The following is a 54,794-nucleotide window of genomic DNA, read 5'->3' as shown; positions in this document are numbered from 1 at the left end:
TGGTCAATGGCCTCCTCCAGACCGAGGAGTACATGAGGGCCCTGCTCGCCATGCGACGGCCTCCCCTGGACCAGGAAACGATCGACCAAAGAGTGACCGCGCGACTGGCCCGACAGGACATCTTCGACCGGCGCCCCACCCCATTGTTGAGTTTCGTGATGAACGAGGCGGTACTGCGGCACCGGTATGGCGGCAAAGACGTGCTGCGGGGGCAGTTGGAACATCTCCTACTGATCGGCGACAAGCGGAACGTGGAGATCCAAGTCATGCCGATCGTCAGCGAGGACAATGCAGGCGTAAACGGACCATTCACGGTCGTCACACGCAAGGACAGCAAGAAGTTCGTGTACTCCGAGGGACACGCGACCAGCACTCTGGAGACCGACCCGGAACAGACGGTTCTCGCCGCCGCCCGCTATGGGATTATCCGATCACAGGCTCTCACTCCGCGAGAGTCGCTGGAGTTCATCGAAGGATTGTTGGGATCGCTATGAACAACGCTGAGACCCCGACCGTCGCATCTGACCTCGCCTGGTTCAAGAGCAGCTACAGCGGAACCGAGGGCGGTCAGTGCGTCGAAGTAGCGGTCGGCGAGCAAGTTGTGCACATCCGGGACTCCAAGGCCGGGGCCGGACCCGTCATCCGTGTGTCGCGCCAGGCGTGGGCGGGGTTCGTCGGGGAAGCGTGAAGGTCGCAGGCGCACGAGAGCCCTGCCGCTCCTGTCGGGGCGGCAGGGCTCTCGCACACCGCTGTACGGGCAGGTAGGCGCTCGGCTTGCCGTCGCCTGCGGCCGGCGCTGCGCACACTCGTCGGTCGCACCGTCACGGCACCGGCCGGGGCGAGCGACGCCTGCCCGGGAGGAGTCCGTCGTCCGGCAGTCCCCGTCATGCGCTCCTGGCCGGTGTGGCCTCCCGAGCCGTCGGCTCGTCTGCCGCGGGAGGCTGCGCCTTGGCGTCAGCCGAGCGCCAGGGCAGCTTGCCCTGCGTCACCGCGAGCACGGCGCCCAGCACGAGCACCAGCGCCCCGGTGCCCTGGAGCCAGCCGAAGGACTCGCCCAGGAGAAGGGTGGCGCACAGTGTGTTGATGACGGGCACGTTGAACATCATGAGGGAGGCCTTTGCGGGACCCACGGTCCCGACTCCCTTGTAGTACAGGAGGTTCGCGACAGCTGCGGCACCGATCGCCAGGAATGCGGTGTTCAGCCAGACACTGGCCGGGAGGTCGCTCCACGCCACGTCGACCGCGTCGGGCGCTGCGAGGAGGCCGAGGAGCACGGCACCCGCGCAGGTCGCGTACGTTGTGGCTTTCAGCGGCTCGATGCCCGCGAGGACACGCGGTCCCGCCAGGGTGTAGGACGCCCAGCACACCGCACTGAGGAGGAAGAGGGCGTCGCCCAGGAGCCGGGACGAGCCGCCGGCCCCGCTGCCGCCGGCTCCGATGAAGAAGATGCCCGCGCCGGTGAGCCCGAGGGCCAGTCCGGTGACGCGTGCCCAGGTGGCCTTCTCCTTGCCGGTCACCAGAAGGAACGTACTCGTGAGGACGGGACTCATGACCGGGATGAGGATGCCGGCGTCCAAGGACGGGGCGAGCGACAGCCCCCAGAAGAAGAAGCCGTTGTAGGCGAAGACGCCCAGCACACCGGCCCCCGCCGCAAGCCATCCGTTGCGGGCCGGTACGCGCGCCGTACGGCTGCCGAACATCGCTACGGCCAACAGCAGGGCCAGCGCACCGCCGCCGAACCGCAGGAAGGCTCCCACGGAGTGCGGTACGTGCTCCACAACCGACTTGGAGCCGGCGAATGAGCTCCCCCAGAGCACCATCGTCACCATCAAGAGCGCATACGGATTGCTGAACCTGCTTGTCGTTCCCATACGCCGACCCTGCCCGACGGCTCCCCCCTCTGTCTTGAACGCTCGTGCGCGCGGCCACAATGGGGCCATGCGGAACGGAGACAGCTGGGTGCGGTACTGGCGGGACGAGGCCCGTCCCTTGGAGGCCATGCACGCGCACTTTCTCGATCACGTGTACGCGCCGCACAGCCACGACACCTACTCCTTCGGCATCACCGACCTGGGCGCGCAGACCTTCCGCTGTCGCGGGGCGCACCACACCAGCGGCGCCGGCATGGTGATGGCGTTCAATCCCGACGAGGTCCATGACGGCCAGGCTGCGGCAGAGCTGGGCTATCAGTACCGCATCGTGCACATCGGCCCGTCCGTGGTGCGGGAAACCCTCGGAGACGCGGCCGGTGACGGAACCGCAGGAGCGATGCCGCTGTTCGTACGCCCCGTGCTGACGGATCCGGTGCTCACGGGGGCGCTGGCCCGTCTGCACGAGGCGCTGGTTCATGGTGCCGACGACCTGGCGCGGGAGGAGCTCCTCACGGCCACCGTGCTCGCGCTCGCGGAGCGGGGCGCGACGCAGGCGCCGCGCAGGCGGACGCTGGGGGGCGAGGCGCAGCGCCGGGCCGCCCGGCGGGCCCACGCCCTGTTGAACGAGGCCTTCCTCGAACCGATGTCGGCGGACGACCTGGCAGCAGCAGCCGGCTGCAGCCGCTTCGCCCTGTACCGGGCCTTCCGCTCGGAGTTCGGCATGGCTCCGAGCGACTACCAGCGCCTTCTGAGGCTCCGTCGGGCACGGCAGCTGCTGGCCGGCGGGGTGCCACCGGCGGACGCCGCAGCATCCGCCGGTTTCTCCGACCACGCCCACTTCAACCGATGGTTCAAGCGCGCGTACGGCATCACTCCGGCGATCTACCAGCGCGCCGCATCCGCGCCCTCGGCGCGAAGGAGCCGCTGCAATTGACCGTGGACGTGATCGGGACCAAGGTCCGTGCCCTCGCCGACCGGGGGGCGCCCCGCGACCTGATCGACGTCTTCGCCGGTTCCCACCGCTGGGACATGGCCGACCTCGAAAAGACTCAGGTGGCGCTGAGCGTGACCACGTCCCCTGCCGGGCCGCCCGCGCGGACGTCGATGCGGACCCCGGTGTCCGGGTCGGTGAAGGTCTGGCCCGGCCGGTATGCCGCGAGGTCGAGCGGGGTGCAGCCGGCGGGCGGAGTCGCGGCGGGGTTGCCGTTCATGATCCGGACCGGGCCCTCGCCGGTCGGGGTCGCCGAGTCGATCCGGTAGATGAGGACGCCGCTCGAACAGGCGGAGGCGTCGTTGCGCCCGAGGCGGCGGGACTCGGCCACGTAGGCCGTGGTCTCGCCGGTGCGCAGTACGGCGATCTTGGTGCCGCCGGGGCGTTCCACCGGGGTCAGGCGTACGGTGCGGCGTCCTGGTCCGGAGAGGCAGGCGACCTGGCGGTCGCGGATCCAGCCCAGTTTCCACGAGTGCCAGCCGAGGAACTGCGGGGCAGCGCCCGCGATGTTGCCCATGACGTCCCAGCCGCCGACGTACTGGTGGGTGGGGCCGGTGAAGGAGTAGAGGTCGGGCAGGCCGAAGGTGTGGCCGGTCTCGTGGGCGACGACCTTGTGGCCCCAGCGCCACATGTCCTGGCCGAAGGTCACGGCCCACTTGAGGCGGGTGCCGTCGGCGGTCACACCGGGCGTGGCGGGGTCGTAGAGGTAGGTGGGGGAGAACGGGATCGCCGCCGCGGTCCGGGTGGGGATGATGTAGACCATGTCGTAGCGGGAGAGGTCCGCGTACGGGTCGGCGGCGGCGATCGCGTCGCGCACGTACTTCTCGTGGGTCTCGAAGGTGAGGCCGCGTGCGAAACCGTACGTGGTCGATTCCGCCGGCATGCGGATCCACTGGTGCAGGGAGTCGACGGCCAGGCGGAGGCGGTTGTGGCTGGCCGTCCGCATCCAGTCGGCGGCGGGGGCGAGGTGGGCGGCGTACGGTTCGGTGGCACCGGTGGCCGGCGCGTCGGGGAAGTCGACGAACAGGTTGAGGACACGGCGGGTTCCGGTGGCCGGCTGGAACTGGACTCGGTCGGTGTCGTGCCCTTCGTCGGTCCAGCCGGTCCGGCCGGGCAGCGCACATTCGGCGGCCGGGGAGGACGAAGGAGCCGTGGAGGCAGGCGGGGCGGCATGGGCCGTGGGAGCGAGGGCGAGGCACGAGGCGAGGGCGAGGACGGCGGCGAGGGGACGCGGTCGGGGTCTCGGCGCGGGCATGTCTCTCCTGTCGGAGCCGGCGGAAGTGGGGAAGGGAACGGAGCGGGACCGGGGGTCACGCGCGGCCCGCGGCCAGGTCCATCAGACGGGCGAGGACGCGGCCGCCGGAGGCGGAGACGCCGTCGTGCTCCCACTCGTTGGTGACCCAGACGCGGGTGGCGCCGACCTCGCGTGCCGTGCGCAGCGAGAGGCCCGCGTCGACGTACATGTCGTCGTGGTAGACGATCGCGGCGAGGGGGATCTCGTTGGCGGCGAGGCGGTGCGGGTCGTAGAGGGGTGGCCAGTCGGTGCGGGCGGCCAGCAGGTCGGCGGCATCGGCGAAGGGGCGCAGGCCGGTGATCTCCCGGAACATCCAGGGGTAGATCATCTCGCCGGTGAGCAGCAGCGGGTCGGCGTCCGCGGCGAACTCGGGGAAGGCGGCGAGGGCTCGGGAGGCCGCCCAGCCGGTCGGGCCGGCACCCTGCCCGTACAACGTCTCCTGGAGGACGGCGAAGAGCGGGGCGTCGGTGAAGCCCGTCAGGGTCATGGCCTGGTGGAGGAAGATGTCCGTGGGTGTGCCGTCCGCATCCAGGGCTTCGTCGAACAGCCAGTGCAGGCGTTCGAACCCGTCCCCCATGCCGAGCATGAGACCGAGTGTGCGCAGGCGGTGCGGGGTGAGCTTGTCCCCGTTCGGCAGGCGGATGTCGCCGGTCGCGAGGTGGTCGGCGAGCTTGCGCAGACGGGGGGCGTCCTCGGGGTAGCGGGCGTAGAAGTCGAGGACTCGGTCGCGGACGCGCGGGTAGGTGCGGGCGTAGACGTCGTCTGCGGTGGCCGTGAGGCCGGGCAGGCCGCCGGTGACGTAGCAGGCGCGCAGCCCTTCGGGCGCCTGGGAGAGGTAGGTGAGGGTGATGAAGCCGCCATAGCTCTGGCCGAGCGTCTCCCAGGGGGTGTCTCCGCAGAGGCGTCGGCGGATCAGTTCCGCGTCGGCCACGATCGCGTCGGCACGGAAGTGAGCGAGGTGGGCGGCGAGTCCGTCGGGTGTGGGGAAGCGGGCGGCGGAACGGGCGGTGACGGGGCTGGAGCGGCCGGTGCCTCGCTGGTCGAGGAGGAGTACGCGGTGCGTCTTCAGTGCCTGGTCGAGCCAGCCGGGCGAACCGGCCGACGGGCGGGGCGACTTGCCGCCGGGTCCACCCTGGAGGTAGAGCAGCCAGGGCAGTTCCTCGCTCACGCGGGCGGGAGCGGCGACCTCGCGGGCGAAGACCTCGATGGTGGGACCATCGGGGACGCGGTGGTCCAGAGGAACGGTGAAGGTGTGGTCGACGGTCGCGTAGGCGGAGTTCATGGATCCCTTTCACGGTCCACGAGTGAGCGTGACCGAACCGGTGAGGTGTGACATTGCATTGAAGTGTGCGTCGCGACGCCCGGCACGAGGAGCCCTCGGCCGCCCATAATCCCGTGCTATGTCCCGGCCGGCCTCTCGCCCTTGGCCCACAGGGAACGGACATGGCCCAGATGGCGGGTCATACACGCCTCCGCGCCCTCGGCGTCGCCGGTGAGCATGATGTCGAGGAGTACCAGGTGCTCCTCGGCGGACGGGACGAGGTTGCCGCGCTCGTCCAGAGCTGTGAGGCCGTACAGACGGGTCCGCTTGCGCAGGTCGCCGACGGTCTCGACCAGCCGTTCGTTGCCCGCGAGGCCGAGGAGTCCGAGGTGGAAGCGCCGGTCGGCCTCCAGGTAGCCGATGAGGTCGTGGTCGCGGGCGGCGCGCACGATCTCCTCGGCGACCGGACGCAGCGCCTCCAGCTCGTCGCGGGTGGCGGTGCGGGTGACGCGGCCGACGGTCGGGATCTCGATGAGCGCGCGGATCTCGGTGTACCCGTCGAGGTCGCGCTCGTCGACCTCGGTGACACGGAACCCCCTGTTGCGGACGGGCTCGACCAGGCCCTCACGGGTCAGGTCGAGCATCGCCTCGCGGACGGGGGTGGCGGAGATGCCGAAGTCCTCGGCCAGGACGGGTGCGGAGTACACCGACCCCGGCCGCAGCTCCCCCGAGATGAGCGCGGCTCGCAGGGCGTGGGCGACCTGGTCGCGCAGCCGCTCCCGGGACGCGTTGAGGTCGCGGCGGGTCAGGTGCCCCATGGTGGTGGTGATCCTTCCGTCTGGTCCGGACTCACCGCAGTGCGTTGTCGCGTTGCTCAATTGGGGGACAGCGTGTAGGTGCGGGTGGAGGTGTAGAAGTCCAGGGCCGCTCGGCCCTGTTCGCGCGGTCCGTGGCTGGATGACTTGGTTCCGCCGAAGGGGAGGTGGAAGTCCACGCCGGTGGAGGGGGCGTTGATCCGGATCATTCCGGTGTCGACCCGGTCGAGGGCGCCCAGGGCCGTTCCCAGGTCGGCGGTGTGGACCGAGGTGACCAGGCCGTACGGTACGCAGTTGGTGATCCGTACCGCGTGGGCGAGGTCGTCGGCGGGCAGCAGGGCGGCCAGGGGGCCGAAGACCTCCTCACGCAGCAGCCGGTGTCCCGGGGAGACCTTTTCGACAAGGGTGGGTGCCGCGTACCAGCCGGGGCCGGCCGGGACCGTGCCGCCGGCGAGTACGGGCAGCCCCTTCCACGCCTCGACGGCCCGGTCGCGGGCCCGCTCGCCGATCAGCGGGCCGCAGACGGTCGCCGGGTCGGACGGATCGCCGACCGGCAGCGCCCGCAGCGCCTCGGTGAGCGCCTCGCGCAGGGGGCCGAGCGCCGCACCGACGGCGATCACGCGGCTGGTGGCCGTGCACTTCTGACCGGCGTAGCCGGCCATGGCCGCGGCGATGTGGCCGGCCGCCCGCTCGATGTCGGCGTCCGGCAGGACGATCGCCGCGTTCAGGCCGCCCATCTCGGCCTGGACCGGGATGCCGCGCGCCGTCGCGGTGCGCGCGACGGCCTGCCCGACGGGGGTCGAACCGGTGAAGGAGACCACGTCGGCGGCGGAGACGAGTGCGGCACCCTCGGTGGCACCACCGGGCAGAACGGTGAACACCGCGGCCGGGACGGCCTGGTGGACGATCTCGGCGAGGCGCTGGGCACAGGCGGTGGCCTCGGGGGCGGGCTTGAGCACGACGGTGTTGCCTGCCGCGAGGGCCGGGGCCGCTTTCCAGCTCGGGATGGCGAAGGGGAAGTTCCAGGGCGTGATGAGTCCGGCGACGCCGTGCGGGCGACGCCTGGTCAGGAGGAGCCCGGGGCCGGCCGCGGGCTCGTGCACGGTGCCGGTGGGTTCGTAGGGCGCCTGGGCGTAGTAGCGCCAGATCGCGGCGGCTCGCGCGATCTCGGCTCTGGCTTCGGCGATCGGCTTGCCGACCTCGCGTACGGCGAGCGCGGCCAGTTCGCCGGCCGCCTCGTCGAGGGCGGCGGCGACGGCCCCCAGGGCGGCCGAGCGGGCGGCGGCCCCGGCGTGCAGCCAGTCCGGCTGGGCGGCGCGGGCCCGCTCGACTGCGTCGGCCGCCGCGAAGGCCCCGGGGGACACGATCCGCACGAGCACGTCGGAGGGATCGGCCGGGTTGCCGGAGACGAGGGGCGGAGAGGTGGTGGTCACAGGAGGAAACCTCCGGGGAAGGGGTCGTCCGGGTCGAGGAAGTAGTGGGCGGTACCGGTGATCCAGGCCCGGCCGGTGACCGTGGGGACGACGGCGGTCAGGTCGTCGACCTCGGTCTCGGCGATGAGCCGGCCGGTTGGTGCCGAGCGGGAGTTCACCCCGGGCATGGAGCCGGGCCATGCGGGCCGAGGTGCCGGTGCCGCACACGGGTTCCTTTCGTCAGCGGGTGGTCCGGCGACGGTCACCGGTGTCCGTCGGCGACGGCCTTCGCGGTGGCGGTCCGCACGGCGGCCTCCGTGGCGCCGGTGCGCGGGAGCACTAGTAACATTTCACATTGCACCGAGCTTGCCAAGACCCCGCCGAGGCGCGCCGTAGGACATGCCCGGCCTCGGCGGACCCCGAGGCGCGGACGGGACACGGATGAGTAACGGAGCCGCCGATGGGTTGTGAGTGCAATTTCACATTACTATGTTACGGGTCACATTCCAGCCGGTCTCAGGCTGTCCGCCCGCACTCGGAGTGACCCTTATGAACAAGCGCACGTGCACCACTCTGGCCACCGCCCTCGTGGCGGCGCTCACCCTCGGCGTCACCGCATGTTCCGGCGGGAGCGGAGCCGGCGACGACAACGGCCGCAAGAACCCCGTCACCGCCAACAACGGCGCGATGGTCGGCGGGACTCCGCAGAAGGGCGGCACCCTGACCGTCCTGTCCAACCAGGACTTCACCCATCTCGACCCCGCCCGCAACTGGGTGATGGGCGACATGGACTTCGGCACCCGGCTGCTGTACCGCACTCTCGTCACCTACAAGGCCGAACCGGGCGCGAAGGGGGGCGAGTTGACCCCCGACCTCGCCAAGGACCTCGGAACCCCCTCCAATGGGGCGAAGACCTGGACCTTCCGGCTGAAGGAGGGCCTGAAGTACGAGGACGGCACGCCCATCACCGCCCAGGACGTCAAGTACAACGTGGAGCGGTCCTTCTCCCCCGACCTGCCCGGCGGCCCGGACTACGCCGCCCGCTACCTCGCCGGCGCCGAGGGCTACCAGGGCCCCGCCCAGGGCAAGCACCTCGGTTCGATCAAGACCCCCGACGACCGCACGATCGTCTTCGAACTGCGCAAGCCCTTCGCCGAGTTCCCCTACGCCACGGTGCTGCCCACCTTCGCCCCCGTGCCCCAGGCGAAGGACAAGGGACCCCAGTACGACAACCGGCCCTTCTCCTCCGGCCCGTACAAGGTCGAGACCTACGCCCGCGACAAGCAGCTCGTCCTGGTACGCAACACCCACTGGGACCCGGCGACGGACCAGGTCCGCAAGGCGTACCCGGACCGGATCGTCGTGACGATGGGGCTGAAGGCCAACCAGATCGACGACCGGCTCATCGCAGGTTCCGGCGCGGACGCCTCGGCCGTGTCCTGGGGCAAGCTGCGCCCCGAGTCCACCCCGAAGGTGCTCACCAAGGCCGACGTCAGGGCGCGGCTGCTCGCCGAGTCGACCAACTGCACCGAGATGGTGCAGATGCATACCGGTCGTCCGCCCTTCGACAACGTGAAGGTCCGCCAGGCCGTGCAGTACGCCCTCGACCGCGAGGCCGTGCTCACCGCCTCCGGCGGCCCCGCGCTCAACGACCCGGCCACCGCCCTCATGCCCGGCTCCCTCTTCGACGGCGGCAAGCAGCCCGACACCCTGGGGATCCCGCTCACCGGCGACATCGCCAAGGCCAAGCAGCTCCTGAAGGAAGCCGGCCGGCCCGACGGCTTCGCCACCAGCATCACCGTGTCCAACGGCGACAAGGGGGTCGCCGAGGCCGTCCAGCAGGCCCTGGGCCGCGCGGGCATCAAGGTGACCATCGAGACCGTCGACCCGTCCGCGTTCTACGACACGATCGGGGACACCAAGAACCGCACCGACCTCGTCTACACCGGCTGGTGCCCCGACTACCCCTCCGGCTCGACCTTCCTGCCCTTCGTCTTCGACGGCCGCTACATCAAGGAGAAGGGCAACTCCGGCAACCACTCCCTCTTCCGCGACCAGGCGACCATGAAGCGGATGGACGAGATCGCCGCCATGGCCGACGCGGCCCAGGCGAACAAGGCCTGGCAGGAGCTCGACGGGCAGATCCTCGCCAAGGCCCCGACCGCGCCCGCCGTCGTCGAGCGCATGCCGCTGCTGCTCGGCACCAACATCGCCGGCGCCTTCGGCCACACCTCCTTCGGCGGGCAGATCGACTACGCGACGATCGGCCTCAAGAACCCGGCCACGAGCGGGAACTGAGGACCGGCCAGTCATGCCCACCGTCTCCACGCCCCTGACCGCGGGCAGCGGTCCCTGGCAACTCGCCCGCGCGGAACTGCGCCGCCGGCCCTCCGTCAAGGTCTCCCTCGCCGTCGTCACACTCTTCGTGGTCATGGCCGTGGCCGCCCCGCTGATCAGCGCGCTGGGCGGCTGGGGGCCCGAGGAGTTCGACAAGAGCGCCGTCGACCCGTACCTGGGCGGCCTGCCCATCGGGCCGCTCGGCGGTGTCTCGGCCGAGCACTGGCTCGGCGTCGAACCCGTCACCGGCCGCGACCTGTTCGCCCGGGTCGTACACGGCGCCCAGGTCTCCCTGCTCATCGCCTTCGCCGCGACGGCCATCGTCGTCGTCGCGGGGACAGCGGCCGGGATCGCGGCCGGCTACTTCGGCGGCCGCACCGACACCGTGCTCTCCCGTCTGATGGACCTGACCATGTCCTTCCCCTCCCTCATCTTCATGATCGCGATGATGTCGGTGGCCCGGGACGTCAACCGGATCGTCCTGATGACGCTGGTCATCGGCCTCTTCGGCTGGCCCGGGATCGCCCGCGTCGTCCGGGGCCAGACCCTCTCCCTCAAGCACCGCGAGTACGTCGACGCCGCCCGCGTGGGCGGCTCCGGCCCCTGGCGCATCCTGACCCGGGACATCCTCCCCGGCGTCGCCGGGCCGGTCATCGCCTACACGACCCTGATCATCCCCGGCATGATCGCCACCGAGGCGGCCCTCAGCTACCTGGGCGTCGGCGTCCGTCCGCCCACCCCGTCCTGGGGCCAGATGATCGCCGAAAGCGTCGCCTTCTACGACACGGACCCCATGTACTTCGTCGTCCCGAGCCTCTGCCTCTTCCTGACGGTGCTCGCGTTCACGCTGCTCGGCGACGCACTGCGCGACATCCTCGACCCGAGGGGGAGCCGCACGTGACCCTCTACCTCGCCCGCCGCCTCCTCGGCGTCACCGCCGTCCTGATCGCCATCGCCGCGGTCACCTTCACCATCTTCTACGTCCTGCCCTCCGACCCCGCCGCCGCGGCCTGCGGCAAGTCCTGCAGCGCCGAGCGCCTGGAGGCGATCCGCGCCCACATGGGCCTGGACCAGCCGCTGTGGCGCCAGTTCGCGGACTTCGCCGCCGGCATCTTCACCGGCCGCACCATGGGCAGCGGCCAGTACGCCCTGCGCTGCGAGTTCCCCTGCCTCGGCTACTCGTACGAGAACAGCGAGGGTGTGTGGGACCTGCTGCTCGACCGGCTCCCCGTCTCCGCCTCGCTCGCCCTCGGCGCCGCCGTGATCTGGCTGCTCCTCGGACTCTCCGCGGGCGTCGCGGCGGCCCTGCGCAAGGACACCCTCACCGACCGCGCCCTCATGGTCGGCGCGGTCGCCGCCGCCTCCCTGCCCGTCTACTTCACCTCGGTCATGCTGATCTACGGGCTCATCCGGGTGGCCGGGCTACTGCCCTATCCGCAGTACACGCCGTTCGGCGCCGACCCGCTCGGATGGGCCTCCAACCTGCTGCTCCCCTGGCTGGCACTCGCGATCCTGTACGCCGCCATGTACGCACGCCAGAGCCGCAGCTCGATGATCGAGACCATGGCGGAGCCGTACATCCGCACCGCCCGCGCCAAGGGACTCCCCCGCCGCACGGTCGTCGTCAAGCACGGGCTGCGCGCCGGCATGACCCCGATCCTCACCATCTTCGGCATGGACCTCGGCGGCCTCCTCGCCGGCGCCGTCATCACCGAGTCCATCTTCGGACTGCCCGGCATCGGACGGCTCTTCTACGGAGCGCTGTCCACCGGCGACCAGCCGGTCATCCTCGGCGTCACCCTGCTCGCCGCCGCTTTCATCGTCGTCGCCAACCTGGCCGTCGACCTGCTGTACGCCGTCGTCGACCCGCGAGTGAGGTACTGATGGCCGACACCGCGCCCCTTCTGTCGGTACGGGACCTCACCGTCACCTTCCCGACCAGGCGCGGCCCCGTCCGGGCCGTGGACACCCTGTCGTTCGACGTTCCGCACGGCCGCACCCTCGGCATCGTCGGCGAGTCCGGCTCCGGCAAGTCCGCCACCTCGCTCGCCGTCATGGGCCTGCACACCGGCGCCGAGGTCACCGGCTCCGTCACCCTCGACGGCCGCGAGCTCGTCGGACTGCCCGAGCGCGAGCTGAACCGGCTGCGCGGCAGGAAGATGGCGATGATCTTCCAGGACCCGCTCTCCAGCCTGCACCCGTACTACACCGTCGGCGAGCAGATCGCCGAACACCACCGGGTCCACTACGGCAGCGGCCGGAAGGCCGCCCGTGAGCGGGCCGTCGAGGCGCTCGCCGAGGTCGGCATCCCGGAGCCGCGGCGCCGGGCCGGCGAGTACCCGCACCAGTTCTCGGGCGGCATGCGGCAGCGCGTGATGATCGCCATGGCACTGGCCTGCGAACCCGATCTCCTCGTCGCCGACGAGCCGACCACCGCGCTCGACGTCACCGTGCAGGCCCAGATCCTGGAACTGCTCGCGCGGATCCAGGAGGAACGCGGGCTCGCCGTCGTGATGATCACGCACGATCTGGGGGTGATCGCCCGCGTCGCCCACGACGTCCTGGTCATGTACGGCGGCCGGGCGGCCGAACAGGCCCCGGTGGACGTCCTGTTCGCCTCCCCCGCCCACCCGTACACCCGCGGCCTGCTCGACTCCCTGCCCCGGCTCGACGACCCGGACGACATCCCGCTGCGGGCGATCCCCGGCAGCCCGCCGTCCCTGCTCGCCCCGGCACCGGGCTGCACGTTCGCCCCGCGCTGCCCGCGCGCCGCCGCGGCCCCGGACGACGAGCGCTCGCGCTGCGAGACCGAGCGCCCGGCGCTCGACGGCCCGGACGGGCATCCGGCCGCCTGCCACTTCCCCGCGCACGAAGGCGTCGCCCCATGAAGACAGAACCCCTCCTGTCCGTACGCGAGTTGACGACCACCTTCCCGGGGAGGCGGCGCGCCGCCCCGATCCGGGCCGTCGACGGCGTCAGCTTCGACATCTCGGCCGGCGAGACCCTGGGGCTGGTCGGCGAGTCCGGCTGCGGCAAGTCGACCACCGGCCGCACCATCGTCCGGCTCCTGGAACCCGCCTCCGGCTCCGTCCTGTACGACGGGCGCGACATCGGCCACATGTCGCAGCGGGAGCTCAAGCCGCTCCGCCGCGAACTCCAGATGGTCTTCCAGGACCCGCACTCCTCTCTCAACCCCCGGCAGAGCGTGGCCCGGATCATCTCCGACCCGCTGCTGGTGCAGGGGAGTTCGGTGAGCGACGCACGCGAGCGGGCGGTGGAGTTGATGGAGCTCGTCGGCCTCATCCCCGAGCACGTCGACCGCTATCCCCACGAGTTCTCCGGCGGGCAGGCGCAGCGCATCGGCATCGCCCGCGCGCTCGCGACGAGCCCCCGGCTGGTCGTCGCGGACGAACCGGTGTCCGCCCTCGACGTCTCCGTGCAGGCGCAGATCGTCAACCTGATGGAGCGGCTCCAGCACGAACTCGGTCTCGCGTACCTCTTCATCGCCCACGACCTGTCCGTGGTGAAGCGGGTCTGCAGCCGGGTCGCGGTGATGTACCTCGGCCGGATCGTGGAGATCGGCGACAAGGAACGCGTGTACGGTGCGCCCGCCCACCCGTACACACGGGCGCTGCTCTCGGCGGTGCCGCTGCCCGACCCGGCCGCCGAGCGGATCCGGGAACGCATCACCCTCCTCGGTGACCCCCCGAGCCCGGCCGCTCCCCCGCCCGGCTGTACCTTCCACCCCCGCTGCCCGAAAGCGCAGCCGGTCTGCCGCACCGAAGCACCGGCCCTGCGGACCGCCGCACCGGGCGAGGCCCGTCAGGTGGCCTGCCACTTCCCCGAGAGCGCCTGACGGGCGGACGGCATGCGGTGGTGTGCCCCGGGACCGACCGGTCCCGGGGCAAGCCCGTCCCTGCCGGTCACCACTTGGTGACGCGGACGGTCTCCCCGTACCCGTCGGCGCCGAGCACCTCGATACGGACCCGGGCGGTCGCGTCGGTGAACGACTCACCGACCCAGAAGGGTGCGTCGTCCAGGGGCCGGCAGCCGGCGGCCGGGGTGGCGTCCGGCTTCGCGTCGACGACCTGGACCGGCCCCTGGCCGGTGGGGACCGAGGTGTCCACCCTGTAGACCAGCGCGCCGGTCGAGCAGGCGCCGCCGTCCGCGTGGACCGCCCGTCTCGACTCCACCACGTACGCGGTGCGGGGGCCGGTGGGGATCACCGCCGCCTTGGTGCCGCTGCCGTACTCCACCGCGGTGAGGTACACGGTGTCGCTGCCCGCCGACGCCCGGCACACGACCTGGCTGTCCGCGGTCCAGCCGAGCTTCCAGGAGTGCCACGCGAAGGGCTGCGATCCGGGTCCGCCGATGAGTCCCATGACGTCCCAGCCGGCGACGAAACGATGGGGGTCGGTGCCCGTGAAGCCATACAGGTCGGGCAGGCCGAAGGCATGACCGGTCTCGTGGGCCACCAGCTTGGGCCCCCAGTGCCACATGTCCTGGCCGAAGGTCACAGCCCACTTGAGCAGGGTGCCGTCGGCACGCACACCCACGGTTCCAGGTTCGTACACATAGGTGGGCGTGAAGGAGATCGCCGAGGCGTTCCGCGTCGCGACGACGTACACCATCTCGTACCGCGAGAAGTCGACATACGGGTCGGCCGCGGCGACCGCGTCCTTGACGTACGCCTCGTGGGTCTCGTGCGTCAGTCCGCGTGCGAAGCCGTAGGCGGTGGAGTTGCGGGGCATCCGCACCCACTGCCGGTGCTGGGAGACGGCGAGCCAGACCTTGCCGTAGGAGGCGTTCCAGAGCCAGTCGGCGCCGGGCGTGAGCCGCGCGGCGTCGTCGGCGGGGGCTTCGGTGGCGGGCGCGTCGGGGAAGTCGACGAAGATCATGCCGACCCGGACCGTTCCCGCAGGACGCCTGAAGACGGACCAGTCCGTGCCGTGGCCCTCGTCCGTCCAGCCGGTGGTCCCGGGCAGGGCGCAGGCGGAGACCGGGTCCGCGGCAGCACGGGCCGCCGGGGCGGTACCGGGCAGGAGCAGCAGCAGCGCAGCAAGCACGGGTGCCCAGACGACGGCGCGCAAGGAAGGGAAGGAACGCCACGTTCTCACGCGATCACGACCTCTCGATGGTTTGACGTGTGACATTTCACATAGCTTGCGGTCGCGTGAGGGTGTCCGAAAGCCGTCGTCGGTCCATAACATCCGCGCCATGGATCTGGAGGTGCGTCATCTACGCGTGCTGTGCACGATCGCCGATGCGGGCAGCCTCACCCGTGCCGCCGCCTCGCTCGGAATGACCCAGCCCGGGATCAGCGCCCAACTGCGCCGCATCGAGGCCATGCTGGGCGGAGTGCTGTTCGCCCGGGGACAGGCAGGTGTCGTCGCCACCCCCTTCGGGGAGCTGGTGCTCGACCGGGCCCGCGCCGTCCTCCCCGGCATCGACGGCCTGATCACCGACACCGCCCGGATGGCCCACCGGATTTCCGGCTGCGACCATGTCCGCATCGGCTCGGTCGGTGCGCCGCTCCTCGGCCAACTCGTCCTGGCCGTCAAGGCCGTCCTGCCGGACGCCCGGGTGACGACGCGCTGCCAGCACTCTCCTGTCACGCTGCTCGACGAGCTGGCGGCGGACCGGCTGGAGGCGGCGGTGCTCGGCGACCACCCCGACCAGCGGCTGCCACAACGCGAGGGCGTGGTGCTCCAACCCCTGGCCACCGAGCCGGTGTTCGCCCTGCTGCCCGCTTCTCACCCACTGGCCCGACGGGAGGAGGTCTCGCTGACCGCCCTCCTGGACGAGGACTGGGCGGTGCCCCGGCCGGACGGCGACCGGACCCGCGAGTACTGGTCGACCGTGTGCGCGGCGGCAGAGCGCCGCCCGTACGCCCCGTACGAGGCGGAGGGACGCCCGTTGATCGAACTGGTCCGCGCGGGCCTGGCGGTCAGCCTCTGCCAGGCCACCTTCATCGAGGTCCCGGGCACCGCCGTACGCCCCCTGGCCGGCAACCCCCTCTGGTACCGCCACGTGCTGGCCTGGCACCGCGACGGCCCGCTCGCGCGCCACGGCGACGACATCCTGCGCCGGGTCGCGGCCGGCTACCGGGACACCTGCGCCGTCGCCCCCGCGTACGCGCGCTGGCGTACCCGGCATCCGCACACGAAAGGCCCGACAGCGACCTGAGCTCTCGGCCGGCCGGGATCAGCCGGGCAGCAGCCACCGCGGGCGCCTGGACCCGCTGAACACTCCACCCCGGCCGCCCGACATCCCAGAACCGCGAGCCGACGGCCTGGTCCTCCCTCGGGCGCTGGAGCCCCCAGCCCACACGGCGCGGCCCCGGCACCGTGCCGTCAGGCTGCGTGGCCCGGCACCGCTGCCCGGAGAACTCGCCGGCGCCCCGTCCTCGAGGCCCCGGCTGGTCCGCCGAGTCACCGCCGATCGGAACCCGGTCGCTCGGTGTCCCGCACCGATGCCCCCATCGGGCATCCCCTGCCGCCTCGTCGCACATCCACCGTCGGCTCCACACAGCCGCACACGGGGGCGGCTCGCCGCCCGGACGGGGGCTCCTGCTCAGTCGAGAACGGCGGTTGCCTCGATCTCGACCAGATGGTCGGGGACGTGCAGTGCCGCGACGCCCAGCAGCGAGGCGGGGGGCGTGGCGGTGACTCCCAGCTTTGCGGCTGCCCGGCTGAGCCCCTCAAGGAGCAGGGGCATCTTGTCCGGGGTCCAGTCGACGACGTAGACGGTCAGTTTCGCCACGTCGTCGAAGGAGCCGCCGACCCCGGCCAGGGCGGTGCCTACGTTGAGGTAGCACTGCTCCACCTGAGCGGCGAGGTCGCCCTCCCCGACCGTGGCACCGTCGACGTCCCAGGCGACCTGCCCGGCGAGGAAGACCAGCTTCGACCCGGTCGCTACCGACACCTGCTGATAGGCGTCGACCTGCGGCAATCCGTTGGGGTTCACCAGGGTGATGGTCATGCTTCCTGCCTCCGTTGCTGTCAGAGCCGCTCTCTTGCGGTTACTCGGTGACCATAGGAGAGTGAGCGCTGACGTGGAAGAACGCACTTTTCGGTGACAGGGGAACCTGATGGGAACCAAGCAGCTCAGCGGCTCACCCGAGGACGCGGACCTCAGGCGAGCGGACTCTCTGGCGCGGGAGATCTTCTCGGACGTCGCCAACAAGTGGGCACTCCTGATCATCGAAGCGCTCGGGGACCACACCCGGCGGTTCAGCGAGCTGCGGAACGAGGTCGAAGGCATCAGCCACAAGATGCTCACCCAGAACCTGCGCATGCTGGAACGCAACGGCCTCGTCGAGCGGACGGTGCACCCCGTCGTACCGCCGCGGGTCGAGTACACCCTCACCGAGCCGGGCCAGGCCCTGCGCGTGACGATCGACGGACTGTGCGACTGGACCCACCGGTACCTCGGTCACATCGACGCCTCCCGCCACCGCTTCGACGCCTGACGGATCGGATGGATTGCGGACCCGCGCGCCCAGAAGCACGTGGCCGCGAGCCCGTCGGTGGAGCCGGCCCAGCGTGCCGGCCTCGACCCCGACCTCGCCTGGGCCGGCCCCGACCCGTGCAGCCAGTGCGAGAGTTGGTGCGACCGTCCCGCTGCCCGGTATCGATCACTTCGGCTGGACGGGCATCGTGTGGGGTCTGCCTGCCGGGGCGTCGGCCGGTCCCTCAGCGGCCGCGACACGCTTCTCACGGTCCGTCGAACGAATGACGCGATCGTGAGTGTCGAGGTCGATCCCGGGCTTCTGTCGGCCGACCCTCCAGTCCGGACGGCCCGGCGGTATGTCGAGACTCGACTGTCCGCCGCGTTCCATACAGATCAGCCCCTCACGGGGGTCCCACGAGCCGGTCACGCGGAAGCCGAACCGCTCGTACAGGGCGAGCGCGGCGGTCCGCCAATGCCATACGGAGAGCCGGACGGTGTTGATGCCGCTGTCGGCGCAGTGGGAGAGCGCCTCGTGGACGAGCGCGGAGGCGACGCCGCGCCCACGGTGGGCCGGATCGGTCCACAGCCTCTTGATCTCCGAATGACCGTCGGCCGGGGCGGTCACCACCACACATCCCACGGTGGCACTGCCGTCGAGCGCCAGGCACACCGTGTCGTCGGCGAACGCGGCCCTCGGGTCCTGGATCTCGGCCTGGTAGCGCGCGGGCAACAGGCTTGAGTCTTCGGCCGGCGCGCCCTTCTCCGCCTCGGTCTGCAGATGGTAGGCGGCCAGCAAGGCACAGAGCCCGTCGTCCTCGCCGGTCAGGTGGCCCGGCCGGCGGAGGACGGTCATCGCGGGGTATTCGGTCATGAACATGAAGGATTGCACCTGTCCTGGGTCCGCCTCCCGGCCTCCGGGGTTCAGACCCCTTGCCGGCCACAGGCGCGCCGTCATGCCGCCTCCCCCTTCCACCGCGGGCGCCTGGCCAGGGTGACCGCGCGCAGCGCCCATTCCACCGGGCCGTAGGGGTGGCGGGCCAGCCACCAGCGACTGAAGAGCAGTTGGGCGGCGAACAGCATCAGGGCGGTCAGGGTGACGTACGCGGGGGCGAGCCGGCCGACCAGGGCGGCGCCGAATCCCGTGAACACGAAGCCGAGTACGAGTGACTGGGCGAGGTAGTTGGTCAGGGTCATCCGGCCTGCCGGGGCCAGGGCCGCCGCCAGTCGCCTGCCCCGGGGGCCGGCCAGCGTCCGCAGCACCGTGGCGGCGTAAGCGGCGGCCAGCAGCGGTGCGGTGATCACGTCCACCGCGACCGCCACCAGCTGGTACGCGGTTCCGGAGTACCCCTGCGCGGCATGCCCCCAGACCAGGCCGCCCGCGATGCCGACGGTGAAGCCGGTCCACTGGAGGCGGCGCAGGAGCCGCGTGTGACGGGCGAGGTCGCTCAGTGCCCGGCGCTTGCCGGCCGCCAGTCCCAGCAGGAACGCGGCGAAGGCTGCGGGCGCTTGGAAGAAGGCCAGCATGAACACCACGTCCGGCAGTTGCCGCAGGTGCGCGCCGATCACTGAGCCTGCGTCGCCGCGCAGCGCTTCGGTGGCCTGACGGCCGTGCTCGGTCACGGCGGCGGAGTCGATACCGCCTCCCCCAGTGGCGGCGAGCGCCCAGGCCAGCAGCAGGTAGCCGACGGCGGTGACGGCGAGCAGGGTGACCGCGGTGCGCACCGCGGTGCCCGGCCGGATCCGGTGCACTGCGAGCAGGAGCAGGCCCAGTACGGCGTAGGTGGTGAGGATGTCGCCGGGGAAGAGCAGCACGGCGTGGCAGAGGCCGAGGACGAACAGGCCGGCGCAGCGCCGCAGGAAGCGGGGCAGGAAGGCCGCGTCGGCGCGGTCCGCGGAGGCGAGCTGGATGGTGAAGCTGTAGCCGAAGAGGAAGGAGAAGAGCAGGTAGAACTTGGCCTCGAAGAAGACCTCGGTGACGAAGCGGACGGCAGTGTCCAGTGCCGAGCCGTGCGCGGGGTCGGCGACGCCGGTGCCCTGGTACGCCAACGCCATGAAGGTGATGTTGACCAGGAGGATGCCCCACAGCGCGAAGCCGCGCAGGGCGTCGACGTCGGCGAGGCGGGGTAAGGCCGGCCGGTTGGCCGGTGCTGTCGTCGGCGCTGATGCGGGTCCGGTGGTCATCGCTTGGCTCCTTCGGCGTCGACAGAAGTCAGGAACTGCCGCTGGTCGGCCAGGAATCCCTCGGCGAACAGGGACCTCGGCGCACACAGCGCGGTCAGGGTCAAGCGCAGCGAGGAGTCCTCGACGGCGTGTCTGACCATGCCGTGGGTGGCGTCGGGGTAGTGGGCGACGCGCAGCGCCGGCCGTGGAAGCAGGCGGCGGTACGCGGCCTCGGTGTCGGCGGTGTCCACGTTCATGTCGTGTCCGGCAAGCACCAGGAGGACGGGTATGCCGCCAAGGGCCGGCAGGTCCGCGCTCGCGTCGGCGGTGTGGTTCTTGGAGACGAACCGCCAGCGGGCGGCGGTCATGCCCTGCGGATCGCCCACGGCCCGGACGTACTCCTCGTAGGAGGCGCCGCGCCCGAGGAGTTCGAGGCCGGTTTCGCGGCGGCGGAGGGCGGTCGCGACCTCCGCGTCGGAGGCGCCGTCGCGGTGCAGCTCGGCGAGGAGGTTGTAGCGGCCCTGCCGGTGCCAGTTGACAGCGGGTGAGACCGCGATGACGAACCGGATCCCGCGATCTCTGGCAGCGATCCTGGGGAGGACCCAGCCGGCCTGGCTGGCGCCCCACAATCCGATCCTGCTGCCGTCGATGTCCGGACGCTGCCGGGCCCAGGCGATCGCGTCGACGGCTTCGCCGGCCCGGTCGTCCATGCTCTGGTCGAGCCAGTCACCCGGCGCGCCGCCGACGCCCGGTTTGTTCCAGGACAGCGAGGCGTACCCTGCGCGGGCGAAGGCCTCCCACATCGGACGGTAGAAGGTGTCGTGCGTGGCGTCGACCGGACCGTCCCCGTGCACGAACACCACCAGCGGGAACGGCCGTTCTCCCTGCTCGGGCAGGGCCAGCACGCCCTTCAGGGTGCGTCCGCCCTGACGCACCGTCACGGCCTCCTCCCGCAGCTCGTAGGTGTTCTGCCACACCACCAGCCCGCCCAGGCCCGCCGTCACGACCACCAGCGCGGCCAGCGCCGCGAGCGAGGCCCGCACCGCTCGGCGACGGCGTGGTGTGTGTGTCGTACGCCTGCGTTTCATCCGACCCCCTAAAACTATCGTTTCTACAACGCCCGTTTCAGATTCGACCGTACTATGTTCGTACGTAGAACGCGAGGAGGAATCATGGACACAGGCGTCGTCATCCGGCGCGGCGTGCCGCGGGGGGCCGAGGAGCGGGTCGCCGAGCTGTACTGGGAGGCCTTCGGCCGAAAACTCGGCGCCGCCCTCAATCCGCCCGAGCACGGCCGCGCCTTCATCGCCGGCCACCTCCACCACGACCGCGCCGCCGTGGCCCTCACCCCCGGCGGCGACCGCGTCGTGGGTGTGGCCGGCTACCAGCTCGGCGGACGTGCACTGACCGGCGGCGGCGTGCGCGACGTGCTCTCCGGTTACGGGCTCTTCCGCGGCCTGCCCCGGCTCGCCGTACTGGCCCTGCTCGAACGCACCCCGGAGCCGGGCGAACTGGTCATGGACGGCATCGCCGTCGACCCCGCCCACCGCGACGCGGGCATCGGCAGCCTCCTGCTGACGGAGATCGCGGTCATCGCTGCCGAACACGGGTGCTCCCGGGTCCGCCTGGACGTCATCGACGTCAACCCCCGGGCCCGCGCCCTGTACGAGCGGCACGGCTTCACCGCCGTACGCACCGAGCAGACCCCGTACCTCAAGCGCCTGATGGGCTTCGGCGCGGTGACTACGATGCACCGAGCCGTCCCGGCACACCCCGGCGGCACCCCCGGCGACACCTCGGAGCAGCAGCGATGACCAGCAGGCCGTCGGCCACCACCGCAGCGGAGCCCACCACCCCTGACATCGGGACCCGGACGCTGGTGTTCGCCCTCGTCCGCGAAGACGGCACCGTCGACGCGGGCGAGCTGTACGCCGTCGCCGAAGCTCTCGGCATGACCGACCAGCAGGTCCGGCTCTGCCTCAAACGACTCGTCGCCGAGCGCCGGTTCACCCAGGAGGGCCGCGGTCGCAAGGCCCGCCTGCTCGCCACCGCCGACCCCACCGGCGCCGTCGCGCCGGACGTCGAGTACGTCCGCCACGCCTACCGGCAGGACCAGGGGCTCGCCCCCTGGGACGGAACCTGGCACCTGTTCGCCTTCGCCATCCCCGAGACCGCCCGGCAGGCCCGTGACGCCCTCCGCGACACCCTGCTCCACCTCGGCGCCGCCCCACTCCAGGGCGGCCTGTACGTCGCCGCGAACGCGATCGGCGACATCGTCGAGGCCCACGCCCGCCACCTCGGCGTCACGCCCTCCCTCACCCGCCTCACCAGCCGCGACCTGCGGGTCGGGGACGAGGCCGCCCCGCCCCGGCTGGCCGCCCTGCTCTGGCCGCTCCAGCAGATCGCGGCCCGCCACGAGGCGCTCGCCGCGCTCGCCGCGGACCGTCTGGCCCGGCTCTCCGGCCCGGAACACCCCACGGGCACCGAGCGCCTGACGTACGCGATCGAGCTGGCGACGTCCTTCACCGCTGCCATGGAACCCGACCCCCTGCTGCCCCCCGAACTGCTCCCCCAGCCCTGGCCCGGCACCCGCGCCCGCGCCCTGGCCGCACAGTGCTGGGACGCCCTGGCCGCCGGGACCGACCAGGCCCCCGGCCGGCTACGCCTGTTCCGGCTCTACGACGGCGCCGTCCTCACCCCGGCGCCTCCCGCCGCCCCTCCGCCCCCACGTTCTTGATGCCCGGAGGCCGCCCCCGCCTGCGGTCGGCCCCCGGCGGTGCCGACGGCCCTCGCCGTCAGCCGGTGCCGGTCAGTCCGGTGGAGGGAGAGCAGGATCCGTACGCGCGGCGCGTGTGAGCAGGCGCGGGTAGAGGATCAGCAAGGCCGGCACCGGAACCGTCGGTGCTGTTCCGGCGTCTTACCGCCGCGTCTGGAGAGCGCCATCGGTGGAAGCGCACACCGAGGCACTGAACGAACCACCTTGAGGAGAGCATCTGACATGACGTGGAAATCCTGGAGAGCGCCGGCCGCGACTCTGGCGGCGGTGATCGGCCTGTCCGCAGCCGGGGTATCTCCCGCCCATGCCGGCTTGGACGGCCCGGTGGCGCCCAGCACGGACCAGCACTGCGCGCTGGAGACCAGAGGCAGCGGCATGCTGGCCTACTCGGTGCCCGTGAACCGGATAACCATGAATCTTGAGGCTGTTGGGCACGCGCCGGCCGGCTCGAAGGTGACCGCGACCTACACCGTTCCCGGCACCGGCAAGACCGGCACGGCCAGCGGGCAGTTCGATCCGGTCAAGGGAAACGTCACCTTCAACTTCACGGTGGCTTCCCCGCCCGCGGGTGCGCAGCTGAACATCAGCTACGGGGCCAGCTGGGACGACGGCACCTCCTACCACAACACGTGGGTGGCTCCGCTGCTTTCCTGCACCCGGGACAACACGACCGGCGTTGACACCTCACGCTGGAACAACTTCGTCGTGACCGACGTCTCCCAGCGATGCGAGGACGTCACCTACCGCATCGGCGGAGTGCCGGTCTCCGCCCGGGAAGACATCGTGACGGTGAAGGTCGCTCCCGGCGCTCCCTACTCGGGGAGCTGGTACGCGGGACAGCCGGTCTGGGTCGACTACTGGATCCCCGGCCAACGGGGATACACCACGGGAGCCGGCGGCACCTTCGACTCCACCGGCCACGCCACGCTCACGTTCCGGCTCTTCTCCCCGCAAACCGGTGGCGAACTCAACGTCCTGGCAAGCGGCAGGTCATCCGACACCCGCACCTTCCCCGCGCACAAGTGGGCAACCATCACCTGCTGATTCGCGTCGCCGGATCCCGAGCCCCGGACCGCCACCACAGCCCTCTCGATCTCTCCTCGGCGTCAGCATCACGGGGATCGGTCGCGGGGGCGAGTGGTCAGGTCGCCTGCGACGCGGCGTACCCGGCCAACACGTCACACAGCTTCGTCCACCCCGACAGACGACTTCGAAGGGCGGCTTCCGTGGCGGGACACTGCCCCACCCCCAGGGGCTTGGCGACGGCAGTCGGTGAGCCCTGCTAGCTTCCGCGCATGGCAGATTTCACCAACAGGCGGCAGATCACTTCGGCGGCGCAGCTCAATCCCATCCAGGCCGAGCAGGTCGTGCGCTGCGGTGCCGCCTACGACGATGAGGATCTCCCGGCCGACCGGCGCCTCTCCTCGGACCCTCAGGACGAGTCGGTGCTGAACCTCTGCGAGCTCTGGGACGTGGTGGCCGACGGGTCACCCGTCTACGAGGCCTGGTTCTACCAGGCGGACAGCGGGTCGATCTTCCTGGCCGGATCCACCGAGATGGTCGCACAGATCATCCAGTGCGGCCTGGAGTGCGCCGACGAGGAGCGCGAGCTGGAGCTCGGCGCGGCGATGGTGCGGGCCGGCCTGCTGCCGCCAGGGGACTCCGCGTTCGAACGGTTCCGCCGGGCCGCCGACGCGACGCATTCGTCGTCCCGTCCGGAAGCCGACACAGACCTTGTTGCGTGACACGGCCCGCGCGAACCTCGGTTCGCCGGTGACCGTGTCCATGCCCTACGCGTACGTCAACGGCAAGGCGATCAACCCGCCGTACGGTCCGTACACGGCCATCAGCACGTACAACTTTCACGGCAGCATGAACAAGTACCAGTTCGTGGGCGGCGGCTCCGGCACCATCGCGACAGGGAACAGATCTGATCCCCGGCCGCCTCGGCGTCGCCTGCCGCCGCTTGGCCGGGCCGGCGGAAGCTGGGCACGTGCCCGCCCGCGGCGCGAAGCGACGACGGCCGGCGGATGTTCCGCCAGCCGCTGTCGTGTCTCACGCGAGCGTGAGGAAGAGCTTCTCCAGTTCCTGTTCGCTCATCGGGGGTGCGCCTTCCTCGCTCTCGGCGAGGCACTGGCGCATTCCGCTGGCGACGATCTTGAAGCCGGCCCGGTCGAGGGCGCGGGAGACGGCGGCGAGCTGGGTGACGACATCCTTGCAGTCGCGGCCGGCTTCGATCATGGCGATGACGCCTGCGAGCTGGCCCTGTGCGCGGCGCAGCCGGTTGAGGACCGCGGTCGCCGCTTCTTCTTCCACCTTCACCGGGTTCCTCCTCCTCATCGGCTGTCGGCTCAAGGATACCCCTTGGGGTATGGCACTCAGGGGTGTGCGGCCGGCTCGCGGGGGCCGCCTCCCTGGGGCGTGTTCATGCCGGTCCACGGGCGGCGTGCCCGTACGGTGGCCCAGGCCCCGGCCGTCGCCGCGGCAAGTCCGGTGCCGGTCCATGTCAGAGGGCTGGCCCAGACGGTGTGGGGCAGTTGCCGGCCGAGGACGAAGACGCCCATGACGACGACGAACCAGCCGAAGGCCTTGCGGAGGGTGCCCTGGGGGATGCGTCCGGCGAAGCGGCTGCCGATGAGGCTGCCGACGACGGCCGCGGCCGTGACGGCCAGGGCCAGGCTCCAGTCGATCTGGACCCCGTTGAGGTGGCCGGCGAGTCCGGAGAACGACTTCATGGCGATGACCAGGAGCGAGGTGCCGACGGCGACGCTCATGGGCAGTCCGCCGAGCAGGGCGAGGGCGGGGACGACGAGGAATCCGCCGCCGGAGCCGACGAGGCCGGTGACCGCGCCGACGACGAGGCCCTCGGCGATGACGTGCTTGACGGGGAGTTCCCGGTGGACGGGCTTGGCCGGCTTCGGCTTGCGGGGTGTGCGGAGCATGGCGACGGCGGTGGCGAGCATCATCAAGGCGAACGCGATGAGCAGGGCGGTGCCGGGGATGTACTCGGCGAGGCGTCCGCCGCCGTAGGCGCCGACCATGCCGACCGCGCCGAAGACAAGGCCGGTGCGCCACCGTACCCGGCCGGCGCGGGCGTACGGGACGAGCCCGACGAGGCTGGTGGCGCCGACGACGAACAGCGAGGTGGCGATGGCCTCCTTGGTGTCCATCCCGGCCAGGTAGACCAGGATCGGCACGGTCAGGATGGATCCGCCGCCGCCGAGGATGCCCAAGCTGATGCCGATCAGCACGGACGCGGCGAGGACGAGCGTGATCACGAGTGGTCCCGCAGGGAGGCGATGACGGTGCGGATGTCGGTGCGCGGGCCGCGGTTGTAGGGCAGCTTGGACAGCAGCATGCCCATGGCGCAGGTGTTGCCGAGCGCGGCGAACGTCAGCCCGGCGCCGATGGCGGTGCCGATCAGGTGCACTCCGGGCACGAACAGGCCCACGACGCCGGTGACGAGCACGATCGATCCGGCGATCAGGCGGACCTGGCGCTCCAGGTCCCAGCGGGCCTCGCCCCGGTTGACCGGGGCCCCGGCGGCCTCCCAGGCCGTCATGCCGCCGTCCAGGACGCGCAGGTGGGGCAGACCGGCCTCGGCGAGCACCTGTTCGGCCTGGGTGGCGCGGGCGCCGGAGCGGCAGACGAGGACGACGTCCTCGTCGAGATGGGCGAGGAGTTCGGCGCGGTGCTCGCGCAGGATGTCCAGCGGGACGTTGTGGGAACCGGGGATGTGGACCGTCCGGAACTCGCCCGGGGTGCGCACATCCAGCAGGCGCGGCCCGCGTCCGTCCTTGATCAGCTGCTGAAGGGCGGTGGGGGTGAGGCCGGCGGTACGGGAGGCGTCGGTCGTCATGAGAACTCCGTTGTGGTGAGGCGACCCCGCACAGAAATACGGGGTGGGGTATATGTGAGGCCAGGGGGCGGGGCGGGGGTCGGCGCCCGCGCGAGGAAGCCGTGTCAGGGCCGAGGGCTTCCCCGCAGGGGCGTCGGCGGTTCGTCGCGGCCGGGAAGGGGCCGGTCCGCCGGGGCGGTTGGCCGGTCAGACAGCCGCGGGTGCGTTCAGCAGAGCCCAGGCGGCGTAGCCGCCGAGGATGTCGGAGACATCGGTGAAACCGTGGTGGCGCAGCAGGCTCGCCGCGATGGAGGAGCGGTGGCCGCCCGCGCAGTGCAGCACCAGGGGCGTCTCGCGCGGGATCTCGTCCAGGCGGCGGGGCAGCTCGCCCAGCGCGATGTGCAGCGCTCCGTCGATGAAGCCGTGCTCGCCGCGCTCGCCGCAGTTGCGGACGTCGATGACGACCGGCGGATTGTCGCCCGACAGGGCGGCACGGACCTGGGCGGCGGTGAGGCGGCTGGCCGGCGTGACCTCCTCGGCCAGCGCCGTCAGGGCGTCGTCCGGGGAGCGCAGGTATCCGGCCACGCGGTCGAAGCCGATCCGGGCCAGGCGGGTGACGATCTCCTCCTCGCGGTCCTGCGGGGCGACGACCAGCAGGTCGGCGTCGGTGGGCAGGACGGTGCCGGCCTGCTCGGCGAACCGGCCGTCAGCCGGGACGTTCACCGAGCCGCGCAGATGACCGGCGGCGAACTCCTGCGGGTCGCGGGCGTCGACGACCACGGCACCGGAGGCACGGAGGCCGACGAAGTCCTCGACGCTCAGCGGCCGAGGGGCGGCGGCCGGGTCGAACAGCTCGCGCTCCTTGCGGTTGAGCTCGGCATCGTAGGCGAAGTAGCCGGGAGCCGCGGACTGGCCGGCGGCCACGATGCCCACGAATTCGGCCTGCGACATGGGCACGCACGCGTAGTTGGTTGCGCGCTGCTCGCCGATGGTGGACTGCTTCTCCGTCGACAGGTTCTTGCCGCAGGCGGAGCCGGCGCCGTGGGCGGGGAAGACCCGCACCTCGCCGGGGAGGGCCATCAGCTTGTTCTGCACGCTGTCGTGGAGCATGGCGCCGAGTTCCTCGGCGGTCACGCCGACGGAGGCGAGCAGGTCCGGGCGGCCGACGTCCCCGATGAACAGGGCGTCGCCGGTGAGCACGCCGTACGGGACGGTGTCCTCGCCGTGCTCGTACACCAGCACGCTGATCGACTCCGGGGTGTGGCCGGGCGTCTCCATGATCTCCAGAGTGACGTCACCGAGGCTGATGGCCTCGCCGTCGGCGAGCGGGCGGATGGGGTACTCGGTCTCGGCGCGGCGGCCGTAGCCGATCCAGGCTCCGGTCTCGGCCGCCACCTCGAGGTGACCGGCGACGAAGTCCGCGTGGAAGTGGGTGTTGATCACGCCGACCACGGTGAAGCCGTGCGCCTCGGCGTCCGCCAGGTACTCCGAGACGTCCCGGCGGGGGTCGACGACCACAGCCTGGCCCGTGGTCTCGTCGGCGATCATGTAAGACGCCTGCGAGAGGCAGTCGAGGTAGTACTGGGCGAAGAACACGGAAGCCTCCGTAGGAGCTGCCTCAGATACCCTGGGGGGTATCCGAGAGGTCAAAAGGCGGCCCGCTCCACTGAGGGGCGGGCACGTGAGGGGGGAAGGTCAGACCGCCCCCGGAGCGGACCCCGTCACGACCGGGCGACCACTGTCGACCCAGCCCCGGGTGCCGCCGACGACGGAGAGGGCGTCCAGCCCGGCGACTGCGAGCCGGTCCGCGGCCCACTGACTGCGGTTGCCGCTCGCGCAGATCACGTACACCTGGCGATCCCTGGGCACACGGGGAAGAGCGGCCGGAAAGGCGGACAGCGGAGCGAGTCGCGCGCCGGACACATGCCCCGCCCGGTACTCCTCCGGCTCCCGCACGTCGACGACGGCGGCGCCGGCACTCCAGGCGGCGGCAAAGGTTTCCAGGTCCACTTCACCAGCCATGGCGAGATTCACCTCCAGATACCCCCCTGGGTATTACACCATCGACCGTAAAGGGCTCCTGCCCCGACTGTCAAATACCCCCACGGGTATCAATCGGTCGAGCGGACCCGAGTCGACATCTGCCTGGTCACCCGAGTCGGGAGTCGAAGCCCGGACGAGATGTCTGGCGCGCTGATCACCGTCCGGCCAGGAACGGACGGTGATCTCACGGCATGGGAGCGATGCTCGTCGAGCAGAACCGACGTCGTCTGCCAAGGCTTCGCCGAACGGATCCCCCAAACGGTGCCGGAGAGACGCTCTTCCCCTGAGCATGTCCGTGCGAGGAGCGAGTCGACGTTCTCTAATGCTTCTCCACCGCGTTGCGTGCGATGGTCTGCCCGTACCAGGTCGCGCTGTCCTTGAGCCTGCGTCGCTGAGTGGCGAAGTCGACATGGACGATGCCGAACCGCTTGCTGTAGCCGTAGGCCCATTCGAAGTTGTCGAGCAGCGACCACAGGAAGTAACCCCGCACGTCTGCGCCGGCCTCGATCGCCCGATGAACGGCGATCAGATGACCGTGCAGGTACGAAATCCGCTCGGGATCGTGGACCTGGCCGGACGGGTCCGCGTAGTCGTCGTAAGCTGCGCCGTTCTCGGTGATCAGCAGGGGAACGTGCGGCAGTTCGTCACGCAGCCGTGTCAGCAGCTCGTAGAGTCCATCGGCGTCCACGGGCCAGTCCATGGCCGTGCGTGGTCCAGGTGCGGGGAGGAGCCGGACGTGGTGCTCGGCACCGGCCCAGGGGGACGGTGACTCGGATTCGCCGGCCGCGACGACGGTGGGCGAGTAGTAGTTGATGCCGAGCGAGTCGATCGGTGTCGAGGTCACATCGAGATCGCCGTCCTGGACGAAGGACCAGTCCGTGATTCCTGCCGTGTCGCGGATCAGGTCGTCCGGGAGGCGGCCGTGGAAGACGGGATCGAGGAAGATCCGGTTGGCGACGGCGTCGATCCGCCGGACCGCGTCAAGGTCGTCGGCGGCGGGCGTGAGCGGCCGCAGGGCGTGGAGGTTGAGGGTCAGCGACATCTCGGCCGTGTTCGGCAGTGTGGTGCGCAGGGCTTGGGCTGCCCAGCCGTGGGCGAGGTTGAGGTGGTGGGCGGCGCGCAGTGCGTCCGCGTCGCTGGTCCGGCCCGGGGCGTGCACCCCGTTTCCGTAGCCGAGGAAGGCTGCGCACCACGGTTCGTTCAGGGTGGTCCAGGTCGCGACTCGGTCGCCGAGAGCGTCGGCCATGATGGTCGCGTACTCGGCGAAGCGCCGGGCGGTTTCCCGCTGTGGCCAGCCGCCCGCGTTCTCGAGCTCCTGGGGAAGGTCCCAGTGGTAGAGGGTGGCGACGGGGCGGATTCCGGCCTGAAGGAGTTCGTCGACGAGCCGGCGGTAGAAGTCGAGGCCCTTCCGGACGGCAGGCCCCCGGCCGGTCGGCTGGACGCGGGGCCAGGCGACGGAGAAGCGGTAGTCGGTCACGCCGAGGCGCCGCATGAGAGCGACGTCCTCGGGCATCCGGTGGTAGTGGTCGGCGGCGATGTCACCGGTGTCCCCGTGGTGCACCTTGCCCGGGGTGTGGCTGAAGGTGTCCCAGATGGACGGGGTCCGGCCGTCTTCCGCGGCCGCGCCCTCGATCTGGTAGGCGGCGGTGGCGGTTCCCCATCGGAAGCCGCTGGGAAATCGCAGCTCGGTCGTTTTACGGGTGAACGTGTCAAGTGCAGTCATGGGCTGATCGCTCCGAGGAAGAGGGCAGGTGGGGGCAGGGGATGGTCGGAGGCCGTCGCTGATCACCCCTTGACGGCTCCCTGCATGATGCCGCCGACGATCTGACGGCCGAAGAGACCGAAGACGAGCAGCACGGGCAGCGTGCCGAGCAGGGTGCCCGCCATGATCACCGACTGGTCGTGGACGTATCCGCCGCCGAGCTGGCGGAGCGCGACCTGGACCGTCGGTTCGGAGGAGGAGAGGGCGACGACGGGCCAGAAGAAGTCGTTCCAGGCGGCCATGAAGGTGAGCAGGCCGAGGACGGCCATGCCGGGCCGGGCGATCGGCATCACGATGGACCAGAAGACCCGGGCCGTGGAGGCGCCGTCCACCCGGGCCGCCTCGATCAGTTCGTCGGGCAGCGACTGGACCAGGTACTGACGCATGAAGAAGACGCCGAAGGCGGAGACCAGGCCGGGCAGGATCACCGACTGGAGCTGGTTCACCCAGCCGAGTTCGGCGATCAGCATGAAGAGCGGGATGACGCCGAGCTGCGGCGGGATCATCATCATGCCGACCGTGACCGCGAGCAGCGCGCCCCGGCCCCGGAAACGGAGCTTGGCGAAGGCGAAGCCGGCGAGCGTGCAGCACAGCACGGTGCCGACGGTGATCGAGCCGGACACGATCAGCGAGTTGAGCAGCGCCTTGCCGATGTCCGCTTCTTCGAGGACGGCCTCGAAGTTGCGGATCAGGTGCGGGCCCGGCACCAGTGACGGCGGCACCTGCGCCAGGTCGGCGTTGGAACGGCTGGCCGCGACGATCGTCCAGTAGAAGGGAAAGGCCGAGACGAGGACCGCCAGGATCAGCACGGCGTACGCGAGCGGACCGGCCTTCATCGTCCGCCCGGCGCCCGACCGGCGCGGACGGCCGGACGACCGCCGGGTGGGGGAGACGGCGGGGGCGGGCAGGTCGGCGAGCACGGTCATCGGCCGGCCTCCTTGCGGGAACGGCGGCGCGCGATCAGGGCGTTGACCCCGACCAACACCAGGATCAGCAGGAACATCACCCAGGCGATGGCGGCCGCCCGCCCCAGGTGGAAGAAGCCCCAGCCCTGCTCGTACATGTAGAGCCCGAGCGTCTGGTACTGGTGCGAGATACCGCCCGACATGGAGCCCTCGAAGAGCAGCGGCTCACCGAAGAGCTGGGTGGCGCCGATCGTGGAGACCACGACCGTGAAGAGGATCGTCGGCCGCAGCCCCGGCAGCGTCACGTGGAAGAACTGCCGCCACCGGGAGGCCCCGTCCACCTCGGCCGCCTCGTACAGCTCGCACGGGATGGACTGCATGCCGGCGAGGTAGATCAGCGCGTTGTACCCGGTCCACCGCCAGACGACGATCGCGGAGACCGCGATCTGGGAGGTGAGGGTTCCGTTCTGCCAGTCGACCGGGCCGACACCGATGAGGCCGAGGACGTAGTTGAAGAGCCCGAAGTCGCGGCCGAAGAGCTGGGCGAAGACGAGGGTCGCGGCGGCGACCGAGGTGGCGTACGGCAGCAGCATCGCCGTCCGCAGGAAGGTCCGGCCGCGGAGTCTGTAGTTGAGCAGGTGCGCCAGGGCGAGCGCCATCACCAGCTGCGGCACGGTGGACAGCACGCCGATGGTGAAGGTGTTCCGCAGCGCGGTCCAGAAGAACTCGTCGCCGAACAGGGCGGTGTAGTTGCCGAGCCCGCGCCACTCCATGTCACCGGGAGTCTGGAGCTCCACTCGGTAGAGGGAGACGAACGCGGTGTAGATCAGAGGGAAGAGCCCGAAGGCGGCGAAGAGGGTGAAGAACGGAGCGACGTAGGCGTACGGCGACAGCGTGTCACGAAGACGGTGTGCTCTGGCTGCCTTGCGCGACTTGGTCATCCGCGCCGGGGCGGTGAGGGTCACTGTGCGGCCCTTCGACGTGAGAAGTGAAAGAGGGACCCCTCCGCCGCCGAGCGGGACGGATGCGGCGGCGGAGGGGAGCGGAGCTCCGGGTGGTGCGGCCGGATGCCTATCCGAGGGTGTTCGCGACGCCCTTCTTCGCGTTCTCCCACGCCTTCTCCGGGGCGAGGCCCTTGCGCTCGACCTCGCTCAGCGCGTTGGTGATCTGCTGGTTGATGTTCTGGTCGTGCACGCCGAGGACCTGCACCGGGGACGTCTTGGCCGCGTGTCCGAAGATCTGGCCGATGGGCGCGCCGGAGAAGTAGGGGTCCGTGGTGCCCGCGATCTCGGCGATGGCGCCGGTGGCGGAGGGGAAGTTGCCCTGCTTGGCGAAGACCTTGGCCTGCTGCTCGGGCGCGGTGAGCCACTTGATCAGCTCGTACGCCTCCTTCTTGTTCTTCGCTGCCTTCGGCACGGCGAGGTAGGAGCCGCCCCAGTTACCGGCGCCGCCGGGCAGCGTGGCGATGTCCCACTTGCCCTTGCCGGTCTCGCCGGCCTGGCCCTTGATGTAGCCGAGCATCCACGCGGGGCAGGGGATGGTGGCGAAGGAGCCGGCGGCGAAGGCCTGGTTCCACTGCGGGGACCACTGGTCGAGCTTGGCACTGAGGCCCGCCTCACTGGCCTTGACAGAGGTCTCCCAGGCGGTCTTGAGCGCGGGGTTGGTCTCCCAGATCAGGTCACCGGAGGCGTTGTAGTAGCGCTCCTCCTCCTGCCCGATCATGATCGAGAAGAGGCTGCCGACGCTGTCCAGCCAGGCGTTCTTGGCGGGAGCCTTGGCCTTGTACTGCTTACCGAGCTCCAGGTAGCCGTCCCAGGTGGCCCAGCGCTTGGCGAGTTCCATGCGGTCGGTGGGCAGTCCGGCCTGCTCGAAGAGGTCGGTGCGGTAGCACATCGCCTCGGGGCCGACGTCGGTGCCGAGGCCGAGGACCTCGCCGTTCTTCCCGGTGGCGGCGGCCCACTTGGCTTCGGCGAACTGGCTCTTGAGCCCGTCGGCGCCGTACTTGCGCAGGTCCTCGAAGCGGTCCGCCTGCTGCTGGGTGACGGAGGCGATGCGACCGACCTCGACGCCCTGGACGTCGGCGAGGCCGCCTCCGCCGGCGAGCCGGGTCTGGAGCGACTTCCAGTAGTCGGCCTCGTCCTGGGTGTCGGTCTGCTTGATGGTGACGTTCGGGTGGAGCTTCTCGTACTCGGCGTAGAGCCCGGCCTCCTTGTAGCCGAAGGAGCCGAAGAGGTCGACGGTGATCGTGACCTTGCCGCCCGCCTTCTCGGACGAGGCGCCGTCGGAGCCTGATCCGCAAGCCGCGAGCAGGGAACCTGCCAGCACCACTCCACCGAGGCGGAGGATCGTTCTCTTGGCGGCTCTGGCATGGGTCATGGGGGCCTCCTGGGCTTCGGTTGAGCACGAGGCGCCTGAGAGCGCTCTCAGATGTGCAAGTGGAGACTGCACGGGCGCGCTGCGCGCCGTCAAGGCCTGAAGCAATAACGGCTTGGACTCACCAAGAAGCACGGAGTGTCGGATTTTTCGGCACGAACTACCCGACCGGACCGTTCACTTGTCGGAACGAAGACGTACCGCCGGAGGCGGGGGCACGGGCGGACTCGCGGGGCGGAGGTCACCACCCGGAAGGCTCACGACGGGATACGGGAGCACGCTCGCACCGAACCCCCGGCAGGTCGCCGCGCGGACCCCACGACGCCCGCCGCTTCTCCGCGCACTCCCCCACGCACAGGACAGCTCGGCCGGCCCGGGCGTCGGCGCTCTCACCGGGGACGGCGACGGCCGGCCGGCGCCTGAGCGCCGACCCGGCCTCAGGAGGACTGGCGCTGCACCAAAACGGTCGGCGTGATCACGGAATCGGCCCCCGCCTGCTCGGGGTGGTCGAGGCGGCGCATCAGGAGTCTGACCATCAGGCGGCCCATGCCCTCGATGTCCTGCCGTACGGTGGTGAGGGCAGGTACCGCGCCACTGGCGACGTCCGCCATGTCGTCGAATCCGACGACGGCGACATCGTCGGGAATCCTGCGGCCGCGTTCCAGGAGCGTACGCAACGCGCCCCGGGCCATCAGGTCGTTCGCGACGAAGACCGCGTCGAGTCCGGGGCACCGGTCGAGCAGTGCCGCCATGGCTCGGGCGCCGCTTTCCTCGGTGAAGTCGCCCCTTTGGAGGAGCTCCGGGTCGGCGTCGACGAGGACGTCGTGGTAGCCGGCCGCACGGTCGACCGCGGAGGTCTGGTCGGACGGACCCGCGATGTGGGCAATTCTGCTTCGCCCCGCGGAAACGAGGTGCGAAACGGCCGCTCGCGCCCCTCCTCTGTTGTCACAGTCCACGTAGGGGGTGCCCGGGGAGGAGGACGCGGCGGGGCGGCCACCGAACACATGGGGCACCCTGCTGTGGGCTATCAGCTGGGCGAGCCGGTCGTCACTGTGCAGGGAGAAGGCGAGAGCCCCGTCCACATGGCCGCCGGACAGATAGCGGGCGATCCGATCATGATCGGACTCTCCCTCCACCCACAGCAGCACCAGTTGGAGGTCGTTCGCCGACAGCTCCCTGCTGATCCCTCTCACATGCCGTTCGAAGAAGGGGTCGGAGAACACCCGGAACTCGGGCTCCGCGATGATCACGGCCACGGCGCCGGTACGTTGGGTCACCAGGGAGCGTGCGGCCTGGTTGGGGACGTAGCCGAGCTCCTCGACCGCCTTGCGCACTTTGTCGATCAGCGGTTGGCGCACTCCGGACCCTCCGTTGACCACGCGGGACACCGTCGCCCGTGAGACACCCGCGCGGGCCGCAACCTCTTCGAGGGTGGGGCGAGGCGTCATCATCTGCTCGGGCAAGGGTCTCTCCTGTTCTACGCGCGGAAATCGGACGGTCTGCCGTTGCAGCATAGTCCTGCGACGCATCGACTGAGAGCGCTCCCAGCTACACCAGGTAGATATGCCCCATAAGCGTAGCCCGATCGCATACGAAACGACACGCACAGGCCGGACACGGAAGCAGCTTCGGCGACCCCTTCGCGCATCGGTGGATACGGAGATGCCGGTCCGCAGCGACCCCTGCCGCCGCCGGCAGACCCTTCACTCCCTGGAAAACGCAGTGACCCTCAAGGAGTTTCGGCTCAAAGTATTGACCGCTACTGGGTGCCCCTCTACGTTGTCGGCGATGTGAGAGCGCTCTCAGAAGGGCTGTTCATGAGATCTCGCAGAAACCTGTCACTGCTGACCACGGTGGCTCTTGCCGCTACCGCGTTGGGCACGGTGAGCAGCGGTGTTGCTTCGGCCGCGACCATCGAGGTCGGCATGGGCAGCTACAGCGACGTTCGCCCGGCCGGCCGCCAGGGGCCGTCGAACAACGGCGGCCAGGCGGTCAAGCCCAAGGTCACCGCCGCCATGGCCGATACCCCTGTCCCGACGAACGACTGGTGGACTTCGCTGGCCTTCCAGCGCTTCTCCAGCAACCCGTGGTCGGAGAACATGTACGGCCACCCCCTCACCTACAAGGCGGTCTCGGGAGGTTTGGAGGTCGGCTACCCGACGACGCACCAGATCGTAGGCGGCGGCCGTCAGTACGAGTTTCCCCACAAGGCCGACCTGACCCTGGGGCTCGCGGGGCTGAACTCCCCCGACGCGAAGGCGGACGGGTGGAGTGACTGGACCGTCAGCCCGTACTGGAACGACGGCGCCCGCAGTCTGCGGACGACCATCGGCCACGGCCTGCCGTACGTGTACGCGGAGGGCAACGGAGGTGCGGCCCGGATCAGCGCCGCTGCCCCGCCGACCGTCTTCGCCGATCAGGGCAACGTCCTCGGTGTCACCGTCTCCGGTCACGACTACGCGCTGTTCGCGCCGAGCAGCAGCGACTGGACCGTCTCGGGCAACGAGATCCGCGCGGATCTCGGCGGCAGGAACTACTTCTCCCTGGCGGTCCTCCCGAACAAGGGGGCGCTGACCGACTTCAAGAAGTACGCCTTCAGCTTCGTGACGGGATCGAAGGTGGACTGGGAGTACCGGGAGGGGGACGGCGAGGTCACGGCCACCTACTCGCTGACCACCGAGGCGAAGGAAGGCACCGAGACCGGCACCTTCCAGGCGCTCTACCGCCACCAGTGGCTTCACACCGGCGATCCGCTGACCGCCTACCGCTACGTCTCCTCGCGCGGTGAGATGAAGGTCCGCGAGGGCACGTCCTTCACGACCACCCAGAAGGTGAACGGTGTGCTGCCCGGCCTGCCGAGTGCCACCGGCGTCGACAAGGCGAAGCTCAAGGGCTACATCAACGACGTGCTGACCCAGGGCGACCCCTTCAGCGGCGCGATCGACACCTACTGGACCGGCAAGGCCCTGGGCAAGCTCGCCCTGCTCGTTCCCCTGGCGGACCAGGTCGGCGACACCGCCAACCGCGACAAGCTGCTGGCCCTGATCAAGGGCCGCATGGAGGAATGGTTCACGGTCGGCGGCCCCTCCGAGTTCTCCTACGACAAGGACTGGCGCACCCTCATCGGGTACCCGGCCTCCTACGGCAGCGACCAGGAGCTCAACGACCACCACTTCCACTACTCGTACTACGTGATGGCCGCGGCCATCGTGGCGCAGTACGACCCGCAGTGGGCCGCTGACTCCGAATGGGGCGGCATGGTCAAGGAGCTCATCAAGGACGCCGCCAACCCGGCGAGGAACGACAGCAGGTACCCGTTCCTGCGCGGCTTCGACGTCTACGCCGGCCACAGCTGGGCCGCCGGCCACGAGTCGTTCGCGGCGGGCAACAACCAGGAGTCGTCCTCGGAGTCGATCAACCTCAGCGCCGGCCTGATCATGTGGGGCTCGGCCATGGGCGACAAGGCGCTGCGTGACCAGGGCGTCTACATGATGACGACCGAGTCGGAGTCGATCGCGCAGTACTGGTTCGACGCGGACCAGCAGGTCTACCCGCAGGACTTCACCCACGACGTCGTCGGCATGGTCTGGAGCAGCGGTGGCGCCTACGCGACCTGGTGGACCGCCAACCCCGAGGAGATCCACGGCATCAACTTCCTGCCGATGACCGGCGGCTCCCTCCACCTGGCCCGCGAGAAGGCCATGCTCAACCGCAGCGTGGTCGAGATGGAGAAGGAGAACGGCGGCCCGGCCGTCGAGTGGAAGGACATCTTCTGGCAGGTCCAGGCCCTCTACGACCCGGCCAAGGCCATGAGCTACTGGAACCGGTGGAACGGCGGCTACGTCCCCGAGGCCGGCGAGACCAAGGCCCACACCTACCACTGGGTCGCCACGATGAACTCCATCGGCTCGCCGGACATGACCGTCACGGCCAACTCGCCCACCGCCGTCGTCTTCGACAAGGACGGCACCAAGACCTACGCCGCCCACAACTACACGGCTGAGGCGTGCTCGGTCCTCTTCTCCGACGGCGGAGTCCTGAACGTCCCCGCGAGGTCGACCGCGTCCGGCACGGGCGGCGACACCGAGCTCGGCACCCTGTGCGGCGCCCCCGGCGACGACAGGCCCGGCGCGCCCGGCACCCCGGTCGCAAGTGACATCACCGACGACTCCGTCAAGCTGACCTGGAGCGCGGCGGTCGACGACAAGGGCGTCAAGGACTACGACGTCCACCGCGGCACCACCAAGGTCGCCACGGTCACCGGCACCTCGTACACCGACACCGGCCTGACCGCCGGCACCTCCTACACCTACAGCGTCAAGGCCCGCGACACGGCCGACCAGGTCGGCCCGGCCAGCAGCACCGTGACGGTCACCACCTCCGGCAACCCGCCGGTGACGGGTGACACCTTCTACCTGCGCTCCGGTGGCCAACTGGCCACCCAGGCCGCCACGGCCGGTTCCCCGGACACCATCCGCTCCGCGGACGGCGCCAACCGCGACGGGACTCCCTACAACCCCCTGGTCTACGAGGTGAGGAACGTCAACGGCACCCTGAAGGCGGGCGCCGGCACGGCCTTCACCTTCAAGGTCGACGCCGGCACCAACGTCGGCTACGCCCAGCAGGCCAGGGTCTCCTACGACCTGACCGGCGACGGCACCTTCGACCGTGTCGAGACGTTCCGCTACTTCGCCTCCGACCCGATCACCGGCTGGGAGGACTACACCTCCGCCCGGCAGGGAGTGCTCTCCGCCTCGGGCACCCTGGGCAACCTGAACGGCGGCACCATCCGCGTCGAGGTCTGGAGCGCCCTGGGCAACGGCCCGTCCACTCTCCAGGTCGGCACGGGATCCGTACTGACCATTCCCTTCGCCTGACAACCGGAGGAGCCCGGCCCGTGGGTCACCGACCACGGGCCGGGCTCGTCCGGCGAAGTCGTAGAAGACGGCCTCTTCGACGACTTCCACCGGCTGGATGCGGTGACGATTCCGCGAGCGTCGCCGTGTTGACGTTTCGGGGTCCTTTCCGGCGGCTTCCCGTTCCCTCCCCGCCACGCGCGGAAGCAGACGACCACTACCAGGAGGACGGCCATGCTCGTGAGACGCGAAGGCCGAGGTGCTCGGGCAGTGCGCGTCCCTCGCGGCGCAACGCCCTCGCCGTCTCGTACGCCACGAGGCCGCCGAAGCTGTGGCCGAGCAGCAAGAGGGCACGGTGAACGCGGACTGGGAGACACCAGGTCGGCGACGAGGGGGCCGATCGCCGTGTGCGCGGGCTCCGCCCGGCGCGCGGAACGGCCGGGGAGCTGCACAAAACGGCAGTTCAGGACCCCTTCGCGACCGAAAAGATGTCATCCAGCTAAACGATCAAGGGATCCGCAGGTCAGACCCACACCGACGTCTCTCTCAGGAAGGCCGAGCGTCAAGCGGGCGTCACGAAGTCGGGGCTGTCTCTGCCTGCATGACCGGTCGCCGCGACGGCAGCAGACGGCTACCCGCACATGACCAAACGGCCGGCGTCGAGCTCCGCCGTCCGGTCGGCCAGGGTGTCGGCGGCCGCCCGGTCGTGGGTGATGAACACCAGGCTGAGTCCCGTCTCGTCACGGAGCCCCGTCAGAACGGCGAGGATGGCGTCGCGCGTGGCCGGGTCCAGGCCGGAGGTGATCTCGTCGCAGATCAGGACCTTGGGCTCGGCCAGCAGTGCCCGCGCCAGTGCGGCACGCTGGAGCTCCCCGCCGGACAGCGCGCCGGGGCGGCGCAAGGTCAGGGCCTCGGCCAGCCCCAGCTCCGCCAGGGTTCGTACGGCGGCCCTGCGTGCGGTGTCCCGGTCGGCTCCGCGCAGCCGGACCGCCGTGCGGGCGACCTGGTCGAGGACCGGCCGGTGCTCGTCGAAGGCCGCCGTGGGGTCCTGGAACACGTACTGGACGGCCGCCAGTTCGGTGCGGGAGCGGGCGCGGAGGCTGCGTGGCAGCGGAGCCCCGTCGAGCAGGACCGCCCCGTCGTACGCGGAGTGGAGCCCGGCCAGGCACCGGCCCAGAGTGGTCTTGCCGCCGCCGGAACGGCCGACCACGGCCAGGCACTCCCCCGGCGCGACCGACACCGTGACGCCGTGCAGCACCGGAACCGTGCCACGCGCGGTCCGGTGCCGGGCGGTCAGGTCCTGTGCCGCCAAGCGCTCTCCGCCGGGTCGTACGGCGGATCGTGTCCGGTCGGTCACCGGCTTCACCACAGCGGGCAGCACCGCGTCCGCCGGCCCCCGGTCCACGACACGACCGGCCCGCAGCACGACGACATCGTCGGCCAACTGCCGTACGACGTCCCAGTCGTGGCTCAGCAGGACCAGGGCGATGCCCTGCACGGCGAGGTCGGCCAGCGCCTCGACGACGCCCCGTTTGGTGGCCGGGTCCTGGCCCGTGGTGGGTTCGTCGGCGACGATCACCTTGGCGCCGAGGAGCAGGGCCTGCGCGATGACGACCCGCTGCTGCTGGCCGCCGGAGAGCTGGTGGGGGTAGCGGCGCAGCACCATCGTGGGGTCGGGCAGCTGGGCCCGGCGCAGGGCGTGCTCGACGCGGTCGCGGATCTCACGGCGGGTGCCGCCCCGCAGGGCGGCGATGTCGCGCAGGAGCGCTCCGGCACGCCGGGCGGGGTTGAGGACGGCGGCGGGGTGCTGGGGTACGTAGCCGACGGCTCCGGGTCCTGGGGTGTGGATCCGGCCGTCGACCCGGGCGCCGGGCGGGAACTCGCCGAACAGGGCGCGTCCTGTGGTGGTCTTCCCGCTGCCCGAGGGCCCGACGAGAGCGGTGATCCGGCCGGGGTGGGCCGTCAGGCTCACGCCGTCGACGAGGGTGCCGCCGGCCACCTCCACGCGCAGTCCGTCCACTTCAGCGACCGGGTTCATCCCCGGCCTCCTTTCCTGGCGGCCTTGGCGGCCGGTGTGTGCAGGGCGGCGTCGAAGAGCAGGTTGGTGCCCATCGACAGGGCGGCGATGAGCAGGGCGGGCACCGCCACGGCCCACGGCTGGAGGAACAGGCCCGTGCGGTTGCGGTCCACCATCACCGCCCAGTCGGCGGCGTCCGGCTCGACGCCGATCCCGAGGAACGCGGCCGTGGCCACCAGGTACAGGGCGCCGGTCAGCCGGATCCCGGCGTCGGCGGCGAGGGTACGGCGCATGGACCGGGCCACATAGCCGAGCGCCGTACGCCACCAGGACTCGCCCTGCATCCGCAGCGCCTCGACGGCCGGCCGGGCGGAGATCTCGGCGGCCGCCGCGTGCACGACACGCGCGATGTCGGGTACGGCGGCCAGCCCGACCAGGACGGCCAGCCCGGCCGGCCCCGGGGTCAGGGTCGCCGCCACCAGCAGCACCAGCAGGAGCGACGGCACGGCGATCAGTACGTCGAGGGGCCGCATGAGGGCCTCCTCCAGCCAGGTACGACGGGTGAGCGCGGCGGTCAGCCCGAGCGGGACGGCCACCAGATAGGCGAGACCGGTGGCCGCGAGCGCCACGAGGACCACGGACCGGCCGCCGAGCAGGATCTGTTGCCAGACGTCCCGGCCGCTGAAATCGGTGCCGAGCCAGTGCCCGTCGCCCGAGGCGAAGGAGACCGAGCGCGGCCCGGCTGGTCCGGCGATCAGCGGCCCGAGGGCGGCCAGCAGCAGGGGCACGGCGATGAGCCCCACGGCGAGCGCGTATCGGGGCGCGTGACGCCTCATGCGACCACCTCCGCACGGGGGGCGAACCGGCGGGCCACGAGATCGGCCCCGAGGTTCGCCAGGACGGTGACCACACCGAAGACCACGGCCATGCCCTGGACGACGGGCACGTCGCGGGCGGCGACGGCGTCGATGAGCACGGTTCCGAGGCCAGGGACGACGAAGAGGGCTTCGACGACGATCACTCCGCTCAGCAGCCAGTCGCAGGTCCGGGCCAGCTGCTGGGCGGCCGGGGCGAGGGCGTTGGGCAGGGCGTGCGCCCAGCGGACGCGCGCGCCGCCGACGCCGTAGCGCTGGGCCTGGGCGACGTACGGCGAGGCCATCGCGTCGATCATCCCGGCGCGCACGAGACGGCTGATCGTGCACACGGGCCGGGAGATGAGGACGAGGACGGGCAGGACCAGTACGGCCGGCTCGGTGAACGGGTCCGCGCCGACGGCAGTGGGCGGCAGCCAGCCCAGCCACAGTCCGAACACGGTGGCGAGCAGCACGCCGAGGGCGAACTCGGGTACGGAGTGCACGGCCAGCGCCAGTGCGCTGAGGGTACGGTCCAGCGGGCCGCCCTCCCGGCGGGCGCACAGCACGCCGAGCCCGGCCGACAGCGGCAGCAGCACGGCGAGGGTGACGCAGGCGAGCAGCACCGTGGGCCCGAGGCCGCCGGACAGGTACCCGGCGACGGGCCGCCCGCTGACCAGGGACGTACCGAGGTCACCGTGGAGGAGTCCGGCGGCCCAGTCCAGGAAGCGTTCGGTGGCGGGGCGGTCCAGGTCCAGGGCCGCGCGGATGCGGGCGATGCGCTCGGGGTCGGGCTGGTCGCCGGCCAGGGCGACGGCCGCGTCCCCGGGCAGGGCCTCGGTGAGCGCGAAGACGAACAGGACGACGGCCGCCGTCTGCCCCAGACCGAGGAGCAGGCGGCGGCCGACCCAGTGGAGGTGGAGGGTCACGCGATCCAGATCTTGTCGAAGCGGGCCCAGTCGAGGGTGTTGGCCGGGGCCTTGGCGGAGACGCCGTGCACGGGGGGTGCGGTGGCGACGATCCAGTCGGCGAAGCCCCAGATCAGGAAGCCGCCTTCGTCGTGCAGGCGGCGCTGCATGCGCTCGTAGACAGCGGCCCGCTGCTTCACGTCGCGGCTGGACTGGGCCTGCTGGTAGAGGTCGTCGAAGTCCTTCTGCTGCCACTTGGTCGCGTTGGTGGTGGAGCCGGTGAGCAGGCGCTGTGAGATGTGGGACTCGATGGGCATGGCTCCGGAGCGGTAGGAGGCGAAGGTCCCGTTGTCCAGGATGTCCTTCCAGTACGTGTCCTTGTTCCCGACCTTGACCTCCACGGTGACCCCGGCCTTGGCGGCCTGCTCCTTGAAGATCCCGGCGGCCTCGACGAAGCCGGGGGCGGCGGGCGCCGTGTCCAGGGTGACCTTGAGGTTCTCGGCGCCGGCCTCCTTGAGGAGGGCGCGGGCCCGGTCGAGGTCCTGGGCGCGCTGGGGCAGGCCGGACGCGTAGTACTGGTAGCCCTTGCCGAAGAGGTCGTTGCCGACCTCGCCGGCGCCGGAGAGGGCGCCGTCGACGAGTTCCTTGCGGTCGGCGATGAGGAAGAACGCCTGGCGGACCCGCTTGTCGTCGAACGGCGGCCGGTCGGTCTTCATCACGAAGCCCTGCATGGAGCTGCCGGGCAGCCGGATGACCTCGATCTTCCCCTTGCCCTCGTGGGTGCGGGCGGTGGCGGGGTTGAGCTCGTGGGCGTACTGGACCTGGCCGCCGAGCAGGGCGCTGACGCGGGCCGACTCCTCGGCGGCGACGACGAACTCGACCTGGTCGAGGTGGGGTGCGCCCTCCCAGTAGGCGTCGTTGCGCTTGACCACCAGGGACTTGCCGGGCGTGAACGAGCGATAAGTGAACGGTCCGGAGCCGACGGGCTTGTCGAAGGAGGTGGTGTCCTTGGGGACGATGTAGGCGCCGAAGGCGGCCAGCACGTTGGGGAATTCGGCGTACGGGCGCTTCAGCTTGAACTCTACGGTGGACGCGTCGAGGGCACGGCTGGCCGCGAGGTCGATGGGCTCCAGTGATGCCTTGGCGCGGAAGGTGCCCTTGGGGTCGGCGATCCGGCGGTAGCTGTAGAGGACGTCTTCGGCGGTGACCGGGCGGCCGTCGTGGAAGGTGGCCTTGCGGAGGGTGATCTTCCAGGTGTCGAGGGCGGTGTTGGGCTCCCAGCGCTGGGCGAGCCGCGGTACGGGCGCGAGGTCGGCGCCGAAGTCGGCGAGCTTGTCGTAGAGGGCCTTGGCGCGGGCGGCGTCCACGAACAGGTTGGCGGCGTGCGGGTCGAGGGTCTCGCTCGCCCCGCCGCCCGGGAAGGCTGCGCGCAGCGTGCCGCCGCGCTTGGGCGTGCCTGCTTCAGCGGCGTTCTTGGTGTCGGTGCTCTTGCCGGTGTCGCCGGCGCAGCCGGCGGTGAGGGCGGCGGCGGCGGTGGCGGTGGCGAGGAGGAGGCCTCTGCGGGCGAGGCCGGAGCGGGGGTTGTTCACGGTGTGGTGTCTCCGTTGCTGTGCTGGGAGTTGAGCGGGGGGTGGTCCGGGTGAGGGAGCCGGGCGACGAGGTGCAGGCGGTCGGAACTCGTGGTCCCGTGCGGGGAGTCGCCTTCGCGCCAGGGCGGTTCGGTGCGTGGGCCGGGGCGGTCGTACAGGTCGAGGACCTCGAAGCCCGCGGTGGTGAGGAAGTACCTCAGTTCCTGGGGGAACAGCAGCCGCCAGGCGGAGTGCTGCTCCTGTGGCGGTGTGCCGTCGTCGGCGCTCCAGGTGCGGCGGCGGCGCAGGAGTTGGGCGCCGTGGTCGATCCACAGGGTGGTGTGGGAGGTGTGGGAGGTGCCGCGCCAGTCGAAGGAGGCGGTGCGCGGTCCGTCGAGGAGTTCGGTGTTGCCGAGGAAGAAGGCGCCGTTGCGCATCTCCGCGATGAGCAGGCCGCCGGGGGTGAGGTGGGCGCGGCAGCGGTCGAGGAACGCCGTCAGGTCGTCGTTGGTGTGGCAGTACAGAAGGGCACTGTCCAGGCAGACGACCGCGTCGAATACGGCCCCGAGGTCGAAGTCCCGCATGTCGGCGCGGTGGTAGTCGGGGCCCGGGTGGGCACGGCGGGCGTGGGCGAGCATCGCTTCGGCGGTGTCGATTCCGGTGACTCGGCGTCCGGCGTGGTGGTGCAGCCAGGCCGCGTCGCGGCCGGTTCCGCAGCCGATGTCCAAAACCCGGGTGCCCGCGCCGTGCCGGCGCAGCGTGTCCTCGGCCCAGCGCGCGGCAAGTCGGTCGGGGTCGGGGAACCGCTCTTCGTAGAGCTCGGGGTGATCGGTCAGGAGGTTGCCGGTGCTCTTCGGATCGGTGCTCTTCGGATCGGTGCTCTTCGGATCGGTGCTCATCTGGTCTCGCTCAGGGGCCGGGGGTCGCGGTGCCGGGCGGCGGAGGCCGCGTCGGGGTCGGGGTCCTGGTCCGAGTCCTGGTGCCGGGAGGCCGGGGCAGTCGGTGCGGTGACGGGGGCGGCGGGCAGGACCCCGCGCCGGTTCAGCCGAGTGACGGCAGCCGCCGAGGCGAGGCCGAGGGCCGTGCAGCAGGCGTACGGAAGCCACGCCGGCCCTGTGTTCGTGGCGGTGTCCATGGCCCACCCGACGCCCGCCCCCGCGCCCGCAGCGGCCACTCCGGACACGGCGTAGTACAGGCCGTAGAAGGTGCCGGTGAGCTCCGCGCGGCCGAACGCGGGGATGAGCTCCATGACGAACGGCGCGGCGGTCATCACTCCGAGGTGCAGCAGCAGCGTCCCGGCCAGGACCGGCAGCAGCCGCGCCGGATGCTCCCCCACGGTGCCCGCCACCAGCATGGGCGGTACGAAACCGAGCGCGCTGAGGGCCAGCCCGGCGGCGATCCAGCGGCCACGTCCGCCGCCTCGTGCGGCCAGTCGGCGGGTGAGGCGCAGCTGGAGCAGGAGGTTGGCGAGGGTCCCGGCCACGAAAAGCAGCCCGACGGCGCCCTCCCAGCCGGTGGCCTGCCGCGCGGCGTGCGGAAGCAGCAGGTAGAGCTGGCTCTCCATGCCGTACATGCCGACCATGGCCAGGGCGAAGGCCACGAAGCGCCGGTTGCCCGCCACCTCCCGCCAGTCGCCGAGGACGGAGCCGGCCGGAGGCGGCACCGCGCGAGCGGGCAGTACGGCGGCCTGAGCGACGGTGAGCAGCGCGAACACGCCCGCCGCGGTCAGCGCCGCCACCCTGAATCCGCCGAACAGCAGCAGGCTCCCCAGCAGTGGCCCGAGCAGCGCCCCTGCCGTCGCGAACACGTTGAACAGCGCGAACGCCTCGGCCTTGCGATCGCCGGACTCCTGCGCGACGTAAGTCCGTACGGCCGGGTTGAACAGCGCGCCGGCCAGCCCGCTGAGCACCGACGCGGCGATCAGTACGGGCAGGGCGTCTCCGAGCGCGAACAGCGCGAAGCCGACGGTGCGCAGGCCGCAGCCCGCGATGATCACGCCGCGGGCGCCGAGTCGGTCGGCCGCCGAGCCCCCGATCAGGAACATCCCCTGCTGGCTGAGGTTGCGCAGTCCCAGGACCAGGCCGACCACCGCCGCCGACATCCCGAGGTCGTCGGTGAGGTGGGTGGCGAGGTACGGGATGAGGAGGTAGAAGCCGGTGTTGACGCCGAACTGGTTGACCAGCAGGAGCCGTACGGCCGGTGGGAAGCCGCGCACCGCGGTGAGGGTCTTCACCGTGCGGCCCCGGCGGGTATCGCGGCACGGCGCAGCACGCCCAGGCCGGCGCGTGGGGCGGGGCGTACCGTGCCGTCGGTGCCGCCGATCCCGGTCCACGGGTCGTCGGCGAGCAGCAGATGGCCGTCGAGGTCGACCCAGCGGGCCCGGTCGACCAGATGCACGGCGGGCGCGATGCCGAGCGAACTGGCCGTCAGGCAGCCGAGCATGAGGTCGGTGCCGCTGCCGTGCAGCGCGGCGTGGATGCGCAGCGCTGCGCGTACGCCGCCGCACTTGGCGAGTTTGACGTTGACCCCATGGACTTTGCCGGCGAGGAATGCGGCGTCCTCGTAGGAGACGGCGTCCTCGTCTGCGATGACAGGGACCGGGGAGAGGGCGGCGACCCGGGCCAGGGCGTCGGGGCGGCCGGCCGCGATGGGCTGTTCCACGGCGGTGACGCCGAGAGCGGCGAAGCGGGGCAGCAGTGCGTGGGCCTGGTCCTCGGTCCAGGCTCCGTTGGGGTCGAGCAGCAGGTCCCCGGCGGGCGCCCCTTCGCGGACGGCCTCGACTCGGGCGAGGTCCTCGGCCGGATCGTCGGCCCCTGCCTTGACCTTCAGGACGGTGAATCCGGCTACGGCGAGCCGGGCGGCCTGGGCGGCCGCGGACACCGGCGGGACGATGCCGATGGTGCGGGCCGTGGCCGCCGACGGGGGCAGCGCGCTGCCGAGCAGCCGGTGCGCGGGTTCACCGGCTCGCTTCCCGGTGAGGTCCAGTACGGTGGCCTCGACCGCGGCGAGGACTCCGGCGGGCAGGTCGGCGCCGAGGGAACCCGCGGGGGCGAGTTCATCCCAGGCGGTCTCGGGGTCCGGCAGGCGCTCGACGGCCGGCCGTACGTCGCTCAGGCGGCGCAGGATGTGCTGGGTGGACAGTCCGAGGAAGTCGCTGCTGACGGCCTCCCCCCAACCACGCAGCCCGTCGTGTTCCAGGCTGACCCAGACGGCGTCGCGGCGGGCCATCACGGAGCGGGAGATGCGCAGGGGCTCCGCCAGTTCCAGCGAGGCGGTGTGCCAGGTGAGTCTCATACGGCACCTCCGGGGGCCGGAACGTGGGCGGCGAGGGGTGCGCCACCAGGTGCGGGGACGGGGGCGGCGGGATCCACGACGGTGCGGCAGCGCGTCCAGCCGAGGGCCTCGGCGGCGCGCGGGTGCGGGATCTCCAGCGGGCGGGTGGCCGGCGCGGTGGCCCGGAGTCCGTGCGCGTGGCAGAAGTCGTCGTCGTAGACGGTTCCGAGGTAGCGGTGGGGGCCATCGGGGAAGACGGTGGCGACGACGGCGCCGGGCTCGGCCCGGGCGGCCCACGCGGAGACCAGGGCGACGGCGCCGGTGCTCCACCCGCCGCTGACGAAGCTGCCGCGGGCGAGCCGGCGGCAGGCGTCGACGGCCTCGGCGGGGCCCACCCAGTGCACCTCGTCGAAGACGCGGTGGTGGACGTTGCCGGGGTGGATGCTGCTGCCGAGTCCGCGCATCAAGCGCGGCCGGGCGGGCTGGCCGAAGATGGCGGAGCCGACGGAGTCGACGCCGATGACCTTCAGCCGGGGCCAGCGACGGCGCAGCGGTCCGACCAGTCCGGCACTGTGCCCGCCGGTGCCCACGCTGCACACCAGGACGTCCAGGTGGTCGAGCTGGCCGATCAGTTCCGCCGCCATCGAACGGTAACCGGCCGGGTTGTCGGGGTTGTTGTACTGGTCGGGCCAGTAGGCGTCCTCGGTGCGGGCCAGCACCTCGCGCAGCCGGGCGATGCGGGCGGCCTGCCAGCCGCCGTGGGCGGCCGGGCGGTCGACGAGTTCCAGCCGAGCGCCGTAGGTACGCAGCAACTGCCGCATGGACGGTTCGAGTTCGGCGTCGCCGACGAGGACGACGGGGTGGCCGAGGACCTGCCCGGCGAAGGCCAGCCCGATGCCCATGGTGCCGGAGGTGGACTCCACGACCGGGGCACCGGGGCGCAGCTCACCGCGCCTGCGGGCGCCGGTCAGCATGGACATCGCCGCACGGGCCTTCATCCCGCCGGCGCCGAGGTGTTCGAGCTTGGCCCAGAACCCGGGGTGGGCGTGGGGCAGGTCGGTGCGGATATGGGCGACGGGGGTATGACCCAGCAGCGGCAGGAGATCGGGGTTGGCGCCGGTGACGTCCGACCGGTGCAGGAGTGGAGCGAGGGTCACGGACGGCCTCCGTAGCGGTGGATGATGCCCGGGCCGCCGTCGAGCCAGAAGAACGGGTACGGCTCCGCGGACACGGCGCTCACTCCGGCGCCGAGGAAGCGGGGCAGGACGGCGCTGCCGGTCTGGGCGAACATCACCAGGGGCTTGCCGGTCGCGGCGGCGTGATCGAGCAGGCCCTGGAAGGTGCCGTTGCTGAGAGTCATGCCGGAGGCGAGGACGGCGCCGCAGCGTTCGAGGTGGGCGGCCGCGTCGGTGAGGACGGGCTCTCCCCACTCGGTGGTGCCGCCCTTGAGGTCGCACGGCAGGTACGCGCGGTCTCGCGAACGCAGCTGCTCCAGGAGCGAGTTCACCACTCCGACCACCAGAACCGGCGCGTGCTCGCCGGGCGTCGTGGAGTGGGCGGGCAGGAGGTCGACGACGGCGCGCGCCCGGGCCCGCGAACGGCTCAGCGAGTTACCAGCCGGCAGCGGATACGGCCGGGCGCCGTTGCCCGGCGTGTGCGGGCGTACGTGGGCCAGGTAGGCGTCGAGGGCCGCGATCCGCACCGGCAGGAGCGGATGGGACAGGAGGTCGGCGACGGTGGCGCCCACGCAGTCGTCGAGGGCGCCCGCGGGCAGCGCCCCGGGCTCCACGGCGCAGGATCCGACGGCCGCGTCGAGCCGCAGGCTGAGCACCTCGTTGCGGTATCCGCGAGCGCGGCCCTCGTGGCGGACGGCCTGGGTCGTGGTGAAGGCGAGCGAGATCCGCTCGTGGGCCGGGTCGGAGCCGTAAGCCCCGGCGCGGACGGTGTCGACGAGTTGGCCGACGGTCCGGACGACAGGGTCTCCGTGCGGCGCCTTACGATTCAAGGGTCCTTCGCTCGCAGGCGCATGAGGGGCGGACAGGGTCACGCGGGCACCGCCGCGGAGGGCTCGTAACAAGTGCGCAGCTCGGCCAGCAGCCGCTCGGCGTCCTCACGGGCGCCGCCGCCCTCGGTGTCGGCGGTCATGACGTGCCCGAGGTACTCGTTGTTGCTGGTGGCGGCGCGCACGGTGCGGCCCGGCTCGGCGAGGGTGAGCTCCAGCACCTCGGGCCGGGCGCGGAGGGCCTCGGCCCCCTCGATGCCGGCGAGGACTCCTGCGGAGTCGGGCAGGAGGAAGGCGATGGCGGCGCTGCGCACGCCGGTCGCTCGCGGCGTGAGGTCGGGCGCGCGGCCGAGGGCCACGTCCACGCAGGCGGTCGCCAGGTCGATGCCCGTGACGTGGCGGACCAGTTCGGTGATGCGGTTGCCGGCCGGGCGGGGGTTGACCTCGACGACCTGGGGCCCGTCGGGCGTGAGCTTGATCTCGGTGTGGCAGACCACCTGGTCCAGGCCGAGTGCCTTGACCGCCCGCAGCGCGGTCTCGGCGGCCTCCGAAGCCAGGGCCTCCTCGATGCCGGCCGGGAACATGTGGCCGGTCTCGATGAAGGCGGGCGCTCCGCCGATGCTCTTGTCGGTGACGCCCACGACGTGGGTGGCGCCCCCGAAGGAGACGGTCTCGACACTGACTTCAGGCCCCTGCAGCAGCTCTTCGAGCAGGATGGCAGGGGCGCGGTCCTGGCCGCGCGCGTTGACGGGGAACGCGGCGAGGGCCTGGCAGGCGAGCTCCAGTTCGCGTTCGTCGCGCACCGCGCGGACCAGCATGCCCGCGCACAGGTCCACGGGCTTCACGACGAGCGGGTAGCCGATCTCGGCGGCGGCGACGGCCGCCTCCCCGGCCCCCTCGCAGATCGCGAAGCGGGGTCCTGCCACGTCGGCTTCGCCGAGCATACGGCGCGTCAGGTCCTTGCGGCACGCAGCCTCGACAGCCTCCGGGGCAGGGCCGGGCAGGCCCAGTCGCGCGGCGGTGTGCGCGACGGCCGGCAGGTAGTAGTCGCAGGAGGACACCACTCCGTCGAAGCCGAGGACGGCGTGCAGGCCCTCGATCCGTGCGAGGAGGGCGTCCGTGTCGTTGGTGTCCGCCGTGATGATGTTGCGGGCCGTGAGCAACGGGTGCGGGCCGTCGGCCGCGGAGGCCGAGCGCAGGTAGTGGTGCAGGTCGCGGGTGACGAAGGTGAACTCGTGCCCGTCTTCGCGGATGGCCCTGGGCAGCAGCCTGCTCATCGACCCCACCCAGCTTTCGATCACCAGGAGATGTCCCACCGGATTTCCTCTCAGACTGCGTCGGCGCTGTGCAACACAGACGTTATCGGTAATCGTTTTCATTTCCAATAGGGATTTTTTCGGGTAGCCTGCGGGCCCCCGAAGCAGGAGAGGCGGCAGGTGATGGAAGAGCTGACGCGAGATCAGAGAGTCGGGCGGTACACGGTGCGGCACGCGAGGGCCGAGGACCTGGTCGGCGCCCGGAGCGTCATGCTGGACACCTTCTACCGGGAGTTCGGCTACGGATACGTGCCGAGCTGGCACTCCGACGTCGTCGACCTCGACAGCACGTACCTGCGGAACCCGCGGCACACCCTCGTCGTCGCCGTGCGCGACGACGACGAGGTGGTCGGCACCACCGCACTCAACTCCCGCGGCCCCGCTCATCCGCCGCACCCGCGAAGCCTCGTCGAGCGCTACCCCTCGGGACGGACCGCGCAGCTGTTGCGCGTGTACGTACGCCCCGAGCACCGGCGGCACGGGCTGGCCCGCGCGATGGTGCATACCGCCTGCGCGTTCGCCGCGTCGGTGCCCGGCTACGAACGCGTCTACCTGCACACCAACGTCGACATCCCGGGTGCGGAGGCCTTCTGGCGCGGCATGGCCACCGAGGTCTTCGACGCCCGCGCCACGGGTGAGCACGGCGGATTCGGGACCGTCCATTTCGAGATGCCGCTCCTGGCACCGGGAGCGGATCCCGCACAGGGGAAGGGACCGGGCCGGGAGCCGGCAGGCGTCATGTGACCTGGCGACCCAGGCCCCCCGGTGGTGGTGACGACCACCGGGGGGCCTGGCTCTGACCCGCGATGAGGTCCTACCGGCTGACGTACGGCAGCAGCGCCATCTCGCGGGCGTTCTCGATGGCGGCGGCGAGCTGTCTCTACTGCTGGGCGGTGACCCGGGAGACACGGCGGCTGCGGATCTTGCCGCGGTCGGAGATGAACTTCCGCAGCAGGTCGGTGTCCTTGTAGTCGATGTACGTGATCCCGGCCGCGTCGAGCGGGTTGGGGCGGGGCCTCGCGGGCTTGCGGGCACCCTGGCGGCGTGCCATGGCGGCGCCCCTTGGTCGAGTTCGCGGTCGGGTGGGTCCGCCGCCCGTTCCGGCCCTCGGCCCCGCCGGAGCTAGTATATGGCAACGGTTTTCATTACCAGTACGTGATGGCCGCAGAGAGAGGCAGGTAACACCCATGTCCGCCCACTGCCAACTGACCGGCGCCAAGCCGGGCTTCGGCAACACGATCTCCCACTCCCACCGGCGCACCTCGCGTCGCTTCGACCCGAACATCCAGCGCAAGCGCTACTGGCTGCCCAGCGAGGGTCGGCACGTCCGTCTGACCCTCAGCACCAAGGCGATCAAGACGGTGGACGTGATCGGCATCGAGGCGGCCGTGGCAAGGATCCGGGCACGAGGGGTGAAGGTCTGATGGCGAAGAAGAGCAAGATCGCGCAGAACGAGAAGCGCAAGGAGATCGTCGAGCGCTACGCCGCCCGGCGGGCCGAACTGAAGGAGATCATCCGCCGCCCCTCGTCGACCGCCGAGGAGCGCCGGACCGCTCAGGCGGAACTGAGCAGGCAGCCGCGCAACGCCAGCGCGACCCGGGTCCGCAACCGCGACAGCGTCGACGGCCGACCCCGCGGCTACCTCCGCAAGTTCGGCCTCTCCCGGGTCCGCGCCAGGCAGCAGGCGCACGCCGGCTTCCTGCCCGGCGTGACGAAGTCCTCCTGGTGATCCCCCCGGGGTGACGTGCGCACCTCGGCTCTGGGCACTCCACCGCGAGGATGCGGTGGAGTGCCCGGCCGGGACCCCGGCCTCAGGCCACAGCCGAGGCGCCCACGAGGTCGACCACCGAACGAGACGCCCGGACACGCCCGTACATCGGGCGGACAGGAGGCGGCCATGAGCACCGACACTCCTCAGCCCCCCTCCTCCGCGACCTCGGCCGTCACGGGCCGCCGGAGAACCGGCGACCGACGAACCGTGGACCGGCAAACCGAGGTGCTGAAGATCCTCGAAGAGGCAGGCCGATTCCTCACGGCCCGGCAACTGCACATGCTGAGCGTCATCCAGGGGTCCGGTGCGGGCCTTTCCAGGGTCTACCGAATCCCGCGATCCGCCGACGCCGCCGGCCTGCTCGAAGTCGTGCACGCGCCCTCCGGGAAGGCGTACCGCCTTCTGCCCGACAGTCACGAACACCGTCTGGAATGCCGCGGGTGCGGCGAGGGCGTCCTGTTCACCTCGGAGGCACTTGAGGAGTGGCTCGCGGGACTGGGCAGCCGCTACGGCTTTCACGACGTACGGCATGCCGTGAGCGTGACGGGGACCTGCCGCCGGTGCCTGCACAGCAAAACATGACATTCCCACCGAAATTGCTTTCACCGAAGGGCCCCGCATGATCTTCCATCGGACGACCGGTACACCGAAGGGCTTGCTGAGCGTGGTCGCCGGGAACTCCCCCGAGATCCGCGGAGGTCTGGTCGAACAGCTGCTCCAGGCAAGCCCGGAGGCGGTGGTCCTCTCCGTGTCGGTCGAGGACGGCCCCTCCGGCGGCTACCCGGTGGTCCAGCGCCTGATGACCACCAGCGGCGCGCGGTCGGCGGTGCCGACGTCCTTGGGCGCGACCGGCGACCCCGTGGTGATCCTGCGTCAGGACCTGGTCGCGCTCCGCCGGGCCACGAAGGACGTCCATGTCGTCCTGGCGCTGCCCGGGCATGTCGATGTTCTTCCCTTCCTGGCCGAGTTGTGGCGAACCCGGATCGGCGCCGATGGCCTGGAGGACCACTACGATGCCACTCCGGTCCTCGTCGGCGTCGACCCGGCCGTCTTCCTGGCGGACATCGCCTGCGTACACCGGGCGGTACGGGTCTGGGGCGGCGACGCCCAGGGCGAGCCGCTCACTCCGGCCGAGGCCGCCGCCCGGCAGGTGGAGGCGGCCGACGCCCTCGTCCTGACGGACACGTCACCGGGGAGCCAGGAACCCGGCCAGGCCGCCACCGCGCTGATGCGGCACCTCAATCCCCGTGCCGGCATGATCACCCTCGGCCGGATCGCCGCCCGGCAGCCGGCGTCGGGCCGGGTCCTGACCCGGCCGCAGGTTCCCGTGCAGGCGCGAGAGGCGTGGGAGTCCCGGCTCGATGCCGTGACCTACCCGTACCCGTACCCCGAAACCCACCAGGCCGTCTCCTCCGTCGTCTGGCGTTCCCGCCGCCCCCTGCACCCCGAGCGGCTCGCCGATGCCCTCGGCGACGCCATGCTCGGCGTAGTGCGCAGCCGCGGCCATCTCTGGCTCGCCAGCCGGCCTGATGCCGTCGTCACCTGGCGCTCGGCCGGTGGCCACCTGGAGATCCGCGAGGCCGACCGCTGGCTGGAGGCGCCGGCGTCCCCGGCATGGGAGGCTGCTACCCCGCAACGCCGCACGCTGGCCTGCTGGTTCTGGGACGACTACTACGGTGAACGCCGCAACGAGATCGCGTTCACGGGCGCGGGCCTCGACCTGAACCGCATCGCCGGCGCCCTGGACAGCGCCCTGCTGACCGAGAGTGAACTCTCGCTCGGCCCCGACGGCTGGAGCGCCATGAACGATCCGCTCCTCAGCGAGACCGAGGACCGCTGAGCCATGGGGTGCGTGCACCCGCGCCAACGCCTGAAGGCACCTCGCCGTTGCGAGGTGCCTTCAGTCTGTCGAAGCCGGGTCGAGCGGTGCCGTGGCTGCGACCACCGCCCGACCCGGAGTCTGTCAGGCCGACTGCGCGAGCGCGGAGTGCTCGTGTTCGCAGGCGTCCTCGATGCCGTACGTGTCCCAGCCGGGGAACGGGTCGTCGGCGGGCACGCTCTCACCCTCGGCCATCAGGCAGCCGGCCAGGGCCGCCCGCAGCGCCTCGGCGCGCAAGCCGGTGCCGATGAACACCAGTTCCTGCCCCTGGCCGTCGCCGTCACGGACACCGGACGGTTCGAAGCGGGCGACGGAACCGGCCTGCGACCAGAGGCCGGTGACATGCGGTCGACTGGCCAGCCAGAAGAAGCCCTTGGAGCGGAGGATCGTGCCGTACGTGCCGCTGTCGAGCCCCTTCGTCACGAAGGTGAACAGCCGGCCCGGGTGGAACGGCCGCTCGGATCGGAAGACGATGCTGGAGATCCCGTACTCCTCGGTCTCCGGCACGTGGTCGCCGTTGAGTTCCATGACCCACCCAGGCGCTTCCTGCGCACGCTCCAGGTCGAAGAGGCCGGTCCCCAGGATGTCGCCGGACGCCACCTGGCCCCGGACGGCGGTCAGCAGGCGGGCCGCCGGATTCAACCGCGTCAGGGCGGCACGCAGACACGCGGCGTCCTCAGGCTCCACCAGGTCGAGCTTGTTGAGGACGATCACGTCGGCGAACTCGATCTGGTCCATCAGCAGGTCGCTGACCGTCCGCTCGTCCTCCTCGTACTGGTCGAGGCCGCGATCGGCCAGACCGTCGCCGCCCGCGAGCTCGGGGAGGAAGTTCGCGGCGTCGACGACGGTGACCATCGTGTCCAGGCGGGCCAGATCGCCCAGGGTCGCGCCGTCGTCGCGCGGGAACGCGAAGGTGGCGGCGACCGGCATCGGCTCGGAGATGCCACTGGACTCGATGAGCAGATAGTCGAAGCGGCCCTCGCGGGCGAGCCTTTCGACCTCCTCTAGCAGGTCGTCGCGCAGGGTGCAGCAGATGCACCCGTTGGTCATCTCGACCAGGCGC

The 54,794-nt window shown here is 71.2% G+C and carries 52 protein-coding genes and 2 pseudogenes (2 of these 54 only partly in view); 20 read left to right on the top strand and 34 right to left on the bottom strand.

Annotated elements, in window-relative coordinates:
- Both ACZ4Z5_RS09860 and ACZ4Z5_RS09855 read left to right on the top strand, forming a co-directional pair.
- Positions 1–494: the 3' portion of a helix-turn-helix domain-containing protein gene (locus ACZ4Z5_RS09860; protein WP_468259615.1), read on the top strand. Its footprint begins 352 nt before the window's first position; only the last 494 of its 846 coding nucleotides appear in the window; its start codon lies off the left edge, out of view; the stop codon is at positions 492–494.
- A complete protein-coding gene (locus ACZ4Z5_RS09855) occupies positions 491–688 on the top strand; it encodes a DUF397 domain-containing protein (protein WP_468259216.1) in 198 nt (65 codons plus the stop codon). Before ACZ4Z5_RS09860 ends, ACZ4Z5_RS09855 begins: the two co-directional genes overlap by 4 nt.
- A gap of 196 nt (positions 689–884) precedes the next feature.
- Here the strand turns inward: ACZ4Z5_RS09855 and ACZ4Z5_RS09850 are convergent, their stop codons facing one another.
- On the bottom strand, positions 885–1,871 hold the full coding sequence (locus tag ACZ4Z5_RS09850; RefSeq protein ID WP_468259213.1) for a DMT family transporter: 987 nt from the start codon (positions 1,869–1,871) through the stop codon (positions 885–887).
- Positions 1,872–1,938: 67 nt separating this feature from the next.
- Here ACZ4Z5_RS09850 and ACZ4Z5_RS09845 point away from each other — a divergent pair, with 67 nt between their 5' ends.
- Positions 1,939–2,805 carry an AraC family transcriptional regulator gene (locus tag ACZ4Z5_RS09845; RefSeq protein ID WP_468259210.1) on the top strand — a complete coding sequence of 289 codons (867 nt, stop codon included), beginning with the start codon at positions 1,939–1,941 and terminating at the stop codon, positions 2,803–2,805.
- 115 nt (positions 2,806–2,920) lie between these two features.
- Here the strand turns inward: ACZ4Z5_RS09845 and ACZ4Z5_RS09840 are convergent, their stop codons facing one another.
- From ACZ4Z5_RS09840 to ACZ4Z5_RS09820, 5 genes and pseudogenes are all read right to left on the bottom strand, one after another.
- Positions 2,921–4,117, bottom strand: a complete 1,197-nt coding sequence (locus ACZ4Z5_RS09840) for a M6 family metalloprotease domain-containing protein (protein ID WP_468259208.1) — start codon at positions 4,115–4,117, stop codon at positions 2,921–2,923.
- A 55-nt stretch (positions 4,118–4,172) separates the two neighbouring features.
- Complete coding sequence (locus ACZ4Z5_RS09835; RefSeq protein ID WP_468259206.1) at positions 4,173–5,438, bottom strand: alpha/beta fold hydrolase; 1,266 nt, start codon at positions 5,436–5,438, stop codon at positions 4,173–4,175.
- A 116-nt stretch (positions 5,439–5,554) separates the two neighbouring features.
- Complete coding sequence (locus ACZ4Z5_RS09830) at positions 5,555–6,235, bottom strand: GntR family transcriptional regulator (protein ID WP_468259203.1); 681 nt, start codon at positions 6,233–6,235, stop codon at positions 5,555–5,557.
- A 56-nt stretch (positions 6,236–6,291) separates the two neighbouring features.
- Positions 6,292–7,665 carry an aldehyde dehydrogenase family protein gene (locus ACZ4Z5_RS09825; RefSeq protein ID WP_468259200.1) on the bottom strand — a complete coding sequence of 458 codons (1,374 nt, stop codon included), beginning with the start codon at positions 7,663–7,665 and terminating at the stop codon, positions 6,292–6,294.
- Positions 7,662–7,869 (bottom strand): annotated as a pseudogene (locus tag ACZ4Z5_RS09820) (proline racemase family protein); the annotation flags it as partial. The pseudogene ACZ4Z5_RS09820 and the gene ACZ4Z5_RS09825, both read right to left, overlap by 4 nt.
- Before the next feature lie 324 nt (positions 7,870–8,193).
- On the opposite strand from ACZ4Z5_RS09820, the gene ACZ4Z5_RS09815 reads away from it, so the two are divergent.
- From ACZ4Z5_RS09815 to ACZ4Z5_RS09795, 5 genes are read left to right on the top strand one after another with little or no spacing between them, the layout of a single operon-like run.
- On the top strand, positions 8,194–9,942 hold the full coding sequence (locus ACZ4Z5_RS09815; protein ID WP_468259197.1) for an ABC transporter substrate-binding protein: 1,749 nt from the start codon (positions 8,194–8,196) through the stop codon (positions 9,940–9,942).
- A 13-nt stretch (positions 9,943–9,955) separates the two neighbouring features.
- Complete coding sequence (locus ACZ4Z5_RS09810; protein WP_468259195.1) at positions 9,956–10,882, top strand: ABC transporter permease; 927 nt, start codon at positions 9,956–9,958, stop codon at positions 10,880–10,882.
- Positions 10,879–11,865 (top strand): ABC transporter permease, encoded by a 987-nt coding sequence (locus tag ACZ4Z5_RS09805; protein WP_468259192.1) that lies wholly within the window; start codon positions 10,879–10,881, stop codon positions 11,863–11,865. The genes ACZ4Z5_RS09810 and ACZ4Z5_RS09805 overlap by 4 nt, the downstream gene beginning before the upstream one ends.
- Complete coding sequence (locus tag ACZ4Z5_RS09800) at positions 11,865–12,869, top strand: ABC transporter ATP-binding protein (protein ID WP_468259189.1); 1,005 nt, start codon at positions 11,865–11,867, stop codon at positions 12,867–12,869. The genes ACZ4Z5_RS09805 and ACZ4Z5_RS09800 overlap by 1 nt, the downstream gene beginning before the upstream one ends.
- Positions 12,866–13,837 carry an ABC transporter ATP-binding protein gene (locus tag ACZ4Z5_RS09795; RefSeq protein WP_468259187.1) on the top strand — a complete coding sequence of 324 codons (972 nt, stop codon included), beginning with the start codon at positions 12,866–12,868 and terminating at the stop codon, positions 13,835–13,837. The genes ACZ4Z5_RS09800 and ACZ4Z5_RS09795 overlap by 4 nt, the downstream gene beginning before the upstream one ends.
- Before the next feature lie 67 nt (positions 13,838–13,904).
- Here the strand turns inward: ACZ4Z5_RS09795 and ACZ4Z5_RS09790 are convergent, their stop codons facing one another.
- Entirely contained in the window at positions 13,905–15,071 is a 1,167-nt protein-coding gene (locus ACZ4Z5_RS09790; RefSeq protein WP_468259185.1) for a M6 family metalloprotease domain-containing protein, read from the bottom strand.
- Positions 15,072–15,198: 127 nt separating this feature from the next.
- On the opposite strand from ACZ4Z5_RS09790, the gene ACZ4Z5_RS09785 reads away from it, so the two are divergent.
- Positions 15,199–16,167, top strand: coding sequence for a LysR family transcriptional regulator (locus ACZ4Z5_RS09785; protein ID WP_468259183.1), 969 nt, complete (start codon positions 15,199–15,201; stop codon positions 16,165–16,167).
- Between the two features lie 387 nt (positions 16,168–16,554).
- On the opposite strand, the gene ACZ4Z5_RS09780 is transcribed toward ACZ4Z5_RS09785, so the two are convergent.
- Positions 16,555–16,962, bottom strand: coding sequence for a RidA family protein (locus ACZ4Z5_RS09780; protein ID WP_468259180.1), 408 nt, complete (start codon positions 16,960–16,962; stop codon positions 16,555–16,557).
- Between the two features lie 109 nt (positions 16,963–17,071).
- Between ACZ4Z5_RS09780 and ACZ4Z5_RS09775 the strand changes: the two genes are divergently transcribed.
- Positions 17,072–17,452 carry a winged helix-turn-helix transcriptional regulator gene (locus ACZ4Z5_RS09775; protein ID WP_468259177.1) on the top strand — a complete coding sequence of 127 codons (381 nt, stop codon included), beginning with the start codon at positions 17,072–17,074 and terminating at the stop codon, positions 17,450–17,452.
- Between the two features lie 165 nt (positions 17,453–17,617).
- Here the strand turns inward: ACZ4Z5_RS09775 and ACZ4Z5_RS09770 are convergent, their stop codons facing one another.
- From ACZ4Z5_RS09770 to ACZ4Z5_RS09760, 3 genes are all read right to left on the bottom strand, one after another.
- Positions 17,618–18,304 carry a GNAT family N-acetyltransferase gene (locus ACZ4Z5_RS09770; protein WP_468259175.1) on the bottom strand — a complete coding sequence of 229 codons (687 nt, stop codon included), beginning with the start codon at positions 18,302–18,304 and terminating at the stop codon, positions 17,618–17,620.
- 80 nt (positions 18,305–18,384) lie between these two features.
- Entirely contained in the window at positions 18,385–19,614 is a 1,230-nt protein-coding gene (locus tag ACZ4Z5_RS09765) for a DUF418 domain-containing protein (RefSeq protein WP_468259172.1), read from the bottom strand.
- The gene (locus ACZ4Z5_RS09760; RefSeq protein ID WP_468259169.1) at positions 19,611–20,681 is read right to left on the bottom strand and encodes an alpha/beta hydrolase family protein; all 1,071 of its coding nucleotides are present in this window, start codon (positions 20,679–20,681) and stop codon (positions 19,611–19,613) included. The genes ACZ4Z5_RS09765 and ACZ4Z5_RS09760 overlap by 4 nt, the downstream gene beginning before the upstream one ends.
- Before the next feature lie 84 nt (positions 20,682–20,765).
- Between ACZ4Z5_RS09760 and ACZ4Z5_RS09755 the strand changes: the two genes are divergently transcribed.
- The 4 genes from ACZ4Z5_RS09755 to ACZ4Z5_RS09740 all read left to right on the top strand — a co-directional run bounded on the left by ACZ4Z5_RS09755 (position 20,766) and on the right by ACZ4Z5_RS09740 (position 24,114).
- The gene (locus ACZ4Z5_RS09755) at positions 20,766–21,407 is read left to right on the top strand and encodes a GNAT family N-acetyltransferase (protein ID WP_468259167.1); all 642 of its coding nucleotides are present in this window, start codon (positions 20,766–20,768) and stop codon (positions 21,405–21,407) included.
- The gene (locus ACZ4Z5_RS09750; RefSeq protein WP_468259164.1) at positions 21,404–22,330 is read left to right on the top strand and encodes a PaaX family transcriptional regulator C-terminal domain-containing protein; all 927 of its coding nucleotides are present in this window, start codon (positions 21,404–21,406) and stop codon (positions 22,328–22,330) included. Before ACZ4Z5_RS09755 ends, ACZ4Z5_RS09750 begins: the two co-directional genes overlap by 4 nt.
- A 261-nt stretch (positions 22,331–22,591) precedes the next feature.
- Positions 22,592–23,413, top strand: coding sequence for a hypothetical protein (locus ACZ4Z5_RS09745; RefSeq protein ID WP_468259161.1), 822 nt, complete (start codon positions 22,592–22,594; stop codon positions 23,411–23,413).
- Positions 23,414–23,664: 251 nt separating this feature from the next.
- Positions 23,665–24,114, top strand: coding sequence for a hypothetical protein (locus ACZ4Z5_RS09740; RefSeq protein WP_468259159.1), 450 nt, complete (start codon positions 23,665–23,667; stop codon positions 24,112–24,114).
- 310 nt (positions 24,115–24,424) lie between these two features.
- Here ACZ4Z5_RS09740 and ACZ4Z5_RS09735 read toward each other — a convergent pair whose 3' ends face one another.
- From ACZ4Z5_RS09735 to ACZ4Z5_RS09690, 10 genes are all read right to left on the bottom strand, one after another.
- Entirely contained in the window at positions 24,425–24,709 is a 285-nt protein-coding gene (locus ACZ4Z5_RS09735; RefSeq protein WP_383780948.1) for a metal-sensitive transcriptional regulator, read from the bottom strand.
- Between the two features lie 38 nt (positions 24,710–24,747).
- Positions 24,748–25,647, bottom strand: a complete 900-nt coding sequence (locus tag ACZ4Z5_RS09730) for a sulfite exporter TauE/SafE family protein (RefSeq protein WP_468259157.1) — start codon at positions 25,645–25,647, stop codon at positions 24,748–24,750.
- The gene (locus ACZ4Z5_RS09725; protein ID WP_468259155.1) at positions 25,644–26,228 is read right to left on the bottom strand and encodes a rhodanese-like domain-containing protein; all 585 of its coding nucleotides are present in this window, start codon (positions 26,226–26,228) and stop codon (positions 25,644–25,646) included. The genes ACZ4Z5_RS09730 and ACZ4Z5_RS09725 overlap by 4 nt, the downstream gene beginning before the upstream one ends.
- Before the next feature lie 186 nt (positions 26,229–26,414).
- Entirely contained in the window at positions 26,415–27,803 is a 1,389-nt protein-coding gene (locus ACZ4Z5_RS09720; RefSeq protein ID WP_468259154.1) for an MBL fold metallo-hydrolase, read from the bottom strand.
- A gap of 99 nt (positions 27,804–27,902) precedes the next feature.
- Positions 27,903–28,229: a rhodanese-like domain-containing protein gene (locus ACZ4Z5_RS09715; protein ID WP_468259152.1), complete on the bottom strand. Its 327-nt coding sequence runs from the start codon at positions 28,227–28,229 to the stop codon at positions 27,903–27,905.
- Between the two features lie 340 nt (positions 28,230–28,569).
- Positions 28,570–29,973, bottom strand: a complete 1,404-nt coding sequence (locus tag ACZ4Z5_RS09710) for a GH1 family beta-glucosidase (protein ID WP_468259150.1) — start codon at positions 29,971–29,973, stop codon at positions 28,570–28,572.
- Positions 29,974–30,035: 62 nt separating this feature from the next.
- Complete coding sequence (locus ACZ4Z5_RS09705; protein WP_468259147.1) at positions 30,036–30,938, bottom strand: carbohydrate ABC transporter permease; 903 nt, start codon at positions 30,936–30,938, stop codon at positions 30,036–30,038.
- A complete protein-coding gene (locus ACZ4Z5_RS09700; RefSeq protein ID WP_468259612.1) occupies positions 30,935–31,858 on the bottom strand; it encodes a carbohydrate ABC transporter permease in 924 nt (307 codons plus the stop codon). Before ACZ4Z5_RS09700 ends, ACZ4Z5_RS09705 begins: the two co-directional genes overlap by 4 nt.
- A 130-nt stretch (positions 31,859–31,988) precedes the next feature.
- Complete coding sequence (locus tag ACZ4Z5_RS09695; protein ID WP_468259144.1) at positions 31,989–33,293, bottom strand: ABC transporter substrate-binding protein; 1,305 nt, start codon at positions 33,291–33,293, stop codon at positions 31,989–31,991.
- A 434-nt stretch (positions 33,294–33,727) separates the two neighbouring features.
- Positions 33,728–34,741: a LacI family DNA-binding transcriptional regulator gene (locus tag ACZ4Z5_RS09690; protein WP_468259609.1), complete on the bottom strand. Its 1,014-nt coding sequence runs from the start codon at positions 34,739–34,741 to the stop codon at positions 33,728–33,730.
- 366 nt (positions 34,742–35,107) lie between these two features.
- Between ACZ4Z5_RS09690 and ACZ4Z5_RS09685 the strand changes: the two genes are divergently transcribed.
- The gene (locus tag ACZ4Z5_RS09685; protein WP_468259141.1) at positions 35,108–38,167 is read left to right on the top strand and encodes a glycosyl hydrolase; all 3,060 of its coding nucleotides are present in this window, start codon (positions 35,108–35,110) and stop codon (positions 38,165–38,167) included.
- Positions 38,168–38,363: 196 nt separating this feature from the next.
- Here the strand turns inward: ACZ4Z5_RS09685 and ACZ4Z5_RS09680 are convergent, their stop codons facing one another.
- The 11 genes from ACZ4Z5_RS09680 to ACZ4Z5_RS09630 all read right to left on the bottom strand — a co-directional run bounded on the left by ACZ4Z5_RS09680 (position 38,364) and on the right by ACZ4Z5_RS09630 (position 50,081).
- Complete coding sequence (locus tag ACZ4Z5_RS09680; RefSeq protein ID WP_468259139.1) at positions 38,364–38,492, bottom strand: thioesterase domain-containing protein; 129 nt, start codon at positions 38,490–38,492, stop codon at positions 38,364–38,366.
- A 285-nt stretch (positions 38,493–38,777) separates the two neighbouring features.
- Positions 38,778–40,184 carry an ABC transporter ATP-binding protein gene (locus ACZ4Z5_RS09675; RefSeq protein ID WP_468259136.1) on the bottom strand — a complete coding sequence of 469 codons (1,407 nt, stop codon included), beginning with the start codon at positions 40,182–40,184 and terminating at the stop codon, positions 38,778–38,780.
- Positions 40,181–40,999 (bottom strand): ABC transporter permease, encoded by an 819-nt coding sequence (locus ACZ4Z5_RS09670; protein ID WP_468259133.1) that lies wholly within the window; start codon positions 40,997–40,999, stop codon positions 40,181–40,183. Before ACZ4Z5_RS09670 ends, ACZ4Z5_RS09675 begins: the two co-directional genes overlap by 4 nt.
- Positions 40,996–41,952: an ABC transporter permease gene (locus tag ACZ4Z5_RS09665; RefSeq protein ID WP_468259607.1), complete on the bottom strand. Its 957-nt coding sequence runs from the start codon at positions 41,950–41,952 to the stop codon at positions 40,996–40,998. Before ACZ4Z5_RS09665 ends, ACZ4Z5_RS09670 begins: the two co-directional genes overlap by 4 nt.
- Entirely contained in the window at positions 41,940–43,511 is a 1,572-nt protein-coding gene (locus ACZ4Z5_RS09660) for an ABC transporter substrate-binding protein (protein WP_468259130.1), read from the bottom strand. The genes ACZ4Z5_RS09665 and ACZ4Z5_RS09660 overlap by 13 nt, the downstream gene beginning before the upstream one ends.
- Positions 43,508–44,389 (bottom strand): class I SAM-dependent methyltransferase, encoded by an 882-nt coding sequence (locus ACZ4Z5_RS09655; RefSeq protein ID WP_468259128.1) that lies wholly within the window; start codon positions 44,387–44,389, stop codon positions 43,508–43,510. The genes ACZ4Z5_RS09660 and ACZ4Z5_RS09655 overlap by 4 nt, the downstream gene beginning before the upstream one ends.
- Complete coding sequence (locus tag ACZ4Z5_RS09650) at positions 44,386–45,723, bottom strand: MFS transporter (protein ID WP_468259125.1); 1,338 nt, start codon at positions 45,721–45,723, stop codon at positions 44,386–44,388. The genes ACZ4Z5_RS09655 and ACZ4Z5_RS09650 overlap by 4 nt, the downstream gene beginning before the upstream one ends.
- Positions 45,720–46,784, bottom strand: coding sequence for a dipeptide epimerase (locus ACZ4Z5_RS09645; RefSeq protein WP_468259122.1), 1,065 nt, complete (start codon positions 46,782–46,784; stop codon positions 45,720–45,722). Before ACZ4Z5_RS09645 ends, ACZ4Z5_RS09650 begins: the two co-directional genes overlap by 4 nt.
- On the bottom strand, positions 46,781–47,920 hold the full coding sequence (locus tag ACZ4Z5_RS09640; RefSeq protein WP_468259119.1) for a PLP-dependent cysteine synthase family protein: 1,140 nt from the start codon (positions 47,918–47,920) through the stop codon (positions 46,781–46,783). The genes ACZ4Z5_RS09645 and ACZ4Z5_RS09640 overlap by 4 nt, the downstream gene beginning before the upstream one ends.
- On the bottom strand, positions 47,917–48,768 hold the full coding sequence (locus ACZ4Z5_RS09635; RefSeq protein WP_468259116.1) for a Rossmann-like domain-containing protein: 852 nt from the start codon (positions 48,766–48,768) through the stop codon (positions 47,917–47,919). The genes ACZ4Z5_RS09640 and ACZ4Z5_RS09635 overlap by 4 nt, the downstream gene beginning before the upstream one ends.
- 38 nt (positions 48,769–48,806) lie before the next feature.
- Positions 48,807–50,081 carry an ATP-grasp domain-containing protein gene (locus ACZ4Z5_RS09630; protein ID WP_468259113.1) on the bottom strand — a complete coding sequence of 425 codons (1,275 nt, stop codon included), beginning with the start codon at positions 50,079–50,081 and terminating at the stop codon, positions 48,807–48,809.
- A gap of 123 nt (positions 50,082–50,204) precedes the next feature.
- Here ACZ4Z5_RS09630 and ACZ4Z5_RS09625 point away from each other — a divergent pair, with 123 nt between their 5' ends.
- Entirely contained in the window at positions 50,205–50,825 is a 621-nt protein-coding gene (locus ACZ4Z5_RS09625; protein ID WP_468259110.1) for a GNAT family N-acetyltransferase, read from the top strand.
- Between the two features lie 70 nt (positions 50,826–50,895).
- Here ACZ4Z5_RS09625 and rpsR read toward each other — a convergent pair.
- Positions 50,896–51,132: pseudogene (rpsR, locus tag ACZ4Z5_RS09620) on the bottom strand (30S ribosomal protein S18).
- 136 nt (positions 51,133–51,268) lie between these two features.
- Between rpsR and rpmB the strand changes: the two are divergent.
- The 4 genes from rpmB to ACZ4Z5_RS09600 all read left to right on the top strand — a co-directional run bounded on the left by rpmB (position 51,269) and on the right by ACZ4Z5_RS09600 (position 53,692).
- Positions 51,269–51,505: a 50S ribosomal protein L28 gene (gene rpmB / locus ACZ4Z5_RS09615; protein WP_360583748.1), complete on the top strand. Its 237-nt coding sequence runs from the start codon at positions 51,269–51,271 to the stop codon at positions 51,503–51,505.
- Positions 51,505–51,810: a 30S ribosomal protein S14 gene (gene rpsN / locus ACZ4Z5_RS09610; RefSeq protein WP_360583750.1), complete on the top strand. Its 306-nt coding sequence runs from the start codon at positions 51,505–51,507 to the stop codon at positions 51,808–51,810. The genes rpmB and rpsN overlap by 1 nt, the downstream gene beginning before the upstream one ends.
- Before the next feature lie 168 nt (positions 51,811–51,978).
- Positions 51,979–52,434 (top strand): Fur family transcriptional regulator, encoded by a 456-nt coding sequence (locus ACZ4Z5_RS09605; RefSeq protein ID WP_468259107.1) that lies wholly within the window; start codon positions 51,979–51,981, stop codon positions 52,432–52,434.
- Positions 52,435–52,471: 37 nt separating this feature from the next.
- The gene (locus ACZ4Z5_RS09600; protein WP_468259105.1) at positions 52,472–53,692 is read left to right on the top strand and encodes a GTP-binding protein; all 1,221 of its coding nucleotides are present in this window, start codon (positions 52,472–52,474) and stop codon (positions 53,690–53,692) included.
- Between the two features lie 123 nt (positions 53,693–53,815).
- Here ACZ4Z5_RS09600 and ACZ4Z5_RS09595 read toward each other — a convergent pair whose 3' ends face one another.
- Positions 53,816–54,794, bottom strand: partial view of a GTP-binding protein gene (locus ACZ4Z5_RS09595; RefSeq protein ID WP_468259103.1) — the 3' portion only. The gene runs 209 nt beyond the window's last position; 979 of the gene's 1,188 nt are visible here — the last part of the coding sequence; its start codon lies off the right edge, out of view; it ends in the stop codon at positions 53,816–53,818.

Source organism: Streptomyces sp. NPDC030222 (assembly GCF_055573115.1).
This window is presented reverse-complemented; position numbering and strand designations above follow the sequence as displayed.

What these genes read in the sequence shown, in the direction of transcription:
- ACZ4Z5_RS09855 (WP_468259216.1), top strand. Translation starts at nt 491, where the DNA reads ATGAACAACGCTGAGACCCCGACCGTCGCATCTGACCTCGCCTGGTTC.
- ACZ4Z5_RS09850 (WP_468259213.1), bottom strand. Translation starts at nt 1,871, where the DNA reads ATGGGAACGACAAGCAGGTTCAGCAATCCGTATGCGCTCTTGATGGTG.
- ACZ4Z5_RS09845 (WP_468259210.1), top strand. Translation starts at nt 1,939, where the DNA reads ATGCGGAACGGAGACAGCTGGGTGCGGTACTGGCGGGACGAGGCCCGT.
- ACZ4Z5_RS09840 (WP_468259208.1), bottom strand. Translation starts at nt 4,117, where the DNA reads ATGCCCGCGCCGAGACCCCGACCGCGTCCCCTCGCCGCCGTCCTCGCC.
- ACZ4Z5_RS09835 (WP_468259206.1), bottom strand. Translation starts at nt 5,438, where the DNA reads ATGAACTCCGCCTACGCGACCGTCGACCACACCTTCACCGTTCCTCTG.
- ACZ4Z5_RS09830 (WP_468259203.1), bottom strand. Translation starts at nt 6,235, where the DNA reads ATGGGGCACCTGACCCGCCGCGACCTCAACGCGTCCCGGGAGCGGCTG.
- ACZ4Z5_RS09815 (WP_468259197.1), top strand. Translation starts at nt 8,194, where the DNA reads ATGAACAAGCGCACGTGCACCACTCTGGCCACCGCCCTCGTGGCGGCG.
- ACZ4Z5_RS09810 (WP_468259195.1), top strand. Translation starts at nt 9,956, where the DNA reads ATGCCCACCGTCTCCACGCCCCTGACCGCGGGCAGCGGTCCCTGGCAA.
- ACZ4Z5_RS09800 (WP_468259189.1), top strand. Translation starts at nt 11,865, where the DNA reads ATGGCCGACACCGCGCCCCTTCTGTCGGTACGGGACCTCACCGTCACC.
- ACZ4Z5_RS09795 (WP_468259187.1), top strand. Translation starts at nt 12,866, where the DNA reads ATGAAGACAGAACCCCTCCTGTCCGTACGCGAGTTGACGACCACCTTC.
- ACZ4Z5_RS09785 (WP_468259183.1), top strand. Translation starts at nt 15,199, where the DNA reads ATGGATCTGGAGGTGCGTCATCTACGCGTGCTGTGCACGATCGCCGAT.
- ACZ4Z5_RS09780 (WP_468259180.1), bottom strand. Translation starts at nt 16,962, where the DNA reads ATGACCATCACCCTGGTGAACCCCAACGGATTGCCGCAGGTCGACGCC.
- ACZ4Z5_RS09775 (WP_468259177.1), top strand. Translation starts at nt 17,072, where the DNA reads ATGGGAACCAAGCAGCTCAGCGGCTCACCCGAGGACGCGGACCTCAGG.
- ACZ4Z5_RS09770 (WP_468259175.1), bottom strand. Translation starts at nt 18,304, where the DNA reads ATGACCGAATACCCCGCGATGACCGTCCTCCGCCGGCCGGGCCACCTG.
- ACZ4Z5_RS09765 (WP_468259172.1), bottom strand. Translation starts at nt 19,614, where the DNA reads ATGACCACCGGACCCGCATCAGCGCCGACGACAGCACCGGCCAACCGG.
- ACZ4Z5_RS09760 (WP_468259169.1), bottom strand. Translation starts at nt 20,681, where the DNA reads ATGAAACGCAGGCGTACGACACACACACCACGCCGTCGCCGAGCGGTG.
- ACZ4Z5_RS09755 (WP_468259167.1), top strand. Translation starts at nt 20,766, where the DNA reads ATGGACACAGGCGTCGTCATCCGGCGCGGCGTGCCGCGGGGGGCCGAG.
- ACZ4Z5_RS09750 (WP_468259164.1), top strand. Translation starts at nt 21,404, where the DNA reads ATGACCAGCAGGCCGTCGGCCACCACCGCAGCGGAGCCCACCACCCCT.
- ACZ4Z5_RS09745 (WP_468259161.1), top strand. Translation starts at nt 22,592, where the DNA reads ATGACGTGGAAATCCTGGAGAGCGCCGGCCGCGACTCTGGCGGCGGTG.
- ACZ4Z5_RS09740 (WP_468259159.1), top strand. Translation starts at nt 23,665, where the DNA reads ATGGCAGATTTCACCAACAGGCGGCAGATCACTTCGGCGGCGCAGCTC.
- ACZ4Z5_RS09735 (WP_383780948.1), bottom strand. Translation starts at nt 24,709, where the DNA reads ATGAGGAGGAGGAACCCGGTGAAGGTGGAAGAAGAAGCGGCGACCGCG.
- ACZ4Z5_RS09725 (WP_468259155.1), bottom strand. Translation starts at nt 26,228, where the DNA reads ATGACGACCGACGCCTCCCGTACCGCCGGCCTCACCCCCACCGCCCTT.
- ACZ4Z5_RS09715 (WP_468259152.1), bottom strand. Translation starts at nt 28,229, where the DNA reads ATGGCTGGTGAAGTGGACCTGGAAACCTTTGCCGCCGCCTGGAGTGCC.
- ACZ4Z5_RS09710 (WP_468259150.1), bottom strand. Translation starts at nt 29,973, where the DNA reads ATGACTGCACTTGACACGTTCACCCGTAAAACGACCGAGCTGCGATTT.
- ACZ4Z5_RS09705 (WP_468259147.1), bottom strand. Translation starts at nt 30,938, where the DNA reads ATGACCGTGCTCGCCGACCTGCCCGCCCCCGCCGTCTCCCCCACCCGG.
- ACZ4Z5_RS09700 (WP_468259612.1), bottom strand. Translation starts at nt 31,858, where the DNA reads ATGACCAAGTCGCGCAAGGCAGCCAGAGCACACCGTCTTCGTGACACG.
- ACZ4Z5_RS09695 (WP_468259144.1), bottom strand. Translation starts at nt 33,293, where the DNA reads ATGACCCATGCCAGAGCCGCCAAGAGAACGATCCTCCGCCTCGGTGGA.
- ACZ4Z5_RS09690 (WP_468259609.1), bottom strand. Translation starts at nt 34,741, where the DNA reads ATGATGACGCCTCGCCCCACCCTCGAAGAGGTTGCGGCCCGCGCGGGT.
- ACZ4Z5_RS09685 (WP_468259141.1), top strand. Translation starts at nt 35,108, where the DNA reads ATGAGATCTCGCAGAAACCTGTCACTGCTGACCACGGTGGCTCTTGCC.
- ACZ4Z5_RS09675 (WP_468259136.1), bottom strand. Translation starts at nt 40,184, where the DNA reads ATGAACCCGGTCGCTGAAGTGGACGGACTGCGCGTGGAGGTGGCCGGC.
- ACZ4Z5_RS09670 (WP_468259133.1), bottom strand. Translation starts at nt 40,999, where the DNA reads ATGAGGCGTCACGCGCCCCGATACGCGCTCGCCGTGGGGCTCATCGCC.
- ACZ4Z5_RS09655 (WP_468259128.1), bottom strand. Translation starts at nt 44,389, where the DNA reads ATGAGCACCGATCCGAAGAGCACCGATCCGAAGAGCACCGATCCGAAG.
- ACZ4Z5_RS09645 (WP_468259122.1), bottom strand. Translation starts at nt 46,784, where the DNA reads ATGAGACTCACCTGGCACACCGCCTCGCTGGAACTGGCGGAGCCCCTG.
- ACZ4Z5_RS09625 (WP_468259110.1), top strand. Translation starts at nt 50,205, where the DNA reads ATGGAAGAGCTGACGCGAGATCAGAGAGTCGGGCGGTACACGGTGCGG.
- rpmB (WP_360583748.1), top strand. Translation starts at nt 51,269, where the DNA reads ATGTCCGCCCACTGCCAACTGACCGGCGCCAAGCCGGGCTTCGGCAAC.
- rpsN (WP_360583750.1), top strand. Translation starts at nt 51,505, where the DNA reads ATGGCGAAGAAGAGCAAGATCGCGCAGAACGAGAAGCGCAAGGAGATC.
- ACZ4Z5_RS09605 (WP_468259107.1), top strand. Translation starts at nt 51,979, where the DNA reads ATGAGCACCGACACTCCTCAGCCCCCCTCCTCCGCGACCTCGGCCGTC.
- ACZ4Z5_RS09600 (WP_468259105.1), top strand. Translation starts at nt 52,472, where the DNA reads ATGATCTTCCATCGGACGACCGGTACACCGAAGGGCTTGCTGAGCGTG.